At 65.4% G+C, this 54,794-nt stretch carries 59 protein-coding genes and 1 riboswitch (2 of these 60 cut by a window edge); of the genes, 52 read left to right on the forward strand and 7 right to left on the reverse strand.

Going from position 1 to position 54,794, the window contains the following annotated elements:
• The 10 genes from HNO82_RS11735 to HNO82_RS11780 all read left to right on the forward strand — a co-directional run.
• Positions 1–888: the 3' portion of a DUF3034 family protein gene (locus HNO82_RS11735; RefSeq protein ID WP_175343841.1), read on the forward strand. The gene continues 132 nt to the left of window position 1, outside the view; only the last 888 of its 1,020 coding nucleotides appear in the window; the start codon falls outside the window, past its left edge; it ends in the stop codon at positions 886–888.
• A 16-nt stretch (positions 889–904) separates the two neighbouring features.
• A complete protein-coding gene (locus HNO82_RS11740) occupies positions 905–1,351 on the forward strand; it encodes a group I truncated hemoglobin (protein ID WP_008329590.1) in 447 nt (148 codons plus the stop codon).
• 104 nt (positions 1,352–1,455) lie between these two features.
• A complete protein-coding gene (locus HNO82_RS11745; RefSeq protein ID WP_008329589.1) occupies positions 1,456–1,827 on the forward strand; it encodes a COG4315 family predicted lipoprotein in 372 nt (123 codons plus the stop codon).
• An 18-nt stretch (positions 1,828–1,845) separates the two neighbouring features.
• On the forward strand, positions 1,846–2,409 hold the full coding sequence (locus HNO82_RS11750) for an RNA polymerase sigma factor (RefSeq protein WP_175343842.1): 564 nt from the start codon (positions 1,846–1,848) through the stop codon (positions 2,407–2,409).
• Positions 2,406–3,269: an anti-sigma factor family protein gene (locus HNO82_RS11755; RefSeq protein WP_175343843.1), complete on the forward strand. Its 864-nt coding sequence runs from the start codon at positions 2,406–2,408 to the stop codon at positions 3,267–3,269. Before HNO82_RS11750 ends, HNO82_RS11755 begins: the two co-directional genes overlap by 4 nt.
• A gap of 211 nt (positions 3,270–3,480) precedes the next feature.
• Positions 3,481–3,669: a hypothetical protein gene (locus tag HNO82_RS11760; protein ID WP_008329586.1), complete on the forward strand. Its 189-nt coding sequence runs from the start codon at positions 3,481–3,483 to the stop codon at positions 3,667–3,669.
• A gap of 213 nt (positions 3,670–3,882) precedes the next feature.
• Positions 3,883–4,071 carry a YjfB family protein gene (locus tag HNO82_RS11765; protein WP_008329585.1) on the forward strand — a complete coding sequence of 63 codons (189 nt, stop codon included), beginning with the start codon at positions 3,883–3,885 and terminating at the stop codon, positions 4,069–4,071.
• Positions 4,072–4,271: 200 nt separating this feature from the next.
• A complete protein-coding gene (locus tag HNO82_RS11770; protein WP_034350420.1) occupies positions 4,272–4,574 on the forward strand; it encodes a helix-turn-helix transcriptional regulator in 303 nt (100 codons plus the stop codon).
• A complete protein-coding gene (locus HNO82_RS11775) occupies positions 4,571–5,908 on the forward strand; it encodes a type II toxin-antitoxin system HipA family toxin (RefSeq protein ID WP_175343844.1) in 1,338 nt (445 codons plus the stop codon). The genes HNO82_RS11770 and HNO82_RS11775 overlap by 4 nt, the downstream gene beginning before the upstream one ends.
• Positions 5,905–6,804: a pseudouridine synthase gene (locus HNO82_RS11780; RefSeq protein WP_008329579.1), complete on the forward strand. Its 900-nt coding sequence runs from the start codon at positions 5,905–5,907 to the stop codon at positions 6,802–6,804. Before HNO82_RS11775 ends, HNO82_RS11780 begins: the two co-directional genes overlap by 4 nt.
• Before the next feature lie 15 nt (positions 6,805–6,819).
• Here the strand turns inward: HNO82_RS11780 and HNO82_RS11785 are convergent, their stop codons facing one another.
• Positions 6,820–7,488, reverse strand: coding sequence for a GntR family transcriptional regulator (locus tag HNO82_RS11785; protein ID WP_175343845.1), 669 nt, complete (start codon positions 7,486–7,488; stop codon positions 6,820–6,822).
• 150 nt (positions 7,489–7,638) lie between these two features.
• Between HNO82_RS11785 and dctP the strand changes: the two genes are divergently transcribed.
• The 14 genes from dctP to HNO82_RS11855 all read left to right on the forward strand — a co-directional run bounded on the left by dctP (position 7,639) and on the right by HNO82_RS11855 (position 19,423).
• A complete protein-coding gene (dctP, locus tag HNO82_RS11790; protein WP_175343846.1) occupies positions 7,639–8,670 on the forward strand; it encodes a TRAP transporter substrate-binding protein DctP in 1,032 nt (343 codons plus the stop codon).
• A complete protein-coding gene (locus HNO82_RS11795; RefSeq protein WP_008329575.1) occupies positions 8,667–9,245 on the forward strand; it encodes a TRAP transporter small permease in 579 nt (192 codons plus the stop codon). The genes dctP and HNO82_RS11795 overlap by 4 nt, the downstream gene beginning before the upstream one ends.
• Complete coding sequence (locus HNO82_RS11800; protein ID WP_008329574.1) at positions 9,242–10,591, forward strand: TRAP transporter large permease; 1,350 nt, start codon at positions 9,242–9,244, stop codon at positions 10,589–10,591. The genes HNO82_RS11795 and HNO82_RS11800 overlap by 4 nt, the downstream gene beginning before the upstream one ends.
• Positions 10,592–12,259 (forward strand): malonate decarboxylase subunit alpha, encoded by a 1,668-nt coding sequence (gene mdcA, locus HNO82_RS11805; protein ID WP_175343847.1) that lies wholly within the window; start codon positions 10,592–10,594, stop codon positions 12,257–12,259.
• Between the two features lie 24 nt (positions 12,260–12,283).
• On the forward strand, positions 12,284–12,598 hold the full coding sequence (gene mdcC / locus HNO82_RS11810) for a malonate decarboxylase acyl carrier protein (RefSeq protein ID WP_175343848.1): 315 nt from the start codon (positions 12,284–12,286) through the stop codon (positions 12,596–12,598).
• Entirely contained in the window at positions 12,595–13,491 is an 897-nt protein-coding gene (locus HNO82_RS11815) for a biotin-independent malonate decarboxylase subunit beta (protein WP_175343849.1), read from the forward strand. The genes mdcC and HNO82_RS11815 overlap by 4 nt, the downstream gene beginning before the upstream one ends.
• Positions 13,492–13,500: 9 nt before the next feature.
• Complete coding sequence (mdcE, locus tag HNO82_RS11820) at positions 13,501–14,241, forward strand: biotin-independent malonate decarboxylase subunit gamma (protein WP_175343850.1); 741 nt, start codon at positions 13,501–13,503, stop codon at positions 14,239–14,241.
• 2 nt (positions 14,242–14,243) lie between these two features.
• Positions 14,244–14,966 (forward strand): malonate decarboxylase holo-[acyl-carrier-protein] synthase, encoded by a 723-nt coding sequence (gene mdcG / locus HNO82_RS11825; protein ID WP_034350418.1) that lies wholly within the window; start codon positions 14,244–14,246, stop codon positions 14,964–14,966.
• On the forward strand, positions 14,954–15,883 hold the full coding sequence (mdcB, locus tag HNO82_RS11830; RefSeq protein ID WP_175343851.1) for a triphosphoribosyl-dephospho-CoA synthase MdcB: 930 nt from the start codon (positions 14,954–14,956) through the stop codon (positions 15,881–15,883). Before mdcG ends, mdcB begins: the two co-directional genes overlap by 13 nt.
• Positions 15,880–16,824 carry an ACP S-malonyltransferase gene (locus tag HNO82_RS11835; RefSeq protein WP_175343852.1) on the forward strand — a complete coding sequence of 315 codons (945 nt, stop codon included), beginning with the start codon at positions 15,880–15,882 and terminating at the stop codon, positions 16,822–16,824. The genes mdcB and HNO82_RS11835 overlap by 4 nt, the downstream gene beginning before the upstream one ends.
• 218 nt (positions 16,825–17,042) lie before the next feature.
• Complete coding sequence (locus HNO82_RS11840; RefSeq protein ID WP_008329559.1) at positions 17,043–17,291, forward strand: DUF6139 family protein; 249 nt, start codon at positions 17,043–17,045, stop codon at positions 17,289–17,291.
• Between the two features lie 29 nt (positions 17,292–17,320).
• Positions 17,321–17,563, forward strand: a complete 243-nt coding sequence (locus tag HNO82_RS11845) for a hypothetical protein (RefSeq protein WP_008329558.1) — start codon at positions 17,321–17,323, stop codon at positions 17,561–17,563.
• A 218-nt stretch (positions 17,564–17,781) separates the two neighbouring features.
• Positions 17,782–18,714: a 2-hydroxyacid dehydrogenase gene (locus HNO82_RS11850; RefSeq protein ID WP_175343853.1), complete on the forward strand. Its 933-nt coding sequence runs from the start codon at positions 17,782–17,784 to the stop codon at positions 18,712–18,714.
• Between the two features lie 214 nt (positions 18,715–18,928).
• Positions 18,929–19,423 carry an acyl-CoA thioesterase gene (locus tag HNO82_RS11855; RefSeq protein WP_034350416.1) on the forward strand — a complete coding sequence of 165 codons (495 nt, stop codon included), beginning with the start codon at positions 18,929–18,931 and terminating at the stop codon, positions 19,421–19,423.
• Positions 19,424–19,500: 77 nt separating this feature from the next.
• Here the strand turns inward: HNO82_RS11855 and HNO82_RS11860 are convergent, their stop codons facing one another.
• Entirely contained in the window at positions 19,501–20,289 is a 789-nt protein-coding gene (locus HNO82_RS11860) for a 2-keto-4-pentenoate hydratase (protein WP_175343854.1), read from the reverse strand.
• A gap of 27 nt (positions 20,290–20,316) precedes the next feature.
• Entirely contained in the window at positions 20,317–20,772 is a 456-nt protein-coding gene (locus HNO82_RS11865; protein WP_175343855.1) for a CopD family protein, read from the reverse strand.
• Positions 20,773–20,941: 169 nt separating this feature from the next.
• Between HNO82_RS11865 and HNO82_RS11870 the strand changes: the two genes are divergently transcribed.
• A complete protein-coding gene (locus tag HNO82_RS11870) occupies positions 20,942–21,838 on the forward strand; it encodes an MOSC domain-containing protein (protein WP_175343856.1) in 897 nt (298 codons plus the stop codon).
• 46 nt (positions 21,839–21,884) lie between these two features.
• Positions 21,885–23,093, forward strand: coding sequence for a branched-chain amino acid ABC transporter substrate-binding protein (locus HNO82_RS11875; protein ID WP_175343857.1), 1,209 nt, complete (start codon positions 21,885–21,887; stop codon positions 23,091–23,093).
• A 116-nt stretch (positions 23,094–23,209) separates the two neighbouring features.
• Here HNO82_RS11875 and HNO82_RS11880 read toward each other — a convergent pair whose 3' ends face one another.
• The 3 genes from HNO82_RS11880 to HNO82_RS11890 all read right to left on the reverse strand — a co-directional run bounded on the left by HNO82_RS11880 (position 23,210) and on the right by HNO82_RS11890 (position 25,477).
• Positions 23,210–23,650, reverse strand: a complete 441-nt coding sequence (locus HNO82_RS11880) for a hypothetical protein (protein WP_175343858.1) — start codon at positions 23,648–23,650, stop codon at positions 23,210–23,212.
• 349 nt (positions 23,651–23,999) lie between these two features.
• Positions 24,000–25,013, reverse strand: a complete 1,014-nt coding sequence (galU, locus tag HNO82_RS11885) for a UTP--glucose-1-phosphate uridylyltransferase GalU (RefSeq protein WP_175343859.1) — start codon at positions 25,011–25,013, stop codon at positions 24,000–24,002.
• Positions 25,014–25,099: 86 nt separating this feature from the next.
• Complete coding sequence (locus HNO82_RS11890) at positions 25,100–25,477, reverse strand: hypothetical protein (RefSeq protein ID WP_175343860.1); 378 nt, start codon at positions 25,475–25,477, stop codon at positions 25,100–25,102.
• A gap of 396 nt (positions 25,478–25,873) precedes the next feature.
• Here HNO82_RS11890 and HNO82_RS11895 point away from each other — a divergent pair, with 396 nt between their 5' ends.
• The 26 genes from HNO82_RS11895 to HNO82_RS12020 all read left to right on the forward strand — a co-directional run bounded on the left by HNO82_RS11895 (position 25,874) and on the right by HNO82_RS12020 (position 53,628).
• A complete protein-coding gene (locus tag HNO82_RS11895; RefSeq protein ID WP_008329542.1) occupies positions 25,874–26,125 on the forward strand; it encodes a GlsB/YeaQ/YmgE family stress response membrane protein in 252 nt (83 codons plus the stop codon).
• A 335-nt stretch (positions 26,126–26,460) separates the two neighbouring features.
• Positions 26,461–28,110, forward strand: a complete 1,650-nt coding sequence (gene pgm, locus HNO82_RS11900) for a phosphoglucomutase (alpha-D-glucose-1,6-bisphosphate-dependent) (protein WP_175343861.1) — start codon at positions 26,461–26,463, stop codon at positions 28,108–28,110.
• Between the two features lie 154 nt (positions 28,111–28,264).
• Entirely contained in the window at positions 28,265–28,612 is a 348-nt protein-coding gene (locus HNO82_RS11905) for a hypothetical protein (protein WP_175343862.1), read from the forward strand.
• 59 nt (positions 28,613–28,671) lie between these two features.
• Positions 28,672–28,824 (forward strand): hypothetical protein, encoded by a 153-nt coding sequence (locus tag HNO82_RS11910; protein ID WP_175343863.1) that lies wholly within the window; start codon positions 28,672–28,674, stop codon positions 28,822–28,824.
• A 319-nt stretch (positions 28,825–29,143) separates the two neighbouring features.
• Positions 29,144–29,839 carry a hypothetical protein gene (locus HNO82_RS11915; protein WP_008329537.1) on the forward strand — a complete coding sequence of 232 codons (696 nt, stop codon included), beginning with the start codon at positions 29,144–29,146 and terminating at the stop codon, positions 29,837–29,839.
• Between the two features lie 206 nt (positions 29,840–30,045).
• Positions 30,046–30,573 carry a hypothetical protein gene (locus HNO82_RS11920; RefSeq protein WP_175343864.1) on the forward strand — a complete coding sequence of 176 codons (528 nt, stop codon included), beginning with the start codon at positions 30,046–30,048 and terminating at the stop codon, positions 30,571–30,573.
• 78 nt (positions 30,574–30,651) lie between these two features.
• A riboswitch (cobalamin riboswitch) is annotated at positions 30,652–30,881 on the forward strand.
• A gap of 141 nt (positions 30,882–31,022) precedes the next feature.
• Complete coding sequence (locus tag HNO82_RS11925; RefSeq protein WP_175343865.1) at positions 31,023–31,238, forward strand: CbtB domain-containing protein; 216 nt, start codon at positions 31,023–31,025, stop codon at positions 31,236–31,238.
• 10 nt (positions 31,239–31,248) lie between these two features.
• Positions 31,249–32,001: a CbtA family protein gene (locus tag HNO82_RS11930; protein WP_175343866.1), complete on the forward strand. Its 753-nt coding sequence runs from the start codon at positions 31,249–31,251 to the stop codon at positions 31,999–32,001.
• Between the two features lie 37 nt (positions 32,002–32,038).
• Entirely contained in the window at positions 32,039–32,380 is a 342-nt protein-coding gene (locus tag HNO82_RS11935) for a (2Fe-2S) ferredoxin domain-containing protein (RefSeq protein WP_175343867.1), read from the forward strand.
• Complete coding sequence (locus HNO82_RS11940; RefSeq protein ID WP_175343868.1) at positions 32,373–36,461, forward strand: cobaltochelatase subunit CobN; 4,089 nt, start codon at positions 32,373–32,375, stop codon at positions 36,459–36,461. Before HNO82_RS11935 ends, HNO82_RS11940 begins: the two co-directional genes overlap by 8 nt.
• Positions 36,458–38,434, forward strand: a complete 1,977-nt coding sequence (locus HNO82_RS11945) for a putative cobaltochelatase (protein WP_175343869.1) — start codon at positions 36,458–36,460, stop codon at positions 38,432–38,434. Before HNO82_RS11940 ends, HNO82_RS11945 begins: the two co-directional genes overlap by 4 nt.
• Before the next feature lie 11 nt (positions 38,435–38,445).
• Positions 38,446–39,168, forward strand: a complete 723-nt coding sequence (locus tag HNO82_RS11950) for a cobalt-precorrin-7 (C(5))-methyltransferase (protein ID WP_008329521.1) — start codon at positions 38,446–38,448, stop codon at positions 39,166–39,168.
• A complete protein-coding gene (locus tag HNO82_RS11955) occupies positions 39,165–40,742 on the forward strand; it encodes a precorrin-8X methylmutase (protein WP_175343870.1) in 1,578 nt (525 codons plus the stop codon). Before HNO82_RS11950 ends, HNO82_RS11955 begins: the two co-directional genes overlap by 4 nt.
• Positions 40,742–41,932: a cobalt-precorrin-5B (C(1))-methyltransferase CbiD gene (cbiD, locus tag HNO82_RS11960; RefSeq protein ID WP_175343871.1), complete on the forward strand. Its 1,191-nt coding sequence runs from the start codon at positions 40,742–40,744 to the stop codon at positions 41,930–41,932. Before HNO82_RS11955 ends, cbiD begins: the two co-directional genes overlap by 1 nt.
• Positions 41,929–42,687 (forward strand): precorrin-2 C(20)-methyltransferase, encoded by a 759-nt coding sequence (cobI, locus tag HNO82_RS11965; RefSeq protein ID WP_175343872.1) that lies wholly within the window; start codon positions 41,929–41,931, stop codon positions 42,685–42,687. Before cbiD ends, cobI begins: the two co-directional genes overlap by 4 nt.
• Positions 42,684–43,460, forward strand: coding sequence for a precorrin-4 C(11)-methyltransferase (gene cobM, locus HNO82_RS11970; protein ID WP_008329515.1), 777 nt, complete (start codon positions 42,684–42,686; stop codon positions 43,458–43,460). Before cobI ends, cobM begins: the two co-directional genes overlap by 4 nt.
• Positions 43,457–44,260 carry a cobalamin biosynthesis protein gene (locus HNO82_RS11975; RefSeq protein WP_175343873.1) on the forward strand — a complete coding sequence of 268 codons (804 nt, stop codon included), beginning with the start codon at positions 43,457–43,459 and terminating at the stop codon, positions 44,258–44,260. Before cobM ends, HNO82_RS11975 begins: the two co-directional genes overlap by 4 nt.
• Positions 44,261–44,279: 19 nt before the next feature.
• The gene (gene cobJ, locus HNO82_RS11980) at positions 44,280–45,839 is read left to right on the forward strand and encodes a precorrin-3B C(17)-methyltransferase (protein ID WP_175343874.1); all 1,560 of its coding nucleotides are present in this window, start codon (positions 44,280–44,282) and stop codon (positions 45,837–45,839) included.
• Between the two features lie 2 nt (positions 45,840–45,841).
• Positions 45,842–46,969, forward strand: coding sequence for a CobW family GTP-binding protein (locus HNO82_RS11985; protein WP_175343875.1), 1,128 nt, complete (start codon positions 45,842–45,844; stop codon positions 46,967–46,969).
• 31 nt (positions 46,970–47,000) lie between these two features.
• On the forward strand, positions 47,001–47,603 hold the full coding sequence (gene cobO, locus HNO82_RS11990; protein ID WP_008329511.1) for a cob(I)yrinic acid a,c-diamide adenosyltransferase: 603 nt from the start codon (positions 47,001–47,003) through the stop codon (positions 47,601–47,603).
• Positions 47,603–48,934: a cobyrinic acid a,c-diamide synthase CobB gene (locus tag HNO82_RS11995; RefSeq protein ID WP_175343876.1), complete on the forward strand. Its 1,332-nt coding sequence runs from the start codon at positions 47,603–47,605 to the stop codon at positions 48,932–48,934. Before cobO ends, HNO82_RS11995 begins: the two co-directional genes overlap by 1 nt.
• Entirely contained in the window at positions 48,931–49,602 is a 672-nt protein-coding gene (gene bluB, locus HNO82_RS12000; protein ID WP_175343877.1) for a 5,6-dimethylbenzimidazole synthase, read from the forward strand. Before HNO82_RS11995 ends, bluB begins: the two co-directional genes overlap by 4 nt.
• Positions 49,599–50,210, forward strand: coding sequence for a bifunctional adenosylcobinamide kinase/adenosylcobinamide-phosphate guanylyltransferase (cobU, locus tag HNO82_RS12005; protein WP_175343878.1), 612 nt, complete (start codon positions 49,599–49,601; stop codon positions 50,208–50,210). The genes bluB and cobU overlap by 4 nt, the downstream gene beginning before the upstream one ends.
• Positions 50,204–51,163 carry an adenosylcobinamide-phosphate synthase CbiB gene (gene cbiB / locus HNO82_RS12010; RefSeq protein WP_175343879.1) on the forward strand — a complete coding sequence of 320 codons (960 nt, stop codon included), beginning with the start codon at positions 50,204–50,206 and terminating at the stop codon, positions 51,161–51,163. Before cobU ends, cbiB begins: the two co-directional genes overlap by 7 nt.
• On the forward strand, positions 51,156–52,166 hold the full coding sequence (gene cobD / locus HNO82_RS12015; protein WP_175343880.1) for a threonine-phosphate decarboxylase CobD: 1,011 nt from the start codon (positions 51,156–51,158) through the stop codon (positions 52,164–52,166). The genes cbiB and cobD overlap by 8 nt, the downstream gene beginning before the upstream one ends.
• Positions 52,159–53,628, forward strand: a complete 1,470-nt coding sequence (locus tag HNO82_RS12020) for a cobyric acid synthase (RefSeq protein WP_175343881.1) — start codon at positions 52,159–52,161, stop codon at positions 53,626–53,628. The genes cobD and HNO82_RS12020 overlap by 8 nt, the downstream gene beginning before the upstream one ends.
• Positions 53,629–53,682: 54 nt before the next feature.
• Here the strand turns inward: HNO82_RS12020 and HNO82_RS12025 are convergent, their stop codons facing one another.
• Positions 53,683–54,794 carry the 3' portion of an alginate lyase family protein gene (locus HNO82_RS12025; protein ID WP_175343882.1) on the reverse strand. It continues 88 nt past the right edge of the window, so only the last 1,112 of its 1,200 coding nucleotides appear in the window; its start codon lies beyond the right edge, outside the window; it ends in the stop codon at positions 53,683–53,685.

Consider the following 54,794-nt stretch of genomic DNA (forward strand, 5'->3'; position numbering starts at 1 on the left):
CGCAGCGCGGCTGCCACCGACGGTGCGAGAGCGGCAACGGCCGCGTCGGCAGCCGCCCAGGACAACGCCCGCTGGATGCCCGACCTGGGCAAGCTCAGCGCCACCGGCGGCGTGATCCAGGTCGAGGGTGCGGGCGGTGGCGGGCTCACGCCGTGGGCGCTCATCACCGGCTATGGCACCCGCGACAGCTATGGCGCCAACGCCCATTACACTTACCTGTCCACCCAGGACTACACACTCAAGTCCTATGGCGTGGCCGTGGGTCTGCGGGACCGGGTGGAACTGTCGCTGGCCAAGCAGGAGCTCTATGGCAGCCTGGCGCCGCTGGCCGATCTCCGGATCACCCAGGACATCGTCGGCATCAAGGTCAAGCTGGCCGGCGACGCCGTCTACGACCAGGACCGCTGGCTGCCGCAGATTGCCGTGGGCGCCATGTTCAAGCACAACAACGGCATCGGCGGACTGGGCTCGGTGACCAGCGTGAAGCAACTGGGCGCGGCCAGCGACAGCGGCATCGATTATTACGTGTCGGCCACCAAGATCCTGCTGGCGCAGAGCCTGTTGCTCAATGGCACGCTGCGGCTGACCAAGGCCAACCAGATGGGGCTGCTCGGTTTCGGGGGCGACCTCAATGATCGCTATCAGGCCATGGGCGAGTTCTCGGCGGCTTACCTGCTCAACCGCAAGCTGGCGCTGGGGGTGGAATACCGCATGAAGCCGCGCAACCTGGCCGCCGACCATGAGAAGGATTACTACGACGCCTTCCTGGCCTGGTTCCCCAGCAAGAACCTGTCGATGACCCTGGCCTACGTGGCGCTGGGTGACATCACCGTCTACAACCCCAAGCGGCAACGCGGCGTCTATCTGTCGCTGCAGGCCGGTTTTTGAGCCCACGGGAGCAGCGATGAACCAGTTTGCAATGAAGCAGGCCGCCACCGTACTGGCCCTGGCCTGCACCCTGGGCCTGGCGCAGGCCCAGAGTCCGGCCACGGCCGATGACAGCCTGTTCCGCGCCCTCGGTGGTCTGCCCGTGATCGAGCGGGTGGTACAGGACTTCATGGACAACATGCTGGCCGATGCCCGCATCCGGCATACTTTCGACCATTCCAACATCAAGCGCGTGAAGGAAAAGCTGGTGGAGCAGTTCTGTGAGTTGAGCGGTGGCGGCTGCGTCTATACCGGCGACCCCATGCGCGAAGTGCATCAGGGCCTGAAACTGAGCAATGCCGATTTCAACGCCCTGGTCGAGGATCTGCAATTGTCGATGGACAAGAACGGCATCCCTTCGCGTACCCAGAACCGACTGCTGGCACTGCTGGCGCCGATGCAGCGCGAGACGGTGACGCGGTAGCAAAAAATATTTCCTGGCGGCGGGAATAAAGCAGGGCCGCCTTCCGTATACGTCGGCATGGGTATGGCACACCGCGCAACCCGACCACGAAAAGGAAAAACACCATGAGACTGCTCGCAACCTCCCTGCTGGCCCTGGCCTGCGCTTCGGTTTCCTTCACCGCCTCGGCCCAGAGCGCCGGTGTCAAGACCATGGATGGCATCCTGGTCGATGCCAAGGGCATGACCGTCTACACCTTCGACAAGGACACTGCCAACAGCGGCAAGAGCGTCTGCAACGGCCCCTGCGCCAAGCTGTGGCCGCCGGTGGCGCCCATGGGCATGGCTGCCGCACCGTATTCCACCGTCACGCGCGACGATGGCAGCGCCCAGCTGGCCTACCAGGGCAAGCCGCTGTACCTGTACGAAGCCGACAAGAAGCCGGGTGACCGCACTGGTGACAATTTCAAGGACGTCTGGCATATCGTCAAGCCCTGATCCTGGCTGACGCACACCATGTTCGGACGCACCGCCAGGCTGCAGCGACAGCAACGGGAACGACAGGCCGACGAGCAAGCCATGCTCGCCTGCCTGCCGCGCCTGCGCCGCTATGCCCGCGCGCTGACGGGCCAGCGCGACAGCGCCGACGATCTGGTGCAGGACACGCTGGAGCGTGCCTGGCAGAAGCTGGACAGCTGGCAGCGCGGCAGCGACATGCGGCCCTGGCTGTTTGCCATCATGCACAACCTGCATGCCGACCAGCGCCGCCAGCCGGCGCTGGTCACGGTGGAGCTGGAGCAGGCCGCCGAGGCGGCGTTGCCGGCGTCCTCGGCCGAGCCTGGTCTGGCCCTGGCCTTGGACCTGGAAGCTGCCCTGCAACGGCTTCCCGCCGAACAGCGCGAAGTCCTGCTGCTGGTGGTGCTGGAAGAAATGCGTTATGAAGACGTCGCCGCCACGCTGGGCATTCCGACCGGGACCGTGATGTCTCGCCTGTCGCGTGCCCGCGAGCGGCTGCGGCAATGGATGGAGGGCGCCGGCGGCCAAGGTGAAGCCGGCGCGACCCTGAAGGTGGTGAAATGAAGACCCCGGCACTTCCCGAAGAAGACCTGCACGCCTATACCGACGGCCAGTTGAGCGCCGCCCGTGCCGCCGAGATGGCCACCTGGCTGGAACAGGACCCGGTACACGCCGAAGATCTGCATCGCGTGCGCGCCTGGCGGGCCCAGAATCGCGCCCTGCATGCCCATTACGACCCGGTCCTGGAAGAAGCGTTGCCACCGCGCCTGGCGGCGGCCGTGCTGGCCGGCGCCGGGGAGCCGCATCGGCGGCGTGACGAAGACAATGAGGGCGCCGCAGGTGCCGCCAACGCCCCTCGCTGGTGGTCTTATGCGGCCATGCTGTTGTTGACCCTGGCCGGGGCTGCCGGTGGCTGGCTGGCGCATGACCTCGCCCCGGGCGGTGCTGCCCGCACCAGCCTGGCGGCAGCGCCCGTGATGCTGGCACGTCAGGCGGCGGTGGCGCATACCGTCTTCAGTGCCGACCTGCGCCGACCGGTGGAAGTCGGCGCCGATCAGGAGCAGGCGTTGGTGACCTGGCTCTCGCGGCGGCTGGGGGCGAATGTACGCGCTCCCAAGCTGGCCCCGCTCGGTTATGACCTCATCGGTGGCCGCCTGCTGCCGGGCCAGAGCGGTCCGGTGGCGCAGTTCATGTACCAGGATGCGGCCGGCCAGCGGCTGACCCTGTATGTCTCGCACGACCAGGTACAGAACCGGGAGACCGGTTTCCGTTTCGCTCAGGAAGGCAAGGTCAATGTCTTCTACTGGATCGATGGCCAGTTCGGTTATGCGCTCTCGGGCAGCATCGCCCGCGCGGAACTGTCCCGCATTGCCGGTTCGGTCTATGAGCAACTGGTCTCGCTGCCGGCGGCGCCATCACGCTGAGCCTCTCACGGCCGGCGTCGCCCCGACTTGAGGTTTACACATGCAAAAGCGCGTAAGGACGGGGCAAATCCTGTCAAGACTGGCCGCTTGCCTGCCGCTAACACATTTACCCATGACGTAAAGCCTGATCAACCATGGTAGGGGGGTAGAGAAAACATGGCCGATCAGGCGGGCGTCATGGTCCGGTTGCACTTCAGACAAGGAGTTTCATATGGAGCTAGCAACTATCGCCAGCGGTGCAGCAACGGCCTGGTTGGTCGACAAGGCGGCGCAGTCCGTCGGCATTGATCTGGGCAAGGTCGCCAAGACGGCGGTGGATGATGTGTTAGGTGCGGCCACGACAGTGGCGCGCCTGCCGTCCAATGTCAACATCGGGCGCATCATCAATACCATCGTCTAGGCAGTCACGGCGTGCTGGACTGGCGTCGGCTCGATCGCACCCTTCGGGGTGCGATTTTTTTTGAGTGAAGCAATCTTCATCAAGGCGAGTCTTGTGATACTGACAAATACTCAAAAAAATCCTTGATTGATGTAAAGAAACAGCGTTCAATGCCGTAATCAAGGCACCGGGCGACGCATCCTGTTTCCCGGCATCCCCCACAAGGAGAGTTCCATGGATGTCACTCAAATCGCATCACTGGCCACCAGCATGGCGTCGGCGCAGACTTCGGATTCGGTCAACGTACTGATGCTGAAGAAGGCGCTCAACACCCAGGCTGCCGCTGCCGTGGGGGTGTTGCAGGCACTGCCGCCGTTGCCGGCCAACCCGAATATCGGGCGCAACGTCAATACCACTGCCTGAACACCGTCCTCTTGAAATCGCAGCCCTTGCCGGGCTGCGATTTTTTTTGCGTACTTCGTGCCGAGTTCAGCGCTTTTCCTTCCTCAAAAAGAATAATAAATTGGTCTTTTAATGAAAAGACCAATTAATTGGTCTTGATTTCGCTCAGATGACCAATACAATGGTCATATGTAAAAAGAACCATTTAATTGGATCTTCCCATGACCACTCTGGTAGACATCGGCCACCGCATTCGCATTGCCCGCAAGGCGCGCGGGATGACCGCCATCGCCCTGGCCGAGCTGGCCGGGATGCACCGCAATACCTTGCTGGCCCTGGAAACCGGGCGTGGCAACATCGAGCTGGTCAAGCTGCTGGCCTTGTGTGAAGCGCTGGACCTGGATCTGTTGCTGCTGCCGCGCCAGGCCGCACCGCTGCGTGCTGCCGATGCCCAGGGCAGCGGCAGCCAGACCGAACTGGGTGCGCGCCTGCAGGCGCTCATGGGCCAAGGAGAGGGCGCATGAGCATGCTGCGTTCGCTGCGCATCCGTCTCGGTCAGACTGACGTCGGGTCGCTGTTTGCCCTGGATGACGGGCGCTGCTACTTCCGCTTCGATGATGCCTATGCCATGCAGGGGCCGGATCGTCCTGTGCTGTCGCAGCTCTACCTGGCCTCGAGCGAAGAACGCACCCGGGCCCAGTTGCTCGATCCCACGCTGGCCGCCAACCGGGGGGATGGTCGCGGCGGATTGCCCCCCTTCTTCCAGAACCTGCTGCCCGAAGGGCAGTTGCGCAAACACCTGATCCAGCGCGCCGGACTGGCGCCGGACGATGAATTTGGCCTGCTGGCCTATTGCGGACGCGATCTGCCCGGCGATGTCTCGGCCCTGGCCGAAGCGCTGGATGAGCGCGCACTGGGTCGCCTGCTGGGGCAAGGACACGACAGTTACGAGATGAGCTCCGGCCAGTTGCCGGTACCGGACGGGGAATCGCTCTCGGGCGTGCAACCCAAACTGGCACTGGTGCGCGAGAGCGGGGGGCGCTATGTGATGCGCTCCAGGGATAGCCAGGGCAGCCACTTCATCGCCAAGCTGCCGGCCACCGACTATCCCAACATGCCGCAGGTGGAGTTCGCTTCGCTCACCCTGGCCGAGGCAGCCGGCGTACGGACCTGCCGCTTCAGCCTGGAGCCGCTGTCGGCCATCGCCGAGCACCTGCCGTTCGGGCTGCGCAATGACGCCAGCCGTTTCCTGCTGGTACAGCGTTTCGACCGCGATGCCCCCACGCCCACGGCACGTCGGCACATGGAAGATTTCGCCCAGGTCACCGGGACTGCGCCGGCGGCCAAGTATGTCGGTACCTATGCGGCCATCGGCGTGGTATTGCTCGAACGCAGTACGCGCGGGGCCGAGGATGTCTACGAATTGCTGCGGCGGATCAAGGTCAACGAACTGCTCGGCAACTTCGATGCGCACCTGAAGAACTTCAGCCTCCTCTACCACACGCCGCAGACTGCAGCGCTATCGCCAGCCTATGACATCGTGGCCTATGCCGCCTACGTGGGCGGGAATGGTCATGCGCTGGCCTTCGTACCAGGGCAGAAGGGCAAGCAATTGCTCACGCCTGCCATCCTGCGCCAGCTGGCCAACCTGTGGCGTCTGCCCGAACCCCGGCTGCAGGCGGTGCTGGTGGAGACGGTGGAGCGCGCCATGAGTCAATGGCCGGCCCTGATCGAGAGCCTGCCCTTCACCGATGCCCAGCGCACCAGATTGCTGGCGCATCTGGAGGCCAATGCCAGCGTGGTGGCCTGGCATCGCCGCGCCGCGCGCAGGAAACCGGTGAACGGGGAGGGCGCATGAGACCCACGCCGACCCTGCCCATGCGCGAGGGCTTGTCACCCAGCTATCTGTGGCTGCAACCGGGACCGTGGCGCGACATGCTGTCTTTCCTGGCCGAGCACTTCACCGCTGTGCCCGAAGCGATCTGGCGCGAGCGTCTTCTGCGTGGAGAGGTGCGCAACCAGCAAGGGGAGCACTTGCGTCCGGAGTCGCCCTATCGCAGCGGGGATTGCATTTTCTATTACCGGGAATTGCCCCAGGGTGAAGAACGCATCCCCGTGGAAGAAAAGATCCTGCATCTGGACGATCACCTGCTGGTAGCCGACAAGCCGCATTTCCTGCCGGTGATCCCGACTGGCCGCTTCGTGCAGGAAACCTTGCTGGTGCGCCTGAAGAAGGCCACCGGCCTGCAGGACCTGGTGCCCATCCACCGGCTGGACCGCGAGACGGCCGGGGTGATCGTCTTTTCACATCAGCCGGCCAGCCGGGGCAAGTACCAGTCCATGTTCCAGCAGCGGGCGATGTTCAAGGTATATGAAGCCATCGCCCCGCTGCGGCCTGATCTTGCGCTGCCACGGGTGCATCGCAGCCGCGTGGAAGAGATGCCTGAACAATTCTTCAAGATGGTCGAGGCTGAAGGCGCACCCAATTCGGAAACCCATATCTCCCTGCTGGAGGCACGCGGAGAACTGGGCCTGTACCAGCTGGAGCCAGTGACCGGCAGGCGCCACCAGTTGCGCGTGCACATGGCCGCACTGGGCATTCCCATCCTCAATGATCTGTTCTATCCCGATGCGGTCCCGGTCGGGGTGGCCGATGATCTGGACAAACCACTCAAACTGCTGGCGCGTTCGCTGTTCTTCATTGATCCGCTGGACGGCAGCGAGCGCCATTTCGTCAGCCAGCGCAGCCTCTAGCCGGCTGGCCGCAGCTCATGCGGCCGACTTGAGCTGGTGCAGCGAGGCCACCAGGTCGGCAAAGCGCTGCCCCTGGATCATGATGTGCTGGCGCAGCACTTCCACGGTGCGCTCAGGATCGCCCGCAATGATGGCATCGACCACGGCCTGGTGTTCGTCATAGGACATCTTCAGGCGATCCCGCACCCGCAGCTGCAGCCGACGGTAGGGGCGCAGGCGGCGGTGCAGGGCGCGCGCCTGCTCGGCCAGGAAGCCATTGTGGCTGCCGGCGTAGATGTGGTCGTGGAAGGCTTCGTTCAGGTAGAAATAGGCATCCGGATCGCAGGCATCGCGCGCGGCCTGGCAGGCCTGGTGCGCCGCCAGCAGTTCGGCATGCTCGGCCGGTGTCATGCGGCGTGCGGCCAGGCGACCGCACATGGCCTCGAATTCGGCCATCACTTCAAACATCTCGATCAGTTGCTGCGGGCCGATCTCGGCCACGATGGCGCCCCGGCGCGGACGCATCTCGACGATACCCATCGAGGCCAGCTGGATCAGCGCCTCGCGAATGGGTGTGCGGGAAACGCCGAACTCCTCGGCCAGCGAGGTTTCGTCCAGATGTTGGCCCGGCGCCAGCTTGCCGACGGCAATCATCTCTTCGATCGATTCGCGCAGGGTTTCGGAACGGGTCTTGGGCGTGTCCATGGTGGTTTGTCTTCAAAGCAAGCATTGTAAAGGGAAGGGCTCCCAGTGGATTAATGCTTGACAATGTATTCGTTTCGGCTGAAATTGTATACACGATGAGAGCATAAAAACACACGCGTAGTTCCATCAATATCTGGAGGAGACACCAGCATGACCAGCACAAGCAACCAAAGCCGCCGCCACTTCCTTGGCACCCTTGCCGCCGCCCCTCTGGCTGCCGCCATGCCCGCCGCATGGGCGCAAACGGCCAGTCTGAAGATTTCTCACCAGTTCCCCGGTGGCACCCTGACCGAAGGCGACTTCCGCGACCGCCTGGTCCGCATGTTCGCCCAGCAGGTGAACGAAAAGACCAAAGGGGCCTTGAAGTTCGAGATCTATCCCGGCTCGTCCCTGATGAAGACCAACGCGCAGTTCTCGGCCATGCGCAAGGGCGCGCTGGACATGTCGCTGGTGCCGCTGAACTACGCCGGCGGCGAAGTCCCGGAAACCAACATCGGCCTCATGCCCGGCCTGGTGACGTCCTACCAGCAGGGCGCGGCCTGGAAGAATGCTGAGGTTGGCAAGGAACTGGCCCGCATCCTGGGCGAGAAGGGCGTGGTCATCGTCAGCTGGATCTGGCAGGCTGGCGGCGTGGCCTCGCGCGGCAAGCCCATCGTCGAGCCGGCTGATGCCAAGGGCATGAAGGTGCGCGGCGGTTCACGCGAGATGGACCTGATCCTGAAGGAAGCGGGTGCCGCCGTGGTGACCCTGCCGTCCAATGAAATCTATGCCGCCATGCAGACCGGCGCGATGGATGCGGCGATGACCTCGTCGACTTCCTTCATGTCCTTCCGTCTGGAGGAAGTGGCCAAGGCGCTCACCACCGGTCGCGACAAGGCCTACTGGTACATGTTCGAACCGCTGATGATGTCCAAGGCCGTCTTCGAACGCCTGCCCAAGGACCAGCAGGCCGTCATCATGGCCGTCGGCGCCGAGATGGAGCAGTTCGCCATCAAGGCCGCGCAGGCCGATGACATCGCCGTGGCCCAGGTCTACCAGAAGGCCGGTGCCAAGGTGGTCGACCTGAACGCCGAGGTCGTCAAGAAGTGGCAGGACATCGCCCGCAATACCGCCTGGAAGGACTTTGCGGCCCGCAATGCCAACTGCGCCAAGCTGCTGGCGCTGGCGGAGAAGACCGTATGAGCCATGGCTTCGAGATGCCCGGCGCGGCAGTGGCGCGCCCGGCCGTCCCGGCCAGTGCCCCGGTGGCCTGGCTGGCGGCCTTCCTGCAGGGCTACCATCGCGTGGCCGTGTTCCTGGGGATGATCGCGCTGCTGGTGACCTCCTGCATCCTGACCTATTCGGTGGTGGTGCGTTATTTCTTCCACCAGCCGACCGACTGGCAGGATGAAGCCTCGGTCTTCATGCTGGTGGGCGTGATCTTCCTGTGCTCGGGTTATGTGCAGTCGCTGCGCGGCCACATTGGCATCGAGGCACTGGCGGGCATGCTCTCGCCGCTGGCCAACAAGGTGCGCATGTTCATCGTGGATGTGCTGTCCTTCCTGTTCTGCGCCTTCTTCACCTGGAAATCGTGGACGTTGTTCCATGAAGCCTGGGCCGAAGGACAGACCACGTCCTCGACCTTCGCGCCGCCGCTGTGGATTCCCTATTCGCTCATGGCGCTGGGCATGACCATGCTGACGCTGCAATTGCTGGTGCAGGTCTTGACCCGCATCACCGGCACCGTTCCTGCCGCACAGAGCGGAGGTGCGCAATGAGTCCGCTGACCTTGGGTGTGCTCTATGGGGTGGTCACCATCCTGGTGATGTGTTCGGGCATGCCGATCGCCTTCGCGCTGGGCGTGGTGGCCACCGGTTTCATGGTCTTCTTCATGCCGGCATCGTCGCTGGACACCATCACGCAGAATGTCTATGAGGAAATCGCTTCCATCACCTTGCTGTCGATCCCGCTGTTCATTCTGAAGGGGGCGGCCATCGGCAAATCACCTGCCGGCAAGGACTTGTATTCGGCCATCCACGCCTGGTTGAACAAGGTGCCGGGCGGGCTGGGCATTGCCAACGTGTTCGCCTGCGCGCTGTTTGCGGCGATGGCGGGGTCTTCGCCTGCGACCTGCTCGGCCATCGGTTCGGCAGGTATTCCGGAGATGCGCCGACGCGGTTACTCGCCCGGGTTCGCGGCCGGCATCATCGCCGCCGGGGGGACGCTGGGCATTCTGTTGCCGCCCTCGATCACCATGATCCTGTATGCGGTGGCCGCTGAACAATCGCTGGGCCGCCTGTTCCTGGCCGGAATCGGTCCCGGGCTGCTGCTGGTGATGCTCTTTGCCGGCTATGCGGTCTTCCGTGCCCGCAAGGAATACAAGCTGGCACATGCGGTCTACAGCGCCGGTGGCGCCAAGTCGGCCTATCTGGATGACGAGCATTTCACGCTGGCGCAGAAGGTGGAAATGCTGCCGCGCGTGCTGCCCTTCCTGATCCTGCTCATCGGCGTGATGGTGGCTCTCTATGGTGGCCTGGCCACGCCCTCCGAAACCGCAGGCCTGGGCGCGCTGCTGGCGCTGGTGCTGATCGCGGTGGTCTATCGCATCTACAAGCCGAAAGAGATCGCGCCCTTCCTCAGTTCCACCATCAAGGAATCGGGGATGCTGCTGCTCATCATCGGCATGTCGCTGCTGTATTCCTACGTGATGAGCTACCTGCACATCAGCCAGTCGGCGGCGCAGTGGGTGGTCGATCTGCATCTGTCGAAATGGCTGCTGCTGGCGGTGATCCTGGCCATGGTGATCGTGCTGGGCTTCTTCCTGCCGCCGGTGTCGATCATCCTGATGACCGCGCCCATCATCCTGCCGCCCTTGAAGGCGGCGGGTTTCGACCTGATCTGGTTCGGTATCGTCATGACCGTGGTCATGGAGATGGGTCTGATCCACCCGCCGGTGGGGCTGAACCTGTTCGTGATCAAGAACATCGCACCCGATATCGCACTGGGCGATGTCATCAAGGGTACGATTCCTTTCCTGGCGCTGATGTTTCTTGCGGTCCTGCTCTTGTGCATGTTCCCGGGCATCGCGACCGTATTGCCTGACCTGTTGATGGGAGCCAATTAAATGAGTGGTAACGAACGCGTGTGGAATGCGCGCCAGAAGAACCGTGAACAGCGGCTGGCGCGCGCCACCGCCGCATTGGGCAGCCAGTTGCAGGGCAAGATCGCCCCTGCCGACAAACTGGCCGAGCTGCTCTGTGCGGTGCTGGAAAACGGCGACCGGGTCTGTGTCGAGGGCAACAACCAGAAGCAGGCCGATTTCCTGGCCAAGGGACTGGCCGCGCTCGACCCGGCCCGGGTTCATGGCCTGCACATGCTGTTCTCCGTGCTGGCCCTGCCGGAACATCTGGACGTGTTCGAGAAGGGTATCGCCGACCGGCTCGATTTTTCCTTCTCCGGTCCGCAGGCCGGCCGTCTGGCCAAGCTGGCCTCGGCCGGCAAGCTCAACATCGGGGCCATCCATACCTATCTGGAACTGTTCGGTCGCTACTTCGTCGACCTGACCCCGCGCGTGGCACTGGTGGCCGCACAGGCCGCCGACCGCCACGGCAATCTCTATACCGGGCCCAATACGGAAGATACGCCCGCCATTGCCGAAGCGACGGCCTTCTCCAGCGGCATCGTGATTGCCCAGGTGAACGAAATTGTCGATGAGCTGCCACGCGTGGATATCCCTGCGGACTGGGTCAGCTTCGCCATCAAGGCGCCCACGCCGCATTACATCGAACCGCTTTTCACGCGCGATCCGGCGCAGATTTCCGAAATCCAGGTCTTGATGGCGATGATGGCCATCAAGGGCATCTATGCCGAATACGGCGTGCAGCGACTGAACCACGGCATCGGTTTCGATACGGCGGCCATCGAGCTGATCCTGCCGACCTACGCCGAATCGCTGGGCCTGCGCGGCAAGATCTGCAAGCACTGGGCGCTCAATCCGCATCCGGCCTTGATTCCTGCCATCGAGGCCGGGTTTGTGGAGTCCGTGCACTCCTTCGGCTCCGAGCTGGGCATGGAAGACTACATCCGCGCGCGGCCCGATGTCTTTTTCGTCGGCCCCGATGGCTCCATGCGCAGCAACCGCGCCTTCTCGCAGACGGCCGGTCACTATGGCTGCGACATGTTCATCGGCTCCACCCTGCAGATCGACTTGCAGGGCAATTCCTCCACGGCCACGCTGGGCCGCATTGCCGGGTTTGGCGGCGCCCCCAACATGGGTGCGGATGCGCGCGGACGCCGCCATGCCAGCGAGGCCTGGCTCAAGGCGGGCCAGCAGGCGCGCGCCGGCCGCAATACCATCCCGCGCGGACAGAAGCTGGTGGTGCAGACGGTGGAGACCTTCCGTGAACACATGCAGCCGGCCTTCGTCGAAAAACTAGACGCCTGGCAACTGGGCGAACAGGCCAAGATGCCGATTCCGCCCGTGATGATCTATGGCGATGACGTCACCCACATCCTCACCGAAGAAGGCATCGCCAACCTGCTGCTGTGTCGCACCGAAGAAGAGCGCGAGCAGGCCATTCGCGGCGTGGCCGGTTACACGGCCGTGGGCATGGGGCGCGACAAGCGCATGGTCGAAAACCTGCGCGACCGCGGCATCATCCGCCGCGCCGAAGATCTGGGCATCGACAAGCGCATGGCCACCCGCGACCTGCTGGCGGCCAAGACCATGAAGGACCTGGTGCGGGCTTCCGGTGGGCTCTACAACCCGCCCAAGCGTTTCCGCAACTGGTAATCCCTCTGCAACGAAAGCGACACTATGGAAACTTTGACTTTTCGCTTCGAGCACGGCCAGCGCCGTCTCAAGGCTGCGCCTGAACTGGTCGGTGTGGTCAGCTCGGGCAACCTGGAAGTGCTGATCGAGAATGCGTCCCTCAACGGTGCCTGCGCCATCGAGGTCAAGACCGCCGCGCGCGGTTTCGGCACCATCTGGGAAGCGGTGATGAATGACTTCCAGCAGCGCTGGCAACTGGCCGATACCCGTATCTCCATCAATGACATGGGCGCCACGCCGGCCGTGGTCAGCCTGCGCCTGGACCAGGCTGTGGAAGCCATGGTGGAGGCGGGCCAATGACCGCGAGCTATCTGGAAGCCACGGCGCGCGAGCGCATCCTGGCGGTACTCGACGCCGGCAGCTTCAAGGAACTGCTGCCACCCGCGCAGCGCGTGGTCAGCCCGCACCTGGGCCAGCTCGATGCGCCGGTGTCCTTCGATGATGGCGTCATCATCGGCGAGGGCCTGCTGGGCGGACGCGCCGTGATGGCCGCCGCGCAGGAGGGCGGATTCATGGGCGGGGCCGTGGGCGAGGTACATGGTGCCAAGCTGGTGGGCCTGCTCAAGCGCGCCATTGCCAAGCAGGCCGCAGGCGTCGTCCTGCTGCTGGAAACCGGCGGTGTGCGCCTGCATGAAGCCAATGCCGGGCTCATCGCCGTCTCCGAAGTGATGCGCGCGGTGCTGGAAGCCCGTGCCGCAGGCATCCCGGTGATTGTGCTGGTCGGTGGTGCCAATGGCTGTTTCGGCGGCATGGGCATCGTGGCGCGCTGTGCCAATACCGTCATCATGTCCGAGGAAGGGCGGCTGGCCATGTCCGGTCCGGAAGTGATCGAGACTGCCAACGGCGTCGAGGAATTCGATTCGCGCGACCGTGCCCTGGTCTGGCGCACCACCGGCGGCAAGCATCGCTACCTGATCGGCGACTGCCAGCAACTGGTCAGCGATGATACCGAGGCATTTCGCACCGCCGCCATCGGCGCGCTGGGCAGCATCGCCGATACGCAACTGACCCTGGCATCGCTGGAAGCCGAGCAGGAAATGCTGCGTCGTCGCATCGCCACCTTCGGCCACGCCGAAGATCCGATGGACATCTGGGCCGAGCTGGGTGTGGCCCGTCCGGAAGCAGTGCCGATGCTCGAAGCCGCTGCCTTCACTGCGCTGGCCGAGCACCTGCGCATTGTCTCCAAGGCCTGAGAGGAATTCATGAACCAGACTGTTACTCCACCCCAGGTCGACTGGCGCGCACTGGCGCAGGACCTGTTCCCGCAGGGCCACGCGATCACCGAGCAGGATCAGTTCCTCTCCGGCACGGCGCAGGTTGATGGCCGTACCGTCACCGTGGTCGGCACCACCGGCCATACGCCCATCGGCATCGAGATCGCCCTGGCCCAGGCCAGCGTGATCCTGCAGACGGTGCGGGAACATCCGGGCCGCCCCATCGTGATCCTGGTCGATACCCAGGGCCAGCGCCTGCGCCATCGTGATGAAATGCTGGGCATCAACAGCTACATGGCGCATCTGGGCAAGTGCGTGGAACTGGCGCGCCGCCAGGGCCATCGGGTCATCGGCCTGGTGTATGACCAGGCGCTCTCGGGCGGCTTCATCACCAGCGGCCTCATCGCCGATGCCTGCTATGCCTTGCCCGACGCCACCATCCGCGTCATGGGCTTGCCCGCGATGGCGCGCATTACCAAGGTACCGGAAGAACGGTTGACCGAACTGGCCAGGAGCAATCCGGTCTTTGCGCCCGGTCCCGAAAATTATTTACGCATGGGCGGTGTCACCGAGATCTGGAACGCCGACCTGGCCGGCGCGCTGGCCGATGCGCTGGCCCAGGATCGCAGCGCCGATACCCGTGCGGCCACCGGGCTTGCGCGCGGCGGACGCAAATGGGCGCAACGGGTCATCGATGCGGTCGCCCACGATACTGCCTTGAACGGATGAGCATGTCGTCCGCGCAGTCCCTGGTCCACGCGCGCCACCACCTGCTCTGGTTGAGCCAGGCCGGCTGGCTGCGCCTGCAGGCCACTGATATGGATGCCCGCCAACACGCCACGCTGCAGCATTGGCAGCAGATGCGCTGGCCGGTGATCGTGCGTCGTCGCGATGCACAGGCCAGCGAGCAAGAGATCTGCGTGGGCATCGCCCTGCCGCCCGATGCGCAGGGCAACAAACCGCGCATCGCCTTGCGGGTGGGGACGCAGGAGGTGGCGGCCAGCCGGGCGCCGTTGCTGCTGCGTGACATCGTCGCTGCGCGTCTGAGCACGCTGCCCGCCGCGTGGCAGACGGGATTGGCACAGTTGCAGGAGCACATGGGGCGCGCGGACATCGCGCTGTCCGTCTTTGGTTCGCTGGCCTGGCAGGCGCTCACTGCGCAAACCTATCTGCGCAGCAGTTCCGACATCGACCTGCTGTTCCAGCCACGCAGCCAGTCCCAGCTGGAAGCGGGCGTACGCTTGCTGGCCTGGCAGGCCATGTTCCTGCCGCTGGATGGCGAAATCGTGTTTCCCGACGGGGCCGCCGTGTCGTGGAAAGAATGGCGACAGGTGGCGGTGCTGGGCCACCACCCTGAGGGGCAGGTCTTGGTCAAGCGGCCCGCCAGTGTGGCGCTGGAGCGCGTGGGCGCATTGCGGGCCAGCCTGCCACTGGAGCATTCATGCGCCGCCTGATGCAGCATCCCGATACGCTCAGGCAGCCCCTGCATCACACGCAGAAGCGTCGTGCTGCCCGCGAGAACCTGGCGTTCTGCCGGCAACTGGCGCGGCTGGCGGTGCGCAGCCTGTACCAGGAGCTGGTGCTTTATCCCAAACCGGGTCTGGTCTCGCGCGTGGACAATGGCAGCCACACCGACATGACGGCCGAGACCTTCTTGCGCAGCCTGTTCGCGCTGCGCCATTATTTTTTCCAGATTGCCGCTGCCGGACTGGATGGCGCACCCTTCCACACCTTGCAGAAACTGGCCCTGCGCGCCGAAGAGCGCATGCTGCGCGCCACGGGCGGCGTCAACACGCACCGGGGCGCGATCTTCGTACTGGGCATGCTGTGCGCTGCCACGGCCTATGCGCGTGGCCGCCACATGTCCTTGCAGCCGGCCACACTGCGCGCCACCCTGCTGATCCAGTGGGGCGATGCGCTGGCGCGTCATAGCGCAGCGGTCGCCGACGCCGAAGCGCCCAGTCACGGCCAGCGCGTAGCGGCCAGGCATGCCGTGGGCGGGGCGCGTGAAGAGGGGGCTTTGGGCTTTCCCGCCGTCTTCGAAGTGGCCTTGCCGCAATGGCAGGCCACCCTGGCGGCGGGGCGGGATCTCCATCATGCCCGCATCGATACGCTCTTCGCGCTCATGGCGCATCTCAGCGATACCAATGTCTATCATCGCGGCGGTGCCGAGGGGGCGGCGCTGGTACGCAATCGCAGTGCGGCCTTTCTCTGCGCCGGTGGCACGGCGCGCGCCGATTGGGAAGCCGATGCGCTGGACTGTCATCGTGATTTCGTCGCCCGGCGCTTGTCTCCGGGCGGGGCGGCCGATCTGCTGGCGGCGACCTGCCTGCTCCATGCGGTCGGCTTGCTGGAGGCCGACAAGGCATGAGCCTGCGCCTGGCCATCCTGTGCCCGGGGCAGGGCGCGCAGCACGCGGGCATGTTTGACCTGCTGCGCGATGATCCGCAGGCCAGCGCCTTCCTTGCACAAAGCGCCTTGTCGGCGCATCTGCAAGCGCCCCTTGAAACGGTGCTGGCGGACCCCGCCCAGTTGTACGCCAATCGCAATGCCCAACCCTTGATCGTAGCGGCGCAGCTGGCTGCCTGGCAGGCCTTGCACGCGCCGCTGGCAGCCATCGCCGGGGCGCCCGCGGTGGTGGCGGGCTACAGCGTGGGCGAACTGTCCGCCTACGCATTGGCCGGACTCATCGATCCCGCCGAGACAGTCGCGCTGGCCGCGCAACGTGCGGCAGCCATGACGCAGGCCGCCAGCGCGCAACCGGCACAAGGATTGATGGCCATCGGTGGTTTGCCGCTGGCGCTGATTCAGGCGTGCCTGGCGCGTCACGGCGGCCATGTCGCCATCGTCACCGGTGAAGACACGCTGATCGCCGGAGGGGCGAACGCCTGCCTGCAAGCCGCAGCCGATGCGCTTGTCACAGCGGGAGCGCGCACTGCCTTGCTGCCTGTTGGGCTGGCCTCTCATACTCCCTTGATGCAATCGGCGACGGCGCCGTTTGCTGCCGAGCTTGCGGCGCATCCCCTGCGCTCACCCGGCCCGGCCTTGCTGGCCGGCGTCACCGGGCAGGCCATCACCGATGCCGCCCAGGCCCGGGCGCTGCTGGTGCGCCAGCTGGTCGAACCCATCCAGTGGGCCGCCTGCATGGATGCCCTGGTCGAACGCGGCGTCACGGTCGCGCTGGAACTGGGCCCGGGCGCGGCGCTCTCGCGCATGCTGCGCGAACGCCATCCGCAGATCGCCTGCCGTTCGCTGGCCGATTTTCGCAGCCTCTCCGGCGCGCTGGCCTGGCTGCGCCGTCAGGCCGACTGAGTGGCCCGGCCGGCACATCCGGCTGGTAGTCCGGTGTTGTCGGTGCTATCTTGAAATGAAGCATCTTTCCTTTCCTTCGCCGCGTACTGCTGTCGGATCAGGCTGACAGCGCAAGCCGCTTTGTGCATCCCCGTACCTTCCTGTGGCGAACCAATGGCAGATAGTCCAGTCGCATCTGGAAGCAGTGCCCATGTTCAACCCGACCAGGAGGCCCCAAGATGAAAGTCGATGTGTACAAGCGCCCGGACGGCGGCGGATTGTTTTCCTACCTCGTCCTGCCCCACGAAGAAGCGTTGCCGCCAGAGGTGACCAATACCGACTGGCAACTCCACGAGCAGAATGTGGACTTCGAGCGCGACGGCAAGCGGCATTTCACGCTGGAGGCAGAAGACGCCTTCATGCAGATCGGCGAGAAAGGCTATGCCATCACCCATCTGAACCAACGCAGCGGCGACGGCGCGGCCTGAAGCCGTCGCCATCGACAGAGGAGACCATCATGCCCACCGAACAAGTAGGCGACTACGAAGTGGAATATGCCGGCGTGCGCCTCATCGGCGGCGAGGAGTGGGTGGCCCAGGTGGCCATCTTCGGCCACTCGACCAATCCCATGCACCGCAATCCGGTGTTCCCGGTACAGCGCGTGCTGCCCGACCAGACCTTTGCCGACGAAAAGGCGGCCGAGCAGGGCGCGCGCCAGGCTGCGCATGACCTGCTGGAGAAGCAGACAGCGCGGCACTGACCGCAGTGCTCCAGCAAGCCTGACTCCAGGCCCGATGCGCCCGCAGGCGCGTCGGGCTTTTTCCGTTTCACACAGAGCGGCCATGGCATGGAATTCGCATGCAGAAAGGCGCAGTGGCCGATGGGCGACAGGCTGCCCGCTGTGCCGTTTCGCAATAGAATGACGCATCTTGCGTTTTTCTTCCTATTTTCCTTTTCCTCGTCCGGCCAGGTCCCCTCATGAAACCCCCTCTGCTCGTCCTGATTCACCTCTCCGAAGAAAGCACGGCCACCATCGCCGCCCACTATGACATCCTCTACGCGCCGGATCGCCCGCGCCGCGACGCGATGATCGCCGGCCCGGCCAGGAAGGTGGCGGTGGTGCTGACCAATGGGTCCACCGGCCTGAGTGCTGACGAAATGCGCGCCATGCCGCATCTGCAACTGGTCTGTGCACTGGGCGCCGGCTTTGAAAACATCGACGCCGCCCACGCCCGTGCGCATGGCATCGAGATCGCCACCGGTGCCGGCACCAACGAAGACTGCGTGGCCGACCACACCCTGGGCCTGCTGCTGGCCATCCTGCGCAATATTCCCGTGCTGGACCGCTACACCCGCGAGGGCGGCTGGCGCGAAACCATTCCCCTGCAACCTCAGCTGGCGGGCAAGCGGGTGGGCATCGTCGGCATGGGCAACATCGGCAAGAAGATCGCCCGCCGCGCGACCGCCTTCGATGCCGAGATCGCCTATTGCAACCGCAAGAAGCGCGATGATGTCGATTTCCATTATTTCCCGGACGTCGCCCAACTGGCCGGCTGGGCCGACTGCCTCATCGTGGCCGCGCCGGGCGGTGCCCAGACGCAGCACCTCATCAATGCGCGGGTGTTGGAAGAGCTCGGTCCCCGTGGCTACCTGGTCAACATCGGCCGTGGCAGCATCGTCGATACCGAGGCACTGGCGGCAGCCCTGTCCTGCGGGCGTCTGGCCGGTGCGGCCCTGGATGTCTACGAGGGCGAACCCCAGCCGCCCGCCGCCCTGATCGGCTTGCCCAACGTCGTATTGACGCCGCATATCGCGGGCTGGTCGCCGGAGGCCATCAGCGCTTCGGTCCAGCAGTTCCTGCGCAATTGCGAGGAGCATTTCGCCGCCGCCGAGCCGGTGGTGCGCGCCTGAGCAAGTTGCCCAGCGTGCGCGGATGCGAGTTTTTTTGCCATAGCGGGGCTGGCTGGCCGATAATGTCGGCCGCGGTCGGATCGCTTTCCTCCACGAAAGCTCTCCGGTCGGCCGCCTGCGCGCGCTCGGGGGAGCGTGTCGGCCGACGGCGCCGCCGTTTCAACGACTCCAAGACCAACCCATCGCCATCACACTACAGAGAGAGCCAAGCACCATGGATCTGCCATCTCACCAACTCACCATGACGGTCCTGATGACCCCGGACATGGCCAACTTCGCCGGCAACGTGCACGGGGGAACCATCCTGAAGCTGCTTGACCAGGTGGCCTACGCCTGCGGCAGCCGCTACGCCGGCCAGTACGTGGTGACCCTGTCGGTGGACCAGGTCATGTTCCGTCAGCCCATCCACGTGGGGGAGCTGGTGACCTTCCTGGCCAGCGTCAACCATACCGGCAAGTCTTCCATGGAAATCGGCATCAAGGTGGTGGCCGAAAACATCCGCACCCAGGAAACGCGCCACGTCAACAGCTGCTTCTTCACCATGGTGGCCGTGGACGATCAGCGCAAGCCGATCCCGGTGCCGCCGCTGCGTCCCTTCTCGCAGGAAGAAAAGCGCCGCTTCGATGCAGCCGTGATCCGCAAGTCGCTGCGCCAGGAACTGGCGCGCCGCTACGAGGAAGTCAAGCCCGGCAACGACAAGGTCGGCTAAGCGGCCCAAGCCGCGAAAGCAAAAAGGGATGCGTCCGTCGGACGCATCCCTTTTTTACGTGCTGCCCGGGCCGACGGTCAATCCAGATGCACCACCACCGAGCCGAGCACGCCCAGTTCAGCCAGCACGCGCTGTCCGGCGCGCACCGGCATGGGCACGATGGTCGAACCGCTGGCCACCAGCTGTCCGGCCGCCAGGGTGAGGCCATGCTCACGCAATTCGTTGGCCAGCCAGGTCAGTGCCACGCGTGGATCGCCCAGCACCTGGGCGCCACTGCCGCTGCGCCGTTCGCCGCCCTCGATGCTGCCCGAAGTCGTCAGCGCGGCCAGATCCAGGCTGCGCCAGTCCACGCTGGCCGGTGCGCCCAGCACGAACTGGTCGGCGCAGCTGTTGTCGGCGATCAGTTGGGCCGCCCCGACCTGGTCGAACTGGTCGTAACGGGTATCGGGGATTTCGATGGCCGGATGCACCGCCGCCACGGCCGCCATGACCTCTTCCTGCGTATAGGGCGTACTGCGCGGCGCCAGTGTACTGCCCATGCGGAAAGCCACTTCCACCTCGGCCACCCGCATCAGGTTGTCACCCAGCGTGATGTGCGCACCGCTGCGGTGAAGGCGTTCGGCCAGCAAGCGGCCTGCCAGCGGCGCATCGACATGGAGCAATCCCTGTCCGCCGGGGCCGGTGGCAGCGATCTTCCAGCCGGCCAGCGGGGCGAAGCTGCGCGCTTCCAGGCGGCGCTGGATGTCATAGGCCTGGCGCCGGTCGCCCGGTTGCAGATGCACGGGCAAGCGGGCGATGCGGCGGTTGTGCGCCCAGCAGTCCCAGAGCAGGTCGGCCGCTTCCTGGCATTGTGTATCGGTCAGCACGGATGTCTCCCTCCAGATTGCTTGTTTTCAGAGGCTCAAGGGGCCCAGGGCACCGATGGCGATGGTCAGCAGGCCCAGGCACAGGTTGATGCCCACCAGCACGCGCACCTGGCGCAGCGCGCGCGAGGCGCGGTCCCAGTCCTGCTGGGCGGAGGCCAGCTTGAGACGGCGGAAGGGTGCAAAGAATATGTGGGCGAAGATCAGCATCATCACCACGCCGATACCGGTCATGGCGTGCACGTAAGGCGGCAGCTTGGCCGCACCCGCACCCATCACGGCCATCATGTGCAGACCGCTGCCCAGCACCAGCGCAATGGCCACCCACACCCAGATGAAGAAATTGGCCAGCACCGCCGCCATGAGAGAGAGCCGCTGCTCCGGATGCAGCACCCCAAGCCCGGGCCGCAGCGCCATGTGGGCGAAGAACATGCCGCCGACCCAGACGGTCAGCCCCAGCAGATGGAAGAATTTGGCAAACAACATGGCGCTCCCGTCAAAAAGTTCATATCAATCCGTGGCGCATTGTCGCATGAGCAGGAACACAACGTATCGTCATGCTGGCAAAGCGCCCGCTTGTGGTAATGTCTTGCCGAAACATTATCACCAATACTTTTCAGGCGTTGGCAGGCGCCACCATCCGGGGGGACGGTCCATGACGAACAGCAGCATCAGCAGCATCAGCAGCATCAGCAGCATCAGCACCATCAGCGCCATCTTTTTCTATCCCATCAAGTCCTGTGGCGGGCTCTCCCTGACCCGGGCCGAGATCGGCCCGCTGGGCCTGGCGCTGGACCGCCACTGGATGCTGGTGGATCGCCAGGGCCGATTCCTGACCCAGCGCACCCATCCCGGGATGGCCTGCATCACGCCCGCCTTCGAGGGCGATGCGCTGGTGCTGCGCGCACCGGGCATGTCCCCGCTGCGCCTGGCGGCTGCCGGCGAGGACGGCGCCACGCTCGCCGTCACCGTCTGGGACAGCCGCCTGGAAGCCCTGGACCAGGGCGAACAGGCGCGCACCTGGTTCTCCGACTACCTGCAGGCCGACGCCCGGCTGGTGCGCTTCAATCCGGCCGTCAAACGCGCCTGCAGCCCCCGCTGGACCGGTGACTACCGCGCTACCACACAGTTCTCGGATGGCTATCCGCTGCTGGTGATCGGCCAGGCTTCGCTCGATGAGCTCAACACCCGGCTGGCGGCCAAGGGGGCGCCGGTCTTGCCCATGGATCGCTTCCGCCCCAACCTGGTGATCGCCGGTCTGGAGGCATATGAAGAAGATTTCATCGATACCCTGCGCCTGGGCAGTGCAGACCGTCCGGTGCAGTTGAAGCTGGTGAAGCCTTGTGCAAGATGTCCCATTCCCGGCATCGACCAGCGCAGCGGCCAGCGTGATCCGCAATGGCCCGATGAGCCGCTGGACACGCTGAGCACCTATCGCGCCAATGCCCGGGTGGGCGGGGGCATCACCTTTGGCCAGAACGCCATCGTCATCGCCGGGGAGGGCGGCCGGATCGAGGTCGGCCAGCCCTGCGAATGGGAATTCAATTTCTGAGCACGTCCACGAGGACGCCATCCAGTCCACATCAATGCGATCTCCAGTGAACATCAAGACACGCGCCATCAGCACGATCTCAGGCAAGCTCATGACCAGGGCTGCCCGCCGCCACCTGCTCGCCCTGGCCCTGGCAGGCGTCTGGTGCAGTATGGCCGGCAGCAGCGCATGGGCCACGCCGCGCACCGTGGTCATCGGCCTGGCCGCCCCCATGAGTGGTCCTTCCGGCAGCACCGGCGTGAGTCTCGAGCGCGCCGCTCAACTGGCCGTGGACGATATCAACAACGGCAAGCCCGTCATCGGTGGCGAGCCGGTGTTGTTCCGGCTGCTGCCACAGGACGACCGCGCCGATCCGCGCACGGGCGAGCTCATCGCCGACTACTTCGTCAAGAGCAAGGTCGCTGCCGTGGTCGGCCACTGGAACAGTGGCGTCGGTGTTCCGGCCGCGCGTATCTACGCCGCTGCCGGCATTCCCCATGTGGCCCCCGCCGTGACGGCTCCGGCCTATACGCAGCAGGGCGATGCCAGCGCCTTTCGCATCGTGCCGCACGATGGCGAGGGCGCGCGCCTGACCGCCGATTACGTGGTGCGTGAGCTGAAGGCCCGCAACATCGCCGTGATCGATGACAGCACCCTCTTCGGCAGTACCTATGCCGATGAATTCGCCAAGTCGGTCAAGGTCTTGCAGGGCAGGGTGACGGGACGCTACACGGTGAGCAGCAAGACCTCCGACTTCAACAATGTTTTGCGCAGCATCCGCGACAGCGAGCCCGATGTGGTGCTCTTCGCCGGTCTCGATGCCCAGGCTGCACAACTGGTGCAGGACATGCGGCGTCTGCAGATCCGCGCCCCGCTGGTCGGCATCGGCGGTCTGGTGGGGCCGACCTTTCTGAAGCTGGCGGGTCCGTCAGGCGAGGGCGTGAGCGTAGTGGAGCCAGGACTTCCCTCCTACAAGGGGCCGCAGTGGCGCCATTTCGAACAGGCCTGGAAGGCCGCCTGGCAGGACGAAATCTATCTCTATGCGCCCTTTGCCTATGATGCCGTGCGCGTGATCGCGGCGGCCATGCAGCAGGCCGATTCCACCGATCCGGGCAAGGTGACGGCCAGCCTGCACCGGATTGGCTACAAGGGCATCACCGGCAATATCGCCTTCGATGCCCAGGGCAATCTGCGCGATCCGGTCTTTACCCTGTATCGGGTCAACGGCGGCCACTGGCGCGTCGTGCGCAGCATGGCCCAGCACGACAGAAACTGAACGCCGCGACCGACAAGCGTGCGCAAAAAACAATGCCGCCCGGGCGTAACCGGGCGGCATCAGGGACAGGCGGGCAGGGCGGCAGACCATGACATCACGGCCCGCTGTCGGCCTGCTTATTTTTTGGGACGGCCTACCTTCAGCGGGGTCAGGCTGCCGAGGATGTCCTTCAGTTCGGCGATCTTCAGGTTCTTGATCAGCGACACGCCGATGCGCAGCAGGTCGCTCTTCTTGATCTCGACGCCGGCCTTCAGGCAGGACTTCTTGACCTGGGCCAGGACCGCGTATTCGTTCTCGGGCATGGTGAAGCTGTCGCGGACCTGCTTGACCTTCTTGGCCTTCACCGGCTTGTCAGTCTTTTCGGGCTTGGCGATTTTCTCGACCTTCTTTTCGGGCTTGGCTGCCGCCGGTGCTGCTGCGGCGGGCTTGGCGGCCGCACGGGTGGCGGGCTTGACGGCAGGTTTCTTCACCGCGGCGGGCTTGGGGGCTGCCGCCTTGGCGACAGGTTTCTTCGTTTCGGTTGATGCTGCTGCTGCGGCTTGAACTCTGGTGGCCATGAACGCTCCTCTGAAAATTGATATAAACAATATATATTTTTTGCGCCTTTGCCGCAACATTCCTGCCGACTGGCAACGATTTCATCGTCGGATTTCTATGCTGGAAACGTTTACAGCTTGTGTGCGGTGGCCACAGCATACGCTTGTGGGCAGGGGAAGTGCGGCGACCTGCTTTGTCCCGGGCGAAATGAACTTCTCCGATTCATGGCCGCGATGCTAGCAAGTCCAGGTTAAAACTCCGTGACAAAGGTCAAAACAATTTACAAGAAGCGTGGGCACGAAAAAAAAAGCAGCCCGGCCTTGCGGACGGACTGCAATCAACAACGGTCTCTACCGGGGACTGACAGGATTACATGACGCTACGGGCTACGGCTGGCTGCTTTTCGGCGGAGGCTGCGGCGCTGGCGGGCGTACTGCCGGCGGCGGGCTTCAATGGGGTGACGGTGGCCGGGCCCTTGGGTTGGGCGGCCTGGGTCAGGTCATGCTGGCTGACGAATTCCTGCAGGAACTGCGCGAAGCCGCTGCCGACTTCCTTGTGCTTGAAGCCCATGGCCACGGCCGCCTTGAGGTACCCGAGCTTGGAGCCGCAATCGAAGCGCTGGCCCTCGTAGCGATAGGCGAGGATCTGTTCCTGTTGCAGCAGGGCCGAGATGGCATCGGTGAGCTGGATCTCGCCACCGGCACCGGTGCCGATGTTTTCCAGACGTTCGAAGATGGCCGGGGTCAGCACGTAGCGGCCCACGACGGCCAGGGTGGAGGGGGCATCTTCGGGCGAGGGCTTTTCCACGATGCCGCTGAGCAGCTCGGTACGCTCACCATGCGGGCTGCCGCTGACGATGCCGTACTGGCGGGTTTCCGGACGCGGCACGTCCTGCACGGCCAGCAGGCTCTTGCCTTCGCGCTCGTAGAGTTCGGTCATCTGCGCCATCACGTTCTTCTGACCGGGGGCGGCATCCATGAAGTCGTCGGCCAGCAACACGGCGAAGGGTTCGTCACCCACCAGCGGCTTGGCCAGCAGCACGGCGTGTCCCAGGCCCAGCGGTTCGGCCTGGCGGACGTAGACACAGTTGATGTGCTTGGGGATGACGTTGCGGATGGTTTCCAGCAGTTTCACCTTGCCGGCGGCTTCCAGTTCGGATTCCAGCTCGTAGGCCTTGTCGAAATGGTCTTCGATGGCGCGCTTGTTGCGGCCGGTGATGAAGATCATCTCGGTGATGCCCGCTTCCACCGCCTCTTCAACGGCGTACTGGATCAATGGCTTGTCGACGATGGGCAGCATTTCCTTGGGCTGTGCCTTGGTAGCGGGAAGAAAACGGCTGCCGAGGCCAGCGACGGGAAAGACGGCTTTGGTGATTTTTTTCATGGTAAGTCCAGGTTTGGTTGAGTGACGGGCGTGGCACCCTCATGCACACAATGCAGGCTCGCTGGCGAATGCGCCTCCTTACGCCTTTACGCCTGTCTGTTGTTCTTGATCATCTTCATCTGAAGCAGAGCACGGCATCCCTGCAACAACGAGGCCACGCCAGCCAGGGCATGCCCTGCCTTTTCGCGCAGCCGGGGGCGTCGCTGCGGGGCGCTGGCCTCGTCATCAGCCAGCGCGATGCGTTGCGCCAGACTGCCTTCGTTGAGCTGTTCCAGCACCGAGGCCAGTTGCGGCGCCTTCATCGATATCTGATGCAGCAGCTCGGCAGATTCACGGGCATAGCGTGCATAGTGCTCGACGAAGTCAGCGCCTTCTTCGGCGCGCGGTGCGTTGCCGAACGCATTGAGCGCGTAGGCATTGGCAAAGACGGACGAGGGGCGTGCGCTGGATTCGGTGGCGGACATGATGGCGACTCTCTACGTAATCGGGCGGGCAAATGCGGTATCGGTATACGGTGCGGCTGACGGATTCATGCTGCACTGTGCCTACGGAAGCAAGAGTAAGAAAACTCGCGCTTCCTCTCTATAGGAATGCCGCTTTTTGCGCTGTAGGAAAAGAGGAAGACCCCGGCCCGCCCGCCACGCGGGTACTGCGCCGCCACGAGCAGGCCGCGGTCAGCGCGACAGCCGCCCATGCCGGGCTTGTCCTACAAGGAAATGGGCCGCTGTCCGATAGCTGGCCGGGACGCCTTTTTCTATCATCACCTCATCTGTTGCGCAGAGCGCTTGCAGAGAGGAGGAGGCCTGCCGACGGCTTCCGACATCAATCCAAGAACGACAGAACAATGGAAAGGGAACATCATGGAACACGGACTCATCGCATGGCTGATCATTGGTGCCGTTGCCGGCTGGCTTGCCGGCGTGCTGGTCAAGGGTGGCGGCTTCGGTCTGCTGGCCGATATCCTGATCGGTATCGTCGGTGCCGTCATCGGCGGCTGGCTGGCCGGCCTCCTGGGCATCGCCGTGGGTGGTGGCATCCTGGCCTCGATCGTTACCGCCACGCTGGGCGCGGTCGTGCTGCTGGTGATCGTGCGGGCCTTCCGCAGGGCCTGACCCGGCAGGCCCGCGCCGTGGAGGCAGGCCCCCGGCGCAGGCCCGGCGCTCCTGACCCATGAGCAATGCGTCCGCGGCCCGGCCCGGACGCGTTTTGCGTTTTGGACACGCGCCTTCATCTTGCCCGCCCAGGGCGTAGCGCCCATGCCCGGCCAGGCGCATGGGGAGTGATCTGCGGCAATGCTCCTGCAAGTTTCTGCATATCCATGCTGCAGCGCGCCATCCTGGCGTTACAATGTCCGGGACGTTGAAAAAAGATCAAGTAGCGAAGGGGATGTCCGGCATCTACCGCGTCCGCTTCGCTTCCTCCGATATCCATTCATCCAGAAAAAATTATGAGTAGCGTCCATCCCCTCGCCGGCAAGCGTGCCGCGCCTTCGGCCCTGGTGAACCTGCCGGTGCTGCTGTCGAACTATTACAGCCTGCGTCCGGAGGTGGCCGAGGCCAGCCATCGGGTGGCCTTCGGGACGTCCGGCCATCGCGGCAACGCCAATGCCCACAGCTTCAATGAATGGCACGTGCTGGCCATCACCCAGGCCATCTGCGACTACCGCAAGGAACAGGGTTTCAAGGGCCCGCTGTTCCTCGGCATTGATACCCATGCCTTGTCGGAGCCGGCCTGGCACAGCGCACTGGAAGTGCTGGCGTCCAACGCGGTGCTGACCATGCTGGCCGAAGGCAGCCCCTATGCGCCCACGCCGGCCGTCTCGCATGCCATCCTCACGCACAACCGGGTGCACCGCGACAAGCTGGCCGATGGCATCGTGGTCACGCCCTCGCACAATCCGCCGGACAATGGCGGCTTCAAGTACAACATGCCCAATGGCGGCCCGTCGGACTCCAACGTCACCAGCTGGATCGAGAAGCGCGCCAATGCCTATCTGGAGCAAAAGCTCGAAGGCGTACGCCGCATCAGCTTCGAGAAGGCCCTCAAGGCCGACACCACGCGCCGCTACGATTATCTGGACAACTACGTCGGCGACCTGCCCAACATCATCGACCTGGGCGCCATCTCGGCGGCCAACGTCAAGATCGGCGTAGACCCGCTGGGTGGCGCCGGGCTGCATTACTGGTCGGCCATTGCGGATCGCTACAAGCTCAATCTGGAAGTGGTCAATACCGATGTGGATGCGAGTTTTCGCTTCGTGCCGCTGGACTGGGATGCACAGATCCGCATGGATCCGTCCTCGCCCTATGCCATGAGCGAGCTGATCGCGCTCAAGGATCGCTTCGACGTGGCCATGGCCTGCGATACCGACCATGACCGTCACGGCATCGTCGCCAGGAGCACCGGCCTGCTGCCGGCCAACGATTATCTGTCGGTCGCGGTGTACTACCTGTTCGGCCATCGTCCGGCCTGGCGTGCCGATGCCGCCGTGGGCAAGACCCTGGTGTCCAGCCAGATGATCAATCGCGTGGCCGCCCACCTGGGCCGCAAGCTGCTGGAAATGCCGGTGGGCTTCAAGTGGTTCGTCGATGGCCTCTATGACGGCAGCCTGGCCTTCGGCTGCGAGGAAAGCGCCGGCGCCTCCTTCGTGCGCTTCGATGGCCAGCCCTGGAGTACCGACAAGGATGGCATTACCGCCGCCTTGCTGGCCGCCGAGATGACTGCCCGCACCGGCAACGATCCCGGCCAGATCTACCAGGATCTCACCCGGCAACTGGGCGCACCGCTCAATGGCCGCAAGGAAGCCGCCGCCACGCCGCAGCAGAAGGCGCGCCTGTCCAGGCTGTCGCCGCAGGATGTCACGTCCACCGAACTGGCCGGCGAAACCATCCGCGAAGTCATGACCACGGCCCCGGCCAATGGCAAGGCTTTCGGCGGCCTGAAGATCGTCACGGACAATGGCTGGTTCGCCGCCCGTCCTTCCGGCACCGAGAGCATCTACAAGATCTATGGCGAGAGCTTCCGCGATCAGGCCCATCTGGACCGCATCTTTGCCGAGGCGCAGGAGATCGTGACCCGCGCACTGAAGGCGGACTGAGCCCGGTCGCCGCGCCTGTCATGACCACGCCGCCCTCGGGGCGGCGTTTTTGTTCCTGCCTTCCTACAGGAAAATGGGCCGATGTCTGGCTGAGAGCAGGGCAGGGGCTTCGTAAGATGGTCATCGTCTGCCATCCCCGTCAAGGAGGACCCTCATGGCCCATTCTGATCCGGATCCCGTCTCGACCCGTGCGGCGCCTGCCTTGCTGCGTCCCCCCGCCATGTCGGCTACCGCCGAAACGCCGACCCCGCCGGACCACATCCAGCCGGACCCGGCCCAGGTGATCGAGCCCGACGGTACCGAAGATCCCCTGGCCAACGCCGATGACGGCCTGCTGCCTCGCCCCGGCAGTGCCGTGCCGGACCGCAGTCCGCCCCTTCCACTCACTCAGGAGAACCCCATGCACAAGCCCCAGGACACCCCGCCGGTGGAGGTGCCGCCGCTGGATCCGACCCCGGCGCAGGACCCCATTCCGCATCAGAACCCGATGGCCGGTCGCTGACGACCTGCTGTCGGCACACCCCGGTCGCTCCGACCAGGGATCGCTCCGAGGAGATCTGTTTGAACCTGAATCTGCATACCCCCCAAGAGACCCCTCCCGTCAACGAACCCAACATCCCGCCGCCGCCCCTGCCCGATGATGAGCCGGTCCCGGTGCAAGAGCCGCCGCTGAGCCCCCGGCCTTCTGACCCGCCGCTGCGCATGCAGGGCTGATTTTGCACTTTCGCACCGATCCGGTCGCAGCATCTGCTGCGGCCTGATTGTCTCGCTTTTTTGCCTTTTCCTTCATGACGCCATAGCGCTGCCGGCGCTGCCGACCCTGTGCAAGGACGTAGCGAGGCATCCTCTTCCTTTTTCTTCATCTGCCCCGGAAACCCCCGTCCTGCGGGGGTTTCTTCATTCTTTTGCGCGGATTGAGACTTTTCTCATTCAAGCCGACAAGCATTCGTGAAAGCATCTCTTTTTTCCGGCGACAGAAGATGAATTGAGCAAGGCTGCCGCCACGGTCGTGTTTTCTCTGAGGAGTAGCGCCGTGTTTCCATATTCCCCGCTGTCAATGGGCTTTCCTGCCGGTCGTCGACACACGCTGCTGTCGGCTCTTCCGCTCTACGTGCTGGTACGTCAGCCCAGTGCCGGCAGTGGCCCCGGCCAGGTACTGTGCGAACCCGTCATCGCCGGCGAGGCCGCCGGCAGCCAGGCGATGGTGGTTTATCTGTCGCCCTTCGAGGCCAGCCTGGACGCGCTCTGGCGGGGCATGCCGCCGACGGCCTACCAGGTCTTGCCGGCCTCGTCCTTCTCCCCGGACGAACTGGTGGCGCGCCACCACGGCTATCTGCCCTATTGTCTGCACGTGGCCTGGGGCGCGCGCGACGGTCGCCTGGCGGTGCGCGCGCAGGGCGAGCCGGTACGCTTGTCCTCGGCCAGCCTGGCCAAGGCCTCGCCGCTGATCGACTCCATCACGCTGGACATCGCGCTGCCCGATCTGGAGTGCTACGCCCGGCTGTGGGAATGCGCCGGACTGTTCGCCCGCAGCGAGACGCAGGCCAGCCTGCTGGCAATGAGTCCGCTGGAGCGCCACCGCCATGCCGCCCGCGCCATCGACCGGTTGCCCGGTACCGCCCCGCCAGGCCGCCAGATCAACCAGGTCGCGGTGTATGACGCCGAATCGGCCCAATGGCATTTCATCTCGCTGGATCTGCTGGCCGGGCCGGCCGCCGTCCAGTATTGACACCACGGTGGGCAGGCCGGGACGCCCCGGCCCGCCGCGTCACTTACTGACGGTCATTGAGAGTTTTCTGATATCCATCGGGTTTCCCTTCTGCAACTATTCGGAGTGGGTGTGGCCTCTGCCGCGCCCACCCCGATTCCTGTTCCCCGAAGGAGCTGCCCTTGAACCGCTTACTTCCTGCTGCATGCAGTTCAACGGCGAGCGCATTGCGCTGCCTGCCCGTGGTCTTGCTGTTGGTTTGTCTGGTGGCGCTGCCCGGGGCGCCGACGCCGCCGGCGCAGGTACTGGATCGCTGCCTGGTGGTCGACCGCATGACGGTGGGCCCGGTCAGCATCGATCCGGTGGCCGGGCGGGTGGAAGTCATGGAGGGCGGCGCGGCCTCACCCTACAGCCTTTATCTGCCGGATGCCGACAACCGCATGCTGCGCATCGGCTATGCCAGCGGCAAGGCGTCCGTGCGCGATTACCTCTTCGTCAACGCGCACCGTGGCTACCTGGACCGCGCCGTCGGCCTGACAGCGGACGCACCGCTACGGCTGGAGCGTCCGCACCGGGCCTCCTTTGCCGTACTGGGCTATCTGGGCGAGCGCTACCTGTGCCTGATGGAAGTGCACGGGCAGGGCGACCGGACGGGCCAGCGCTCGGCCTATGTGGCCCGCATCCCGCGCGGCATGGGGGCGGACATGCGGCTGTACTACAAGCAGTCGGACGCGATCCCGCCGGCGCCCCGCTGAGTTCGCCAGCAGCCGACCGGCTGGCCGATCAGGCTGACAATGCCGGTTGCCCAAGCCGGTCCCCGCCTTTATACTTCGCCCCTTAGCATTGCTTCTGGTATCCCGTGTGCAGCCGCGCCCGGGATTGAAACGGGAAGCCGGTGCGGCCGATGCCTCAGCATCGTGCCAAAGCCGGCGCTGCCCCCGCAACGGTAAGCGAGCAAGGACACGCACTACGCCACTGTGCCCCGCGCATGGGAAGGCGCCTGTCCGGAAGCCCCAGGCTTCAGCTCGCCAGCCCGGAGACCGGCCAGTGGCAACTTCTTGAATGTATCGCGGAGGGCGATCATGCGGAAAGCTTCCAACATGTCCCGCTGGCATTGAGCGGCGCCGTCGGTGCACGGCGGGATGTGGCATGGGCGCTCGCCGTGTGGCTTCCTTCGTTTCATCCACCTGCCCAAGGAAAGCGCATGTCCACTCCCTCCGGTCTCAATGCCCGCAGCACCGCCGACTCTTCCACTTCCAGCCGCACCGGCAGCCAGGTCTGGCGTGACCGCATCGCGCCGTCGCTGCTGGCCTTCGCGCTGGGCGTGGCGCTGATCTACGGCGCCGGCTTCGCCTCCCGCGTCGAGCTGCACAATGCTGCCCACGATGGCCGTCACTCGGCCGGTTTCCCCTGCCACTGAGGAGCGGATCATGAACTGGACGGTGTTTCGCCGCATGGCGTCGGCGGTGGTGGTGGCAGGGGCCTTGTCGGGCTTGCTGCTGTCGGGGGTGCAGCAATTCCAGGTGGAAAAGCTCATCCTCAAGGCCGAGCAATATGAAAAGGCCGGCGAAGCGACGGCCTCCGCAGCCCATGACCCTGGCGGCGAACCCGCTACCCAGGCGGGTGCGCACGACCATGCCCATGCCGGTGTCGATGAGCACAGCCACCATCACGACGCCCAAGCCTGGGAGCCCGCCGACGGTGCCGAACGCACCGCCTACACCGTGCTGGCCAACGTCAGCATGGCGGTCGGTTTTGCGCTGATGCTGGTGGCGGCCTTTGCCCTGAGCGGACGCCAGATCAGCTGGCGCAGCGGTCTGCTGTGGGGTCTGGCCGGTTATGGCGTGTTCTTCGTGGCGCCTTCGCTGGGCTTGCCGCCGGAAGTGCCTGGCACGCTGGCCGCGCCCCTGCAGGCGCGTCAGCTCTGGTGGGTGATGACCGCCGCCATGACGGCCGCCAGCCTGGGTCTGTTCGTCTTCACCCGGGGCTGGCCGGGCAAGCTGATCGGCGTGTTGCTGCTGGTGGCACCGCACTTCATCGGGGCGCCGCAACCGGAAGTGCACGGCAGCGTGGCGCCGGAAGAACTGGCGCAAGCCTTCATCGGCGCCACTGCGGCGGCCAATGCCGTGTTCTGGCTGGCGCTGGGCGGCCTGAGCGGTTTCTTCTATCGCCGCTTCGGCTGATGGGTCCGATCCGTCGGGGAAAGAAAGCAAGCAAGCCATGAGAACTCATCATCGTCACGTGCTCATGTGCGTGGGTCCGCGTTGTACCGACAATGGCGTGCTGGCCGAAGCCATGTTCGGCGTGTTGGGCGAGCAGATCGACGCCCGCCCCGCGCTGCGCGTCAAGCGCACCCGAACCCACTGCATGGTGGCCTGCAAGGCGCAGGCGCCGGTGCTGGTGGTCTATCCCGAGGGGGTCTGGTACCGCTGCGAGGATGCCAGCGCCATCGAGCGCGTCGTAGTGGAGCACCTGGAAGGCGGACGCGAGGTGAGCGAGCTCATCTTCCATCGCCTGGGCAGCGGCGACGTGCTGCCGCAACCGGAGTTCGGCGATGTCTGAACCCTTGCCCCGCATCGTCCTGCTGACCCACGCGCCGACCGACCTGGCCCTGCTGGCGGCGGCGCGCAGCCAGTTGCCGTCCGACTTTGCGCCACTGGCGGGGCATGATCTGCAGGCCCTGCAATCCCGTACCGACGAGCAAGGCCAGCCCCTGCGCACGCTGGCCACGCTGCTGCGTTCGGAGCTGGCCAGCGCGCAGGTGATCGTGCTGCGGGTGCTGGGCAGGCTGGGTGCGGTGAGCGGCGTGGGTGAATTGTTGCGGGTCGCGCGTGCGCAAGGGCGTCACCTGATCCTGCTCTCCGGCACCGGCGAACCCGATGCCGAACTGGCGGCAGCCTCCACCGTCGCAGCGGACGTGCAGCAGCAGGCACTGGCCTACTTCAACGGTGGCGGCAGCGTCAATCTGGCGCAACTGTTGCGCTATCTGTCGGATCGCCTGCTCTTGAGCGGCTATGGCTATGAGCCTGCGCAAGCCTTGCCGGAACACGGCCTCTACCATCCCGATCTGGAACAGGATGCCAGCCTCGATGACTGGCTGGCCCTGCGCGCCAGCGCACCCGCAGGCAAGCCCGCCGTGGGCATCATCTTCTACCGCGCGCACTGGCTCTCTGGCAATACCGCCTTCATCGATGCACTGGTCGCGGCGCTGGAGGCGCGCGGCATGGATGTGCTGCCGGTCTTCACTTCCTCGCTGCGGGTGTCTGCTCATCGTGGCGCGGACCTGCCGCCCGCGCTGGCGTATTTCGCCCGGGGCCGGGTCGACCTGATCATCAATACCACCAGCTTCGCCATGGGCGAGATCACGGCAGGCGGGGTCACACCAGCCGGCTGGTCGGTGTCGGTGCTGGAACAGCTGGACCGCCCGGTGCTGCAAGCCATCACCAGCGGCATGACGCAAGACCAGTGGCAGCATTCCACGCGCGGCATGAACCCGCTGGATGCCGCCATGAATGTGGTCTTGCCGGAATTCGATGGCCGCATCATCGGCGTACCGCTGTCCTTCAAGCACACCACGGACAGTGGCGTGGTGCAGTATCAGGCCCTGCCGGACCGCGTGCGCCGCCTCGCCGGTCTGGCGCAGCGGCTGGTGCGGCTGCGCTGCACGCCCAATGCGCAAAAGCGCATCGCCTTCATCTTCACCAATTCCAGCAGCAAGGCCGCGCAGATCGGCAATGCCGTCGGGCTGGATGCGCCCGAGTCGCTCATGGCCGTGCTGCGCGCACTGGCTGCTGACGGCTATGCCATCGGCGAACTGCCCGCGACCGGCACGGCCCTGATCCACGAACTGGTGGACCGTTGCTCCTACGACGATATCCTCCTCACCGAAGACCAGTTGCGCCGCGCCGCCGCGCGCATTCCGGCCGCGCGTTACGCGCAGTGGTTCGCCGCCTTGCCCGCGGCCTTGCAGACGCGCATGCAGCGCCAGTGGGGCGCCGCACCTGGTCAGGCTTATGTTCACGATCAGCACCTGGTCATTGCCGGCCTGGACCTGGGCAACGCCTTCGTGGCCCTGCAACCGCCGCGCGGCTACGGCATGGACCCGGACGCCATCTACCACCAGCCCGATCTGCCGCCCACGCATCACTACTACGCCCTGTACCGCTGGCTGGATGAAGAATGGGGCGCCGATGCCATCGTCCACGTCGGCAAGCACGGCACGCTGGAGTGGCTGCCGGGCAAGGGCGTGGGATTGTCTGAAGAATGTTTCCCGGATGCCCTGCTGGGTGACGTGCCGCTGTTCTATCCCTTCATCATCAACGATCCCGGCGAAGGCTCGCAGGCCAAGCGCCGCGCCCACGCCGTGGTGGTGGATCACCTGACCCCACCGATGACCACCGCCGACAGCTACGGCGCGCTGGCCCAGCTGACGCAGCTGGTGGACGAGTATTACCAGGTCGAGGTGCTCGATCCTGCCAAGCTGCCGTTGTTGCAGCAGCAGATCTGGGAGCTGGTGCGACAGACCAATCTGGAGTCGGACCTGCAATACAAGCTGCTTCATCACGATCATGATCACCATCATCATGGACATCACCACCATGATGACCACCATCACCCGCACGACCACGCCCACGAAGACGGCACCTTGCCCCATGCCCTCACCGAACTGGACGGTGCCGGTGTGGCGCACCTGATCGAGGATCTCGATGGCTACCTGTGCGAACTGGGCGCGGCCCAGATCCGCGACGGCCTGCACATCCTCGGCCGCATGCCCGATGCAGCGCAGCTGCCCGACATGCTGGTGGCGCTCACGCGCCTGCCCAATCAGGACTTGCCGGGCCTGCAGGAAGAGGTGGCGCGCCTCTTCGGCCTGTCGCTGGACATGCTGCTGGAGCACAAGGGACGGCGCCTCAACATCGATGACGCCCTCGCGCGCACTGCCGGTCGCGCCATCGTCACCCGTGCCGATGCGCTCGAAGCCATCGACGCACTGTGCCTGTCGCTGATGCAGTCGCTGCAGCAGCAAGACTTTGCCGTGCAGGCCATCGATGGCGTGATCCAGTCGCTGCTGGCGCCCTTGTTCACCGCGCCCGTCGAAGAAAAACCGCGCCTGCAACCCACCCTGCAAAAGAGTGCAGGCAGCGTGCTGGGCGGCATGCGCGCCATGGCGCGACCGCTTGCTCCGCAAAAACGTGCCGCACCGGTAGCGACGATCAAGCCGACCGATACCCGCGCCCTGGGCCGCATCCTCGCCTTCACCTGCGAACAACTGGCGCCGCGTCTGCAACGCACCCACGAAGAAATCGGCAACCTGCTCAATGGCCTGCGCGGTGGCTACATCCCGGCTGGTCCCAGTGGATCGCCTACGCGCGGCATGGCGCACATCCTGCCCACCGGCCGCAATTTCTATTCGGTCGATCCCCGCAGCGTGCCCTCGCAATCGGCCTGGCGCGTGGGCCAGCAACTGGCGCGCGAAGTGCTTCAGCGTCACCACCGCGAAAGCGGCGACTATCCCGAGAGCGTGGCCATCAGCATCTGGGGCACCAGCGCCATGCGCACCCACGGTGATGACGTGGCGCAGATCCTCTCGCTGATGGGCGCGCGCCCGGTCTGGCGCGAGGGCAACCGGCATGTCGCCGGTGTCGAGCTGGTCCCGCTGGAGCAATTGCAGCGCCCGCGCATCGACGTCACCACGCGCATCAGCGGCTTCTTCCGCGATGCTTTCCCGCAACTGATCGAACTGATCGACGATGCCGTGCAGCTGGCCATTGCCGCCGATGAACCGGAAGACATGAACTTCGTGCGCAAGCATTACCTGCGCGACCTGCAGCAGGCCATGCAAAGCGGACTGGGTCAGGCCGAAGCCGCTGCCCAGGCGTCCTACCGCGTCTTCGGCGCCAAGCCGGGCAGCTACGGCGCCGGCATCCTGCCTCTGATTCAGGAAAGGAACTGGCAGGACCAGGCCGACTTCGCCGAGGCCTACATCAACTGGGGCGGCTACGCCTATGGTCGCAAGGTGCAGGGCACCGACCAGCGCGAGGCATTCCGCCAGCGCCTCTCCGGCGTGCAGGTCGCCTTGCACAATCAGGACAACCGCGAGCACGACCTCTTCGACAGCGACGACTACCTGCAATACCACGGCGGCATGATCGCCACCATTCGCGCCTTGTCCGGCCAGCAGCCGCGCCATTACTTCGGCGACAGTCACGACCCGCAGCGCGCTGCCGTGCGTGACCTCAAGGAAGAGACCCTGCGCGTCTTCCGTGCCCGTGTGGTCAATCCCAAGTGGCTGGCCAGCATCCGTCGACACGGCTACAAGGGTGGACTGGAACTGACGGCCACCGTCGATTACCTGTTCGGCTACGACGCCACCGCGCAGGTGCTGGAAGACTGGATGTACCAGCAACTGGCCGAGAGCTACGGCTTCGATCCGGCCATGCGCGAGTTTTTGGAACAGGCCAATCCCTGGGCCCAGAACGCCATCGCCGAGCGCTTGCTGGAAGCCGCCAGCCGTGGCATGTGGCAAACACCGGCGGTACAGACACTCGAACAGTTGCGCACACTCTACCTGCACAGTGAAGCCCTGCTGGAAGCCCGCGGCGAGACCGTGCGCGGCAGCGAACATACCAAGGACATGCAATGAGCGCAGCAGTCAACGGCCCCGCGTCTTATCCCTTTGCCGCCATCGTCGGCCAGCCGCTGCTGAAGCAGGCGCTGCTGCTGTGCGCAGTCGATCCGTCCATCGGTGGCGTGCTGGTGCGCGGTGACAAGGGCAGCGCCAAGAGTACCGCCGCACGGGGTCTGACCCAGGTGTTGCCGGCCATCACCCTGGCCGAGGGCTGTGCCTTCCACTGCGCGCCCGGTCAGCCGGCTACTGCCTGTACAGTGTGCAATACAGCACCAGTACACTTTCCGGCCACCGTCCCCTTCGTGAACCTGCCACTGGGGGCCACCGAAGACCGCGTACTCGGTTCGCTCGATCTGCAACAGGCCCTGCAAGGCGGCCAGCGTGTGTTCCAGCCGGGCCTGCTGGCGGCGGCCCATCGCGGCATCCTCTACATCGATGAAGTCAATCTGCTGGCCGATCACCTGGTGGACGTGCTGTTGGACGTGGCGGCCATGGGGGTGAATTCGGTGCAGCGCGAGGGGCTGTCCATCAGTCACCCGGCGCGCTTCACGCTGATCGGCACCATGAATCTGGAAGAGGGCGACTTGCGGCCGCAACTGCTGGACCGCTTTGGTCTCATGGTGGAAGTGAGCGCACCGACCGACAAGACCGTACGCGCCGAGGTGGTACGCCGGCGCATCGCCTTCGAATCCGATCCCGCCGCCTTTGCCGAACGCTGGCAGTCGCAGCAGGACGCCTTGCGCCTCCAGGTCGCCGAGGCGCAAGGTCTGCTGGCCGAGGTGGTGCTGGACGATCCCATGCTGGAACTGAGCAGCCATCTCTGCTGCGAGTTCGAGGTGGCCAGCCTGCGCGCCGACATCGTCATGCACAAGGCCGCGCGCGCCATCGCGGCCTTGCAGGCGCGCAAGCGTGTCACCCCGGACGATGTGCGTGAGGCCGCCTTGCTGGTGTTGCCGCATCGCCGCCGTCGCAAGCCCTTCGAGCAGAGCGGCATGGATCAGGACAAGCTCGATGAACTGGTCGACCAGGCGCGCCAGCCTGAACCGCCACAACAGCAAGGTTGCGGTGACGAGTCGCCGGATCAAGAACCGGCCGAGCCGCCGCCGTCTGAAGATGCTTCGCAAGAACAGCAAGGCGAGGGTGGTCAACAGACCTTCGCTATCGCCGCCACCGGAACGGCCCGCAAGATCAGCGTCGCCACCACGGCCCGGGCATCGGCCAACGTGGCCAGCGGCCGCCGCAGTGCCGTGGCCGATGCCAGCCGGGGCAGCGCCGTGCGCGCCGTACCGGACGCCAATCCGGACCGGCTGGCCATCGGTGCCACCCTGCGCAGCGCTGCCGTTCGGGGCGCCCTGGCCGGTGAGACAGGCGAGCCACTGAGCATCACCCGCGCCGACCTGCATCGTCAGGTCCGCAGCGGACGCGGCGCCAACCTGATCGTCTTCGTCGTGGATGCCTCCGGTTCCATGGCCGCACAGCGCCGCATGGAAGCAGTCAAGGGTGCGGTCCTGGCCTTGCTGACCGATGCCTACCAGCGCCGTGATCAGCTGGCCGTGATCGCCTTCCGTGGCGAGCAGGCGCAATTGCTGCTGGCCCCGACCCGCAGCGCCGACCTGGCCGAGCAGGGCCTGCGCGAACTGCCCACCGGGGGCCGCACACCGCTGCCGCATGCGCTGCAACTGGCGGCGCAGATGCTGCAACAACAGACGCAGGAAGCACCGCCCCTGCTGGTGATCCTGTCCGACGGCAAGGCCAACGTCAGCCTGCCCGGCAGCAGCGGCGAGCCCTGGAGCGAAACCCTGCAAGTCGCACAGACCCTGGCTGCGCAAGGCGTGCCCGCGCTGGTGCTCGATACCGAATCCGGCTACCTGCGCCTGGGCCGCGCGGCGCAACTGGCCGAGGCGCTGGGTGCGCCTTGCCTGACCCTGGAACAACTGACCGGCGACGCCCTGGCGTTGACCGTGCGCGCGCAACTGGGCGCGCGCTGAAAGGAAAGAACATGATCATCTGCATCGGCGCCGGTCCCGGCGACCATTCCTACCTGACCCTGCGCGGCGCGGACCTGATCCGCAATGCCGACGTGGTGGCCGGCTTCAATGCCGTGGTCGATGTGGTCAAGGACCTCATCCCCGCCAGCGCGCAAGTGGTGCTGATGGGTTACCGCGATCAGGTTGCCAGGCTCGACGAAGTCGCCGCCCTGCATCACGCCGGCAAGCGCTGCGTGGTGGTCTTCATGGGCGATATCCACTTCAGCGGCTTCCAGTATCTGGAACGGGTGGAGCGCGCCTGCGGCCATCGCGTGGAAACTCTGCCGGGCATTTCCTCGGCCCAGATCCTCGCCTCCAGGGCGCGTGTGTGCTTTGATGAAACAACGTTCATCACCTTCCACCGGCGCGGCGATCTGGAGCCCTTCAAGCGCCATCTGGTGAACGTCTTGAACGATGGACGCAATGCCATCGTCATCCCCTGTCCGTGGGATGCGGCGCGCTCCTTCATGCCGCGTCACATCGCTACCTATTTGCTGCAACAAGGGGTCAGCCCGGACCATCCCGCGGAAGTCTGGGAAAACCTCACCCGGGGCGACGCCGAATGGCATGGCAAGCTGGCCGACTGTGCCGACCAGGAATTCAGCGACATGAGCATCATGCTCATCCGCACGCTCACGCCCATGGCCAGCCAGATCGAACCACCGCCGCAAGCAGCCAGCGGAGCCACGGCATGAATAGCCCGCGCAAGTCAGCCGTGGTGATCGCCGGCCACGGCAGTCGCGATCCCGATGCCCTGCGCGAATTCGAGGCGCTGGTAGCGCTGGTGCGTGAACGCGCCGAGGGACGCATCGTGCGCCATGGCTATCTGGAATTTGCCGCGCCCACCATCTCGGAGGCTGCCGCCGCCTGCGTGGCCGAGGGCGCCACCGACGTGGCCGTGGTACCCGGTGTGCTGCTGGGGGCGCGTCATGCCAAGAACGACATGCCAGCCGAACTGCTGGCGCTGGCGCGGGATTATCCGCAGGTCGATTTCCATTTCGGCGCGCCCATGGATCTGCATCCGCTGCTGCTGCAACTGGTACAGCAGCGCGTGGTGGAAGCCGAGGCCGGTTCTGAAGAAATCATCCATCGCCAGGATGCCTGTCTGGTGCTGGTCGGGCGCGGTACCACCGATCCCGATGCCAATGGCGAGATCGCCAAGCTGGCGCGCATGGTGCAGGAGGGCATGGGCTTTGGCGGCGTCAAAGTCTGCTTCTCGGGCACGGCCACGCCGCTGGTGCGGGATGGCCTCTCGCAGGCTGCCGGTGAAGGCTGGCAGCGGCTGGTGGTGCTGCCGTTCTTCCTCTTCGATGGTGTGCTGGTCAAGCGCATCTATGCCGCCGCCGACGAGCTGATGCTGCGCGAGCCGGGTGTGGAAGTGCTCAAGGCCGCTTATCTGGGCGTGCATGCGCACGTGGCCGATGTCATGCTGGAACGCGCCCGCGATGCCGCCGAAGGCCGCGCCGCCATGAACTGCACGCTCTGCAAGTACCGGGTGCAGATCGTCGGTTTCGAGCAGCAGGTCGGCGAGCCGCAGCGGGCACATCACTTGCAGGTGCGCGATCTTTCTGCGCGCGAGCAGCAGGCCCCGCTCGTCAGTGGCACCGCCCCTTACGTAGCGCATCCCATCGAAGCCGAGAGCATGGAAATCATCCAGGCCGGGCGCGACTGGGGCGGCTTCCCGCCCGAGCAGCTGACCGTCTTGCAGCGCCTGGTCCATACCAGCGGCGACTTCGCCGTGGCCGATGAAATCTATTTTTCCGCTGGTGCGGTTCAGGCCGGGATGAAAGCGCTGTTGCGCACCAAGCGAGTCGTCACTGATGTGACCATGGTGCAAACCGGTCTCAAGCGCGCGGTGCTGCAACAGCTGGGCGTAGAGACATGGTGCGGCGTACATGATCCAGAATCGCACCTGATGGCCCGGAACCTGGGCATGACGCGCTCGGCGGCGGGGATTCGCCGTGCCTGGCAGAAGTTCGGCAATGACCTGGTGCTGGCCATCGGAGATGCACCCACCGCCATCACCGAGGCGGTACGCCTGATCCGCGAGCACGGCTGGCGTCCGCAACTGGTGATCGGCTTGCCGGTCGGTTTCGTCGGCACGCGCGAGAGCAAGGAGGAACTGCGTCGCTGCCTGCAGGTGCCGCGCATCACCAACAGCGGCACGCGCGGTGGTTCGCCCTGGGCGGCCAGCGTGGTCAATGCCCTGATGATCGATGCCATCGCCTGGCTGGTCGCCCGGGAAGCGCAGAGCGAAAGTGTGCAGTAATGGACGCGCCCCCCGAGCTGCAACGGGCCGAGTATGACCTCGCCGTACTCGCCCCCAATGGCTTGCGTCGTGGCCGCAGCACCGGCAGTTGCGCGACCGCAGCGGTACGCGCCGCACTCTATCGCCTGCTGGGCGGCATGAGCGTGCAGCACGCCGAAGTCAGCCTGCCGGATGGACTGCATTATCTGAGCGTACCAATCAAGACGGTCACGCTGATCGATGCCGATACCGCCCAGGCCGAGGTGCTCAAGGATGGCGGAGACGATCCCGACAATACGCACGGCGCCACCATCGTGGCACAGGTGCGGCGCAATGCGGCAGGGGAGATCCGTTTCTTTGCGGGCCAGGGCGTGGGCACGGCCACCATGCCGGGCTTGCGCGTGGCCGTCGGTGAACCCGCCATCAACCCGGTGCCGCGCGCCATGATGCGGGCCGCCGTGGCAGAGGTGTTGGCGGAGTTGCAGTCGGGCGAACCGGCCTGTGGTTTTGATCTGACCATCGGTTGCCGCGAGGGCCTCGCCATCGCACCCAAGACCTTCAATCCCAAGCTGGGTATCGTCGGCGGCATTTCCATCCTGGGCACCTCCGGCATCGTGGAGCCGATGTCCATGGCCTCCTGGATCGCTTCCATCGAGGTCTACATCCGCGTGGCCCTGGCCGCCTGTGCGCCGGGGGATGCGGTGGCCTACCTGCCGGGCAAGATCGGCCGCGTCTTCGTGGCGCAGACACTGGGCCTGCCGGACAAGCGCAGCGTGCAGATCGCCAATTTCCTGGGCGATGCGCTGGACTTCACCCAGAAGGCGCTGGCCGAGGAGGGCAGGACACTGCCGCTGCTGTGGCTGACCGGGCATCCCGGCAAGCTGGCCAAGGTATTGGATGGGGTGTGGGATACGCATTCCAGCAAGAGCAACATGGCCATGCAGGGCGTGGCCCGCGTGGCTGAAGAAATGAATACGGCAGGGCAGGGCGTGCTGTTTGACGCCACCCTGCTGCAGCAAATGAAGGAAGCCAATACGGTGGAAGCAATCATCACGCTGGTCCGCCAGCAGGACGTCGGACTGTCGCGCCGCCTGTGGCGCGAGATCGAAACCCGCATCGCCGTGCTTGCCCATGCGCGCGTGCCGGCAGTGCAACGCATCGAAGTGCGCCTGTTCGACCTCGATGGAGAGCAACTGGGGGCAGGCGCATGAGCGGGCGTCTGACCGGCATCGGTGTCGGCCCCGGCCCCGCAGGCTACCTGCCGCTGGCAGCCATCGCTGCGCTGCGCGGTGCCGACCTGATCTACATTCCGCGCGCACGCGGGGCCGACCTGTCGGTGGCCCTGCAATGCCTGGAGGGCGTGGAGTTCGACCGCAGCCGTCTGTGCGAGATCGAGTTCAACATGGACCCGGATCGTCAGGTCCTGCAGGAACATTACGCGCAGCTCGGCCAGCAGTTGTCCGAACAATTGCGGCAGGGCCTGGAGGTGGTCTACCTCACCATCGGTGATGCACTGACCTATTCCACTTATGGCTACGTGCTGGCCGCCGTGCGCGATCTCTATCCCGAGTGCGACTGCGTGACCTTGCCCGGCATCACCAGCTACGCCGCTGCTGCCGCCGCGCTGGAATGGCCGCTGGGCGTGGGCAAGGAGCGCACGCTGATCCTGCCTTGCCCGGAGGACCCAGCGAGTCTGCGCGCCGAGATCGAAAGCCACGACATCGTGGTGCTGATGAAAGTCGGCGCACGTCTGCCCTGGGTACTGGCGCTGCTGCGCGAGATGGACATTGCGCAGCATTGCGGCTTTGCCCGTCGCATCGGGCTGGATGGCGAAGTGCTGGTCAGCGACCTCACCACGCTGGATGCGGCAGAGGCGAGCGGCTACCTGGCCGTGCTGCTGATCCGCAAGACGACGCAGGCGCAACGTCACCGCGCGCCGCAAGCATCATCGAAAGGAAATCCATGAAAGTCTATTTCGTCGGTGCCGGTCCTGGTGCCGCCGACCTCATCACCCTGCGCGGTGCACGCCTGCTGGGCCAGGTGCGTATGGTGCTGTACGCCGGTTCGCTGGTGCCCACCGCCTTGCTGGAACATTGCCACCCCGAGGCCGAGATTGTCGACACCGCCGCACTCGATCTGGAGCAGCAGCAGGCCTGCTACGTGCGTGCGCAGCAACAGGGTATCGACGTGGTGCGCCTGCATTCGGGCGACCCGGCGATCTACGGGGCGACGGCGGAACAGATGCGGCGGCTCGATGCCCTGGGCATCGCCTATGAAGTGGTGCCGGGCGTGTCGTCCTTCACCGCTGCGGCGGCCGCCGTGTCGGCTGAACTGACCAAGCCGGAAGTGTCGCAGAGCGTGATTCTGACCCGTGTCTCGGGCCGTGCCTCGGCGGTGCCCGAATCGGAATCGATTGCCTCGCTGGCCGCGCACCGGGCGACCATGTGCATCTTCCTGTCCGGGCCGCACCTGAAGAAGATCGTCACCGACCTGCTGCTGCACTATCCCCCCGAGACGCCCGTCACGCTGGTCTATCGCGCCACCTGGCCGGAGCAGCGCGTCTATCAGGGCCGGCTCGACAAGGTGCTGGAAGAGAACAAGCGCGGGGAGTGGAATCTCACCACCATGATGCTGGTCGGTGCCGCGCTGAACAAGGAGCAGGTGGCCGAATCCAGTCTGTACTCCAAGGACTTCACGCACCTTTTCCGCGTGGTCAAGAAGAACAAGGATGCCGCATGAATCCGCCCGTCGTCCCGGCAGACCTGGGCCTGTGGCCCGTGCGCGCCGAGGCGGTGGCACTGGCCATGCACTTGCAGGACTGCCTGGGCGGTGAACTCTACCGGCCCTGGCTTCATGCAGAGGGCGGCCTGTCGCAGCGCCAGCAGTTTGCCCTGGCCTACCGCCGCCACCGGCAGTGGATCATGATTGGTGCGACCGGCATTGCCGTGCGCTTCCTCGACGGCCTGCCGCAGGACAAGCACCGGGATCCCGCCCTGGTGGTGCTGGATGAGGCGGGACGTTTTGCCATCCCCTTGTTGGCAGGGCATGAAGGCGGTGCCAACAGCCTGGCCTATCGCGTGGCCCAGATCACGGGCGCGCAGCCGGTGGTGACCACCGCGACCGAAGCCGTCAAGCCGCTGGTGCTGGGCATCGGCTGCCGCAAGCTGGCCTCGGCCGAGCAGATCGGCCGTGCCGTCGCGCAGGCACTGGAACAGTGCCCCGGTGCCGCACTGTCCCAGGTGCGCGAAGTGGCCACCATCGATATCAAGGCCGGGGAACCCGGCCTGCTGGCCTTTTGCGCTACGCATGGCTTGCCCTTGCGCGTGATCGCGCGCCAGCAAATCGCCCAGCGCGCCTGGGTGGGCAAGCCCTCGGACTGGGTGCGCCAGAACGTGGGCGTGGAGGGCGTGTGCGAGCCGGCGGCGTTGATCGCCAGTCCGCGTGGACGGCTGTTGCTGGGCAAGAGCGCGCTGGAGGGCGTGACCGTGGCCATCGTCGATGATGGCGATGGCTGGCGCAGTTTCATGGAAAATCCGTAAATCATTTGCAGGAAACCCGATGGAAGCAGTCAAGAAAAAAGGCGTATTGAACCTGGTCTCGGTCGGCCCCGGTTTCGAAGAGATGATCATCCCGCGCGCCATTGAAGCCTTGCGCGAGAGCGAGGTCATCGTCGCCTACGCGTTGTACCTGCGCTGGATCGCCGCGCATATCGAGGGCAAGGAGATTCATACTCCGCCGCTGACCCAGGAGCGCGAGCGCGCCTTGCTGGCCATCGAACAGGCCCGTGCGGGGCGGCGCGTGGCCCTGATCTCCAGCGGCGACATCGGCATTTACGCCATGGCCGCCCTGGCCTTCGACGACATGCGCGAGGACGATAGCTTCGAGGTCAATATCATCCCCGGCGTGACCTCGGCCAATGCCTGCGCCTCGCTGCTGGGTTCGCCGCTGTCGCATGATTTCGCCACCTTGTCGCTGTCCAACCTGCTGTGCCCGTGGTCATGGATCGAGCAGCGCGCCAGTCACATCGCCCAGGCGGACCTGGCCTGCGTGCTCTACAACGTGCAGAGCGCGGGACGGCAGGAGGGCGTCTACCGCATCCTGCAACTGATGCTGGAACACAAGGCCCCGCATACCCTGTGCGGGGTGGTGCGCAATGCCTATCGCCCAGGGCAGCAGGTCTCCATTCATCGCCTGGATGAATTGCCCGGCCTGCAGTTCGACATGCTGACCTCGATCGTCATCGGCAACCGCTTTACGCAGCGCAAGCGCGACTGGATCTTTACCCCGCGCGGCTACAACGACTGGAGCGAACAGGCGCAGGCGCCTGAGGCGGCACAACTGCCGCGCCGGGCGGTGTGGGTCTTTGCGGGCACCAGTGACGGCAACCAGCTGGCGCGCGAACTGGCCGGGCAGGGCGAGCGCGTGGTCATTTCCACGGCGACCGCCTATGGCGGCGAACTGGCCAGCCAGGATTGTCCGGGTGCCCAGGTCTGGTCCGGCCGCCAGGGTGTGGAGGCGCGCCGACAAGCGCTGCGCGACAGCCAGGCGCGGGTGCTGGTGGATGCGACCCATCCCTTTGCGGTGCAGATGTCGCAGCAGTTGATGATGCTGGCGCAGGAGCTGGGCCTGCCGTATCTGCGCTATGAACGTCCGAGCGAGATCGCTGCCGATGACCCCTATGTCTGCGCCGACATGACAGAAGCCGCCGGGCGCGCCATCGCCCTGGGCCGCCGCATTTTCCTGGCTACCGGCTCCAAGGATCTGGGCAGCTTCCTGGGGGCACCCGGCGCGGCGGGCAAGCAATGGTTCGCCCGCGTCACGGCCGATCCGGACTTCCTCCGGCGCGCACTGGAACTGGGCCTGCCGCGCGCCCACCTGTGCGCCATGCAGGGACCGTTCTCGCAGGCATTCAATGAAGCGCTGTGGCGCGACTGGGGTATCGACTGCGTGGTGACCAAGGATTCCGGCGAGGCCGGGGGCTACCGGGCCAAGGTCGCGGCTGCGCGCGCCCTGGGCATCCCTCTGGTGACGGTGCGTCGACCTGGACTGGCCTATGCGCAGGTGGCGCACGATGTGCCCACCCTGCAGGCGCAACTGGCAGCGTTGGCCGGAGCCTGAGCATGGCCAGTCTTCAGTCGTCCATGCCGCCTGCCTTGCCGCCGATCCCGGTGACGGTGGTCACGGGCTTTCTGGGGGCGGGCAAGACCACCTTGCTGCGCGGCCTGGTACAGCGTCGCCAGTCGCGGCGACTGGCCTTGCTCATCAACGAGTTCGGCGAGGTCGCCATCGATGGCGACCTGTTGCGCGCCGAAGGCGATGCGCAGGGCCAGGTGCAGATCCAGGATTTCGCCCATGGCCTCATCGCCTATGGCGACGATGAACATTTCGTTCCCGCCATGCTGGCCCTGGCCGCGCGCCGCGCGCAGATCGACCATGTGCTCATCGAGACTTCCGGTCTGGCCTTGCCCAGTGCGGTGATGGAAGTGTTGCAATCCCCTGAACTGGCACCGCACTTCGTGCTGGACGCCACGCTGGCCGTGGTCGACACGCCGCTCCTGCTGGAACAAGCCTTCGCCAGCGGCGATGCCGTACGCGATGCCACGGCGCAGCTGTTCGCCCGGCAACTGGAGTGCGCCGACGTGGTGGTGCTCAACAAGATCGACGGCATGGACGAAGCGCCCTTGCTGCAAGCAGAGCAAACGGTACGGTCACTGGCGCCCAACGTGCGCTTCCTGGAGCTGGCCTATGATGCGCGACTGGATATCCGTCTGGCGCTGGGCTTGCGGCTGCACCAGGCCGGTACGAGCGTGCATCATCACTACACGCCGGTGGCCATGCCGGGCGAGCGCGCCACGGTGGCGGCCGAGCAGTGGCGCTTCAACGGCCATGCGCATTCCGGCCTGGGGGCGCACAGCCACGGCTTGTCCACCCACAAGCATTTCCACGAGCAGGACCCCGGCTGGCAATCCTTCACGCTGCGCAGCACCGATGCGCAGGATGCCGAAGCCCTGCGCCGCGCCGTGGTCGCCGTGGCGCTGGACCAGCCCATCCTGCGCAGCAAGGGCTTCATCGTCGCCGGCCACGGACGTACCCAGTTGCTGCAAGCCGTGCGGGCGCGTGCGGTGGTGGCCGAGGCCGGTGGCGGCAAGCGGGTCGGGACTTCGGAGCTGGTCTTCATCGGTTACCATCCCAGCCGCGCACGTGTGGCGCAATTGCTGTCCTCGCTGACGGCGACCGACTGGCATTGATTTCGCAGCAGCATCAAGAAAGAAGCACATCATGAAAACCGACCCCGAATCGCACAAGCGCATGACCCAGCGTCACAAGGAAGGCTTCGAAAAGAAGAAGGCCGCCGCCCGGAAGGAGAAGGGCCTCCTGATCGTCAACACCGGCACCGGCAAGGGCAAGTCCAGCGCCGCCTTCGGCATGGGCATGCGCATCCTCGGCCACGGCATGCGGCTGGGCGTGGTGCAGTTCATCAAGGGCGCACTCTACAGCGCCGAACGTGACTTTCTGGGCAGCCACGCGCGATGCGACTTCCATGTGGTCGGCGCAGGCTACACCTGGGACACCCAGGACCGTGAGGCCGACATGCGCACCGCTGCACGTGGCTGGGCCGAGGCCGTGCGCATGATCCAGGACCCCGGCTATGACATGGTGATCCTGGATGAACTCAACATCGTCCTCAAATACCAGTATCTGGATCTGGAGGAAGTACTGCGGGTATTTGCGGCGCGCCGCGAGATGCTGCACATCGTCGTCACCGGTCGCCATGCACCGGAGGCGCTGATCGAGCAGGCCGATCTGGTCAGCGAGATGCGCCCGCTCAAGCATCCCTACAAGGAGCAGGGCGTGAAAGCGCAGAAAGGCGTGGAATTCTGATGACGCATCCGGATTACCGCTGCCCGGCCCTGTTCATCTCGGCCCCGGCTTCCGGCCACGGCAAGACCACCATCACCGCCGCCCTGGCCCGCTTGTACCGGCAGCAGGGCAAGCGCGTGCGGGTGTTCAAGACCGGCCCCGATTTCCTCGATCCGATGGTGCTGGAGCAAGCCAGTGGCCAGCCGGTGATCAACCTTGATCTGTGGCTGGGAGGCGAAGATCATTGCCGCCGCCAGGTGGCGTTGGCTGCCGCCGAATCGGATGTGCTGCTGGTCGAGGGCGTGATGGGCCTCTTCGATGGCGAGCCCAGCAGTGCCGACCTGGCCCAGTTGCTGGGCATTCCCGTCGTGGCCGTGATCAATGCGCGCGGCATGGGCCAGACCATCGGCGCACTGGCGCAGGGCCTGCTGGCCTATCGTCCCGAGCTCAAGTTTGCCGGGGTACTGGCCAATGGCGTAGCCAGCCCGCGCCATGCGCAGATGTTGCGCCAGGGTTTGCAGAATGCGCGGCCCTCGGTGCCACTGTTGACGGGGCTGCAGCGCGACATGCAGTTCGCCTTGCCGGAGCGCCATCTGGGCCTGGTGGCCGCGCCCGAGATCGCCGATCTGGAGGCACGCCTGGATGCCGTGGCCGAAAGAATGTCAGCGACTTCACTGGCCAATCTGCCCGCGCCGGTGGACTTCGGTACGCCTCCGCCGGAACGCGCCTTCCCGCGCCTCCTGGAGGGCAAGACCATCGCCGTGGCGCGCGATCTGGCATTTTCCTTCATCTACACCGCCAACCTCGATCTGCTGGCGCTGATGGGTGCGCACGTGAGCTTCTTCTCGCCGCTGGCCGATGAAGCACTACCCGATTGCGATGCGGTCTGGTTGCCGGGCGGTTATCCCGAACTGCACCTGCCGGCCTTGCAGGTCGCGCAGCGCACCCAGTCCAGCCTGCGTGCCCATGCCGAGACCGGCAAGCCGCTCTATGCCGAATGCGGCGGCATGCTGTTCCTGCTGGAGACCGTCATCGCCGGTGACGGCAGCAGCGGCCAGCTGTGCGGCATCCTGCCCGGCCAGGCGACGGTGCAGCCGCGCCTGCAAGGTCTGGGTTACCAGACTCTGCAACTGAACCTGCCCGGTGCGGTGGGCGAGCATCTGCGCTGCCATACCTTCCACTATTCGCGGGCGGTGGTCGGGGCGCAGTTCATGGCGCGTGGCGAGCGACTCTTCGATTCCTCGGAAGGGGAGGTGGTCTATCGTCGCGGTCAGGTCACGGCCAGCTATCTGCATGCGTATTTCCGCTCGGCGCCACGGACGGTAGCGGCGCTGCTTGGTGGGGCGCCATGACGCAAACTGTTTCGCATCGCTATCCTCAGGCGCAGATCGATGCGCTCTATCGCGTCATCCGCGAGCGCCGCGACATGCGCCATTTCCTGCCCGACCCGGTCGCGCCCGAGCTGTTGGAACGCCTGCTGCAGGCGGCCCATCAGGGCCCCAGCGTGGGCTTCATGCAGCCCTGGCGCTTCATCCGCATCCGCAATCAGGCGCTGCGCCAGCAGATCCATGCCCTGGTGGAACAGGAACGCATCGCCACTGCCCGCGCACTGGATCAGCGCGAGGACGAGTTCATGCGTCTGAAAGTGGAAGGCATCCGCGAGTGTGGCGAATTGCTGGTGGCTGCGCTCATGGATCAGCGCGAGCGCCATGTCTTCGGTCGTCGCACCTTGCCGCAGATGGACCTGGCCTCGCTGTCCTGCGCCTTGCAGAACATGTGGCTGGCCGCGCGCGCAGAAGGGCTGGGCATGGGCTGGGTGTCGCTGTTCGAACCGGCCGCGCTGGCCCGTTTGCTGCACCTGCCCGAGGGCGCCGAACCGGTCGCCGTACTCTGTCTGGGTCACGTCCCCGCTTTCTATGACAAGCCCATGCTGGAACAGGAGCAGTGGGCCAGCCGCCAGCGCCTGCAAGACCTGGTCTTTGAAGACCGCTGGCCCGTGCAAGGAGACCTGCAAGCATGACCACCGCATCCTCGAACCGACACCGCAGCCTCATCTTTGGCGGCGCCCGCAGCGGCAAGAGCGCCCATGCGGAACGCCTGGCGCTGGCCGCATCACGCGGCGGCGCGCGCGAGATCGTCTATCTGGCCACCGCCAGTCGCGCCGCCAACCGCGACGACGCCGAGATGCAGGAGCGCATCGCCCATCACCAGCAACGCCGCCGCGCGCTGGGTGCACACTGGAGTACCGTGGAAGAGCCACTGGCGTTGGGCCACGCACTGCGCTGCCTGAGCCGGCCCGAGACCGTGGTGCTGGTCGACTGCCTCACCGTCTGGCTGGCCAACCTGCTCTTTGCCGAGGGCGTGGACTATCCGGAACTGGGACCGGTCACGCCGCCCCCGGCCTTCGCGCAGCAACGCGCCGATTTCCTGCTGGCCCTGGAGGAAGTGCAGGGGACCGTCATCCTGGTGTCCAACGAAGTCGGCATGGGCATCGTGCCGCAGGGGGCCATCTCGCGCTGGTTCGTCGATGAGGCGGGGCGGCTGAACCAGGCCGTGGCTGCGCTGTGCGAACGCGTGCAATGGGTCGCCGCCGGCTTGCCCTTGACCTTCAAGGACAGCGCGTGCTGAGCGGCTTGTCCTTGCCCTGGCTGGCGCTGCTGATGGCGCTGGGCCTGGCCCTGGATCTGCTGCTGGGGGAAGCGCGGCGCTGGCATCCGTTGGTCGGGTTCGGCAATCTGGCCAAGCGCATCGAAGCGCGGCTCAATCACGCCCCGGCCTTGCGCCTGCGTGGCGTGCTGGCCTGGTCGCTGGCAGTGTTGCCGCCGGTACTGGCCTGCACCTGGCTGCTGGCCGCGCTGCCCGTCTGGATGGCGGCATGGATCCATGCGGTGCTGCTGTATTTCTGCATCGGACTGCGCAGCCTGCGCGAGCATACCTTGCCGATTGCACAGGCGCTGGCGCAGCGGGACTTGCCGCTGGCGCGGCGGCTGACTTCCTTGATCGTCAGCCGTGAGACGCGCCAGTCCGACGAAGCCGAGCTGGCCAAGGCCGGGGTCGAATCGCTGCTGGAGAATGGTAACGATGCCGTCTTCGGTACCTTGTTCTGGTTCCTGGTGGCGGGTGGCCCGGGCGCCTTGCTGTTTCGCCTGGCCAATACCCTGGACGCCATGTGGGGTTACCGCAATGCGCGCTTCCTCTATTTCGGCTGGGCCGCGGCGCGCATTGATGATGCCCTCAACTGGTTGCCTGCGCGACTGACCGCCTGCTCTTATGCCTGGCTGGGCCAGCGTCGCCAGGCGCTGGATTGCTGGAAGACGCAGGCGCCTGCGTGGAGCAGCCCCAACGCCGGTCCGGTGATGGCGGCGGGCGCCGGAGCACTGGGCCTGGCCCTGGGCGGTCCGGCCCGGTATGACGGCCAGCTCGAAGAGCGCCCGCCATTGGGATCGGGCCTGCCGCCGCAGGGACCGGATATCGTCCGTGCCTGGCGCCTGGTGGCCATGAGCACGGCGCTCTGGCTGGCCGTGGTGGGCGCCCTGGCGCTGCTGAGCCTGGTCACCGGGGTGGGGGCGAGCCATGCTTGAGCACGGTGGCAACCTCGACGCGGCGGCCCGCCATTATGGTCGTCCGCGCAGTGACTGGCTGGATATCTCCACCGGCATCAACCCGCGACCCTACCCGGCAGCTGCACCGGCGGCGCACGCCTGGCACCGCCTGCCCGAGCCGTCACACGCGCTGGAGCAAGCGGCCTGTGCGTATTACGATGCGCCGCGTCTGCTGGCCGTGGCAGGCACCCAGGCGGCGATTCAGGCGCTGCCGCAACTGCGTCTGCAACAACAGCGCCGCCCTGCACAGGTAGTGGTGGCAGCCCCCATCTACGCGGAACATGCGCACTGCTGGCGGCGTACGGGGCATGCCGTGCGTGAAGTCGCGTACGCCGATCTTGATCAGGCCGTGCGCGAGACATCGTGCGAGGTGCTGGTGCTGTGCAATCCCAACAATCCGACCGGTGCCCTGGTCGCGCCGGCGGACCTGCTGCGCTGGGCGGCCCTGCTGGCCGGGCGGGGGGGCTGGCTGGTGGTCGATGAAGCCTTCGGCGATACCGTCAATGGTTACAGCGTGTGCGCACACAGCCACCAGCCGGGCCTGATCGTGCTGCGTTCGGTCGGCAAGTTCTTCGGGCTGGCGGGCTTGCGGCTGGGCTTTGTCGGGGCGGCAGCCCCTTTGCTGGATGCGCTGGCTGACTGGCTCGGGCCGTGGTCCATCAGCGGTCCGGCCCAGCAGATCGGCAGCGCGGCACTGCTCGACCGCCCTTGGCAGGCTGCGACGCGACAGACCCTGTTGACCGAAGGCGCGCGCCTGCATGCGCTGCTGGCGCAGCATGACATCCGCGCCAGTGGCACGGCATTGTTCCAGTGGTGGCCCGAAGCTCAGGCGCCGGCGTTTCATGAAGCGATGGCGCGCGCCGGCATCTGGGTGCGCCTTTTCACGCGCGGTGCTGGTGGTATCCGCCTCGGACTGCCGCCGGATGAGGCGGGTTGGGTACGCCTGCAAGAGGCCCTGAACAGATGGAGTCAACGTGGCTGATTTTCCTTTTCATACCCTGATGATCCAGGGCACCACGTCGGATGCCGGCAAGAGCACTCTGGCCGCTGCGTTATGCCGCCTGCTGAAGAAGGATGAGATCAGCGTCGCTCCCTTCAAGCCGCAGAACATGGCCTTGAACAGTGCGGTGACCAGCGACGGTGGCGAGATTGGACGCGCTCAGGCCCTGCAGGCGCAGGCCGCCGGCATCGCGCCGCACACCGATATGAACCCGGTCTTGCTCAAACCCTCCAGTGATACCGGCGCCCAGGTCATCGTGCAGGGCAAGGTACGCGCCGATATGAACGCCCGTGACTATCACCGCTACAAGACCGAAGCCATGCAGGCCGTGCTGCAATCCTATGCGCGGCTGCGCTCGCAATATGCCTGCGTGATCGTGGAAGGCGCCGGCAGTCCGGCCGAGATCAATCTGCGCGCGCGCGACATTGCCAACATGGGTTTTGCCGAAGCGGTCGATTGTCCCGTCATCATCGTGGCCGATATCGACCGGGGTGGTGTTTTTGCGCACCTGAGCGGCACGCTCGATTGTCTTTCCGAGAGCGAACGGGAACGCGTGATCGGCTTCGTCATCAACCGCTTCCGTGGCGACATCAGCCTGCTGCAAGGGGGGCTGGACTGGCTCGAGGCCCGCACCGGCAAGCCCGTGCTGGCGGTGCTGCCCTACCTGCATGGGTTGCACCTGGATGCCGAGGATGCGGTGGCAGCCACGCAGGAGAGTCGCGGCCAATTCCGTATCGTGGTGCCGGTCTTGCCGCGCATCAGCAACCATACCGACTTCGATGCACTGCGCGCCCATCCCGATGTCGATCTGCGCTTCATTGGCCCGGGCCAGCCGGTGCCGCCGGCTGATCTCATCATCCTGCCCGGCAGCAAGAATACCCGCGGGGATCTGCACTGGCTGCGGGAACATGGCTGGGAGGCGGCCATTGCCCGTCATCTGCGCTATGGCGGCAAGCTGATCGGAATCTGTGGCGGTTTCCAGATGCTGGGGGAGAGCGTGGATGATCCGCATGGTGTGGAAGGCGTGCCCGGCAGCAGTGTCGGTCTCGGCCTGCTGCCGATGCGTACCGAACTGAGGCGAGACAAGAAGCTGCTGCAGGTTAGCGGCCACTGTGTCTTCAGTGAGACGGCTGCAACGGTCAGCGGCTACGAGATCCACATGGGCGTGTCTTCCGGCCCGGCGCTGGCGCGTCCTGCGTTCGTCATCGAGGGGCGCGGCGAGGGTGCGCAATCGGACGACGGGCAGATCCTGGGTAGCTACCTGCACGGCATGTTCGATACACCGCAAGCCTTTGGCGCACTGCTGAGCTGGGCGGGATTGGCGGGCAGCGCGCCGGTCGATCTGGATGCCTTGCGCGAGGCCAGCCTGGAGCGTCTGGCCGAATCCTGCCGGCCCTTGTATGACGCCTTGCGGCGGGTACCGACACGGTTTGCGCGGAAGTAATACGGCAGGCCAAGCGCACCTCTGAATGCGTGGCGCTGCCGGAGGGGCGGCTTGCTAACGCAAGGTGTACATCAAGGTGCCATAGCCGGTCTGGTCGTAACCACCACTGTTGGGTCCGTAGTCGCCGCCGCCGCCTTCCGGCCGCACCTTCTCGGCGAAGCGTTGCAAGGCGGGTGCGGGCAGGCCTTTGAGCACCACATAGTGCTGGTACAGCAGTTCCCAGATGGGGCGTAGTTCGCCACGGCCTGTGGGCGAGATGGTTTCCTGCGTCACGTCGCTGTTGTGATAGGGTGTGAAGGGGACGGCATCGCCCAGGTTGTAGCGCGCCACATATTCGGCACCGCGCAGCAGTCGATTGTTCTCGTACCCGAACAGGTCATCACCCTGGTTCCAGGCCATCTGGCAGAACGTGCCCGCAAGGGCCAGGTCCAGCAGGCTGTGTCCCTGGTCGCGGCCACTCTCCTGAATCTGGCCAAGACCGTCGGGATAGAGCGTCCAGACCAGATTGTTGATGGCACCATTGCCTGCTCCCTGCTTGAAGTAGCGGACGGCTTCCTGGTAGAGGTCGTGGCGATCGGCCAGGATCCCGATCGCCATCATCGAACTCATGTTGGCAAGGTCCCAGTTGGCCCAGTAGTGATCGATGCGGGCCCCATTGTGGCGCGTCAGGAAGTCGTGATTCATCGGGTAGAAGACCCGTAGCATCATGCCCTTGAAAGCGCTGAAGCCGCCGCCGGGCCAGTGTGGATAGTCGCGCAGGAGTTCTCCCGCGTTGGCCAACTGGTAGCCATAGATGCCCGATGCCAGGAAGCGGTCCGAACTGCCTTCGATGGCCTGCAAGGTGCTGGCCCATGCGTCAAGCAGGAGCGTGGCGCGTGCAGCGTAGCGATCATCACCGCTGATTTTCCAGCGCAGGGCCAGGGCGTAGGCTGCGGCGGCATCGTTGAACAGGCGGCTGTAGTTTTCGGCATGTCCTGCTCCATCCTTGCCGCGATAGATCACCGGAACCGCTGCCGGCTGTCCGTCGAGGCCGGCGTGGCGGTTGCCGGTGAGACGCCGCCAGCCTGCGGTCCAGGGCTGGTCCATGGCGGCCAGGCGGGTCTTGATCCGGGTGAAATCCGCAGTGGTGTGCAAGCCGCCTGGATGAACGAAGGCACTGCCTTCGG

The sequence above is a fragment of the Herbaspirillum sp. C9C3 genome (assembly GCF_013359625.1).
Classification (GTDB): domain Bacteria; phylum Pseudomonadota; class Gammaproteobacteria; order Burkholderiales; family Burkholderiaceae_D; genus Herbaspirillum.

What these genes read in the sequence shown, in the direction of transcription:
- HNO82_RS11740 (WP_008329590.1), top strand. Translation starts at nt 905, where the DNA reads ATGAACCAGTTTGCAATGAAGCAGGCCGCCACCGTACTGGCCCTGGCC.
- HNO82_RS11745 (WP_008329589.1), top strand. Translation starts at nt 1,456, where the DNA reads ATGAGACTGCTCGCAACCTCCCTGCTGGCCCTGGCCTGCGCTTCGGTT.
- HNO82_RS11750 (WP_175343842.1), top strand. Translation starts at nt 1,846, where the DNA reads ATGTTCGGACGCACCGCCAGGCTGCAGCGACAGCAACGGGAACGACAG.
- HNO82_RS11755 (WP_175343843.1), top strand. Translation starts at nt 2,406, where the DNA reads ATGAAGACCCCGGCACTTCCCGAAGAAGACCTGCACGCCTATACCGAC.
- HNO82_RS11760 (WP_008329586.1), top strand. Translation starts at nt 3,481, where the DNA reads ATGGAGCTAGCAACTATCGCCAGCGGTGCAGCAACGGCCTGGTTGGTC.
- HNO82_RS11765 (WP_008329585.1), top strand. Translation starts at nt 3,883, where the DNA reads ATGGATGTCACTCAAATCGCATCACTGGCCACCAGCATGGCGTCGGCG.
- HNO82_RS11770 (WP_034350420.1), top strand. Translation starts at nt 4,272, where the DNA reads ATGACCACTCTGGTAGACATCGGCCACCGCATTCGCATTGCCCGCAAG.
- HNO82_RS11775 (WP_175343844.1), top strand. Translation starts at nt 4,571, where the DNA reads ATGAGCATGCTGCGTTCGCTGCGCATCCGTCTCGGTCAGACTGACGTC.
- HNO82_RS11780 (WP_008329579.1), top strand. Translation starts at nt 5,905, where the DNA reads ATGAGACCCACGCCGACCCTGCCCATGCGCGAGGGCTTGTCACCCAGC.
- HNO82_RS11785 (WP_175343845.1), bottom strand. Translation starts at nt 7,488, where the DNA reads ATGGACACGCCCAAGACCCGTTCCGAAACCCTGCGCGAATCGATCGAA.
- dctP (WP_175343846.1), top strand. Translation starts at nt 7,639, where the DNA reads ATGACCAGCACAAGCAACCAAAGCCGCCGCCACTTCCTTGGCACCCTT.
- HNO82_RS11795 (WP_008329575.1), top strand. Translation starts at nt 8,667, where the DNA reads ATGAGCCATGGCTTCGAGATGCCCGGCGCGGCAGTGGCGCGCCCGGCC.
- HNO82_RS11800 (WP_008329574.1), top strand. Translation starts at nt 9,242, where the DNA reads ATGAGTCCGCTGACCTTGGGTGTGCTCTATGGGGTGGTCACCATCCTG.
- mdcA (WP_175343847.1), top strand. Translation starts at nt 10,592, where the DNA reads ATGAGTGGTAACGAACGCGTGTGGAATGCGCGCCAGAAGAACCGTGAA.
- mdcC (WP_175343848.1), top strand. Translation starts at nt 12,284, where the DNA reads ATGGAAACTTTGACTTTTCGCTTCGAGCACGGCCAGCGCCGTCTCAAG.
- HNO82_RS11815 (WP_175343849.1), top strand. Translation starts at nt 12,595, where the DNA reads ATGACCGCGAGCTATCTGGAAGCCACGGCGCGCGAGCGCATCCTGGCG.
- mdcE (WP_175343850.1), top strand. Translation starts at nt 13,501, where the DNA reads ATGAACCAGACTGTTACTCCACCCCAGGTCGACTGGCGCGCACTGGCG.
- mdcG (WP_034350418.1), top strand. Translation starts at nt 14,244, where the DNA reads ATGTCGTCCGCGCAGTCCCTGGTCCACGCGCGCCACCACCTGCTCTGG.
- mdcB (WP_175343851.1), top strand. Translation starts at nt 14,954, where the DNA reads ATGCGCCGCCTGATGCAGCATCCCGATACGCTCAGGCAGCCCCTGCAT.
- HNO82_RS11835 (WP_175343852.1), top strand. Translation starts at nt 15,880, where the DNA reads ATGAGCCTGCGCCTGGCCATCCTGTGCCCGGGGCAGGGCGCGCAGCAC.
- HNO82_RS11840 (WP_008329559.1), top strand. Translation starts at nt 17,043, where the DNA reads ATGAAAGTCGATGTGTACAAGCGCCCGGACGGCGGCGGATTGTTTTCC.
- HNO82_RS11845 (WP_008329558.1), top strand. Translation starts at nt 17,321, where the DNA reads ATGCCCACCGAACAAGTAGGCGACTACGAAGTGGAATATGCCGGCGTG.
- HNO82_RS11850 (WP_175343853.1), top strand. Translation starts at nt 17,782, where the DNA reads ATGAAACCCCCTCTGCTCGTCCTGATTCACCTCTCCGAAGAAAGCACG.
- HNO82_RS11855 (WP_034350416.1), top strand. Translation starts at nt 18,929, where the DNA reads ATGGATCTGCCATCTCACCAACTCACCATGACGGTCCTGATGACCCCG.
- HNO82_RS11865 (WP_175343855.1), bottom strand. Translation starts at nt 20,772, where the DNA reads ATGTTGTTTGCCAAATTCTTCCATCTGCTGGGGCTGACCGTCTGGGTC.
- HNO82_RS11870 (WP_175343856.1), top strand. Translation starts at nt 20,942, where the DNA reads ATGACGAACAGCAGCATCAGCAGCATCAGCAGCATCAGCAGCATCAGC.
- HNO82_RS11880 (WP_175343858.1), bottom strand. Translation starts at nt 23,650, where the DNA reads ATGGCCACCAGAGTTCAAGCCGCAGCAGCAGCATCAACCGAAACGAAG.
- galU (WP_175343859.1), bottom strand. Translation starts at nt 25,013, where the DNA reads ATGAAAAAAATCACCAAAGCCGTCTTTCCCGTCGCTGGCCTCGGCAGC.
- HNO82_RS11890 (WP_175343860.1), bottom strand. Translation starts at nt 25,477, where the DNA reads ATGTCCGCCACCGAATCCAGCGCACGCCCCTCGTCCGTCTTTGCCAAT.
- HNO82_RS11895 (WP_008329542.1), top strand. Translation starts at nt 25,874, where the DNA reads ATGGAACACGGACTCATCGCATGGCTGATCATTGGTGCCGTTGCCGGC.
- pgm (WP_175343861.1), top strand. Translation starts at nt 26,461, where the DNA reads ATGAGTAGCGTCCATCCCCTCGCCGGCAAGCGTGCCGCGCCTTCGGCC.
- HNO82_RS11905 (WP_175343862.1), top strand. Translation starts at nt 28,265, where the DNA reads ATGGCCCATTCTGATCCGGATCCCGTCTCGACCCGTGCGGCGCCTGCC.
- HNO82_RS11925 (WP_175343865.1), top strand. Translation starts at nt 31,023, where the DNA reads ATGTCCACTCCCTCCGGTCTCAATGCCCGCAGCACCGCCGACTCTTCC.
- HNO82_RS11930 (WP_175343866.1), top strand. Translation starts at nt 31,249, where the DNA reads ATGAACTGGACGGTGTTTCGCCGCATGGCGTCGGCGGTGGTGGTGGCA.
- HNO82_RS11935 (WP_175343867.1), top strand. Translation starts at nt 32,039, where the DNA reads ATGAGAACTCATCATCGTCACGTGCTCATGTGCGTGGGTCCGCGTTGT.
- HNO82_RS11940 (WP_175343868.1), top strand. Translation starts at nt 32,373, where the DNA reads ATGTCTGAACCCTTGCCCCGCATCGTCCTGCTGACCCACGCGCCGACC.
- HNO82_RS11945 (WP_175343869.1), top strand. Translation starts at nt 36,458, where the DNA reads ATGAGCGCAGCAGTCAACGGCCCCGCGTCTTATCCCTTTGCCGCCATC.
- HNO82_RS11950 (WP_008329521.1), top strand. Translation starts at nt 38,446, where the DNA reads ATGATCATCTGCATCGGCGCCGGTCCCGGCGACCATTCCTACCTGACC.
- HNO82_RS11955 (WP_175343870.1), top strand. Translation starts at nt 39,165, where the DNA reads ATGAATAGCCCGCGCAAGTCAGCCGTGGTGATCGCCGGCCACGGCAGT.
- cbiD (WP_175343871.1), top strand. Translation starts at nt 40,742, where the DNA reads ATGGACGCGCCCCCCGAGCTGCAACGGGCCGAGTATGACCTCGCCGTA.
- cobI (WP_175343872.1), top strand. Translation starts at nt 41,929, where the DNA reads ATGAGCGGGCGTCTGACCGGCATCGGTGTCGGCCCCGGCCCCGCAGGC.
- cobM (WP_008329515.1), top strand. Translation starts at nt 42,684, where the DNA reads ATGAAAGTCTATTTCGTCGGTGCCGGTCCTGGTGCCGCCGACCTCATC.
- HNO82_RS11975 (WP_175343873.1), top strand. Translation starts at nt 43,457, where the DNA reads ATGAATCCGCCCGTCGTCCCGGCAGACCTGGGCCTGTGGCCCGTGCGC.
- cobJ (WP_175343874.1), top strand. Translation starts at nt 44,280, where the DNA reads ATGGAAGCAGTCAAGAAAAAAGGCGTATTGAACCTGGTCTCGGTCGGC.
- HNO82_RS11985 (WP_175343875.1), top strand. Translation starts at nt 45,842, where the DNA reads ATGGCCAGTCTTCAGTCGTCCATGCCGCCTGCCTTGCCGCCGATCCCG.
- cobO (WP_008329511.1), top strand. Translation starts at nt 47,001, where the DNA reads ATGAAAACCGACCCCGAATCGCACAAGCGCATGACCCAGCGTCACAAG.
- HNO82_RS11995 (WP_175343876.1), top strand. Translation starts at nt 47,603, where the DNA reads ATGACGCATCCGGATTACCGCTGCCCGGCCCTGTTCATCTCGGCCCCG.
- bluB (WP_175343877.1), top strand. Translation starts at nt 48,931, where the DNA reads ATGACGCAAACTGTTTCGCATCGCTATCCTCAGGCGCAGATCGATGCG.
- cobU (WP_175343878.1), top strand. Translation starts at nt 49,599, where the DNA reads ATGACCACCGCATCCTCGAACCGACACCGCAGCCTCATCTTTGGCGGC.
- cobD (WP_175343880.1), top strand. Translation starts at nt 51,156, where the DNA reads ATGCTTGAGCACGGTGGCAACCTCGACGCGGCGGCCCGCCATTATGGT.